Here is a 57,671-nt window from a genome sequence, read left to right as displayed (position 1 = left end):
TATTGAAGCTGTACTAAAAGGCAATAAACAAGCGTACGCGGACATTGTCCGGCGCTATCAGAATAAGCTTTACGGATTGTTCCGCAAGATGGGGTCTTCCGAAGCGGATGCTCAGGATCTGACTCAGGAGACACTAATTAAAGCCTATCGTAAACTGGGAGCACATAACCCGACGCAGAGTTTTGCCGGTTGGATGTATACCATTGCCGTCAATTTACAGAAGGACCGTGGACGCCGAAAAGATCCGAAGTCTCCGGCACAGGAAGATACATATGAACGTGAAACACCTGAATCGAAGTTGCTGCAAAAGGAACTGCGTTTCGAATTGGATCGCTTGTTAGAGACGCTACCCGAGCATTATCGACTTGTGTTGATTCTGCGCTACACCAACCAACTGAGTCACAAGGAGATCGCTGGTATTACTGGCATGTCGGTTCGGCAGGTTAACAACGCCGTCCACCGTGCTAAAATCAGCCTGCGCAAAACCGTAGAAGCCAAGGAGGGGCAACGTTATGAGATTCTGGGATCGTACAACAATGAAAAAAGCCAATCTTGAAACAGAGGACGGTAAATCGGCGATAGAAGACAGAAACTGGGAAAATTTGTTGTTTCACGAAAGGCTACCCGACGAGTTTACCGACCAGGTGATGCTGGCGCTGGAAGGAATCGAGATCGAACCAGCTGACAGAGCCGACGCGAGCGATCATGATGTATCCAGATACTCTCCGAGCGAGCGAGCAGCGGAAACGGAGGCACAGATCTTGATGGGATCGACCGAACACAGGAATCGGCGACAGAACGCAGCCGCGTACGATGACACGTCCATCGTCGCTCAGGTGAAACATTACCGCGCTGCCAGACGCTCTTCACAGCTTAAAGTATGGAGTTTGGTGGTCGCCGTCGCTGTATTTGTGGTTAGCACACTGCTGTATACGCAGCCGACCCTCGCAGATATGGTGAGATCGCTGTTCGCGAAAGACAGTTATGTGGATAGTGGTATGAAGAAGGTCCGTGAAGCAGGGCTGGTACAGATTTCGGGCGCCAGTGCTAAAGATCAGGGTTACACCCTGAAAGTCAACGAACTTATCGCCGATTCGACTAGAATGATTATCGGGATCGACGTTTTCGATGCTAAAGGAAACGCTGTAGCCGGGGATTTTGGTCTTCAAGATGTCGATTTCAGCCTCTTTGATAACCAGAGAGGTGATGTTGGCGCTGTTCCTTTTGGAGTAAGCACAGGGGGCAACGAGACAACTAGCAGGATTGAGTTCGACTTTATGCGGCCGGTACTGACCGACAAGCTGCAGCTTAGTGCGAATATCCGTGAACTGAGGCTGTATGCGGACAAACTCAATGTGGAAGCTCCTATTAAAACGGTAAAAGGAGATTGGAGACTGAATGTGGAGGCAGATCTGACCAAAGCCAAAGCGCAAACGTTGCTGACTCCGATTGATAAAACGTATGAGACGCCAAGCGGCTTACGAATTCACATGCAGGGAGCTACCCGGACGCCGAGCGGCGGATCATTGGAATATACTACAGAGTTGACTCCAGAAGCCGCAGGCCGAGCGCTGAACGGACAAAGCGGATTCCACGAGCTTAAGTATCATCTGGAAGATGCACACGGGAAATGGCTTGGGGATAACAGAGACCCTGAATTCGGACGTCGATCTGGATTGGACCGTTGGAGTGGCAAGACGCACTGGTTCTACCAGTTTAATGACTTTGCCTATGATAAGCAGCAAATTCGATTCGTATTGGACGGCTATATAATTCGAGAGAGAAGTGAGGCGTCGGTCGTGCTCGACCCAGCTCAAACTTCAGCTGTGCATCCCGTTAAATTCGAAGACTCGGGTGATGCTTATCTGTTCAAGGGGCTCAAACTTCGTCCCAACAGTTCTAATTCGGGCAAAATGTATGCGACCATTCCGGTTGGCGGTATGTTCAGTAGTCCTAACTTCACGCAAGATATCTGGGTTGCAGTTGACGAGAATGGTAAGGAGTATTCGATGTTTTTTGGCGGAAGCTACACCACAGATCGTTCAGGTGTAATCGAGCTGCAGGAGGATGCCGGATATTTCGTCGATGGTCTAAATCAAATGCCGAAACAGCTCACGCTAAAACGTAAGGTCGTCAACCATTTGTACAAGGATGCCGATTGGTCGTTTGTCATACCGCAAACGGGAACGAACGGCGTCATCCTGAAATAAGCAAGCGGGTATGTATCGAGGTTGATGGATGAGAAGCGTTTTTGGTATGCTCCCTTGGAGCAAAGTAGCTATGACAAGAACAGGAATAAGGTAAAGCGCTTGATCAAGGTAAATCAAGTAACCACATTAAATCAGCCCACTCTGCTTTCGGAAGATACTTTCATAGGCTGCCACTTAACTAAAGAAAAGCAAAGTAATGCAATTGACCTGTCTACGCTTGCTGCGATAAGAAGAGACAATCCAGAGAGGAAGCTCGGAGCAGGACAATTTTCGCTGCAGGAGCAGATAGATATTTTAAACGAATTTCACATCAATTATTTCGAATACACGCCAGTAGATTTTTATAAAAAGGCTGCTTTTGAAGCGGAATTAAAGTTGCTGGAGAAGATTACAGTTCCTAAAATCGCAAACGGCTTTTTTGTCGAGGCGGATGACCGTTCATTACTAGATGATTGAAGAATTTGCTGCCAAGTTTCTGTGTGTGGTGTCAGATGAATTCAAGAGCCTGAAGCATACCCTGTAACCAAGGAATTTATAAAAGAGGGCCGAATGGGCCCTCTTTTTCATACGGTCTAAGCGACTTATCCAATTACCGGGTTACCTTTCAGCGCGGGTTTAATTTCACCTGTGAGCCCTTGCCGCCCGTCTGGATTCCAGTTTCTTTCACTCCGGCTTCCTTCAGATCGGCCATTAGCCGCTCCAGCACCGCCTTGGCGACGGGGGCTTCTTTTGCACCAGACGCCTTAACGACCAACTGCACCGGTTTGCCGGAACGCAGATGTTTGTCTGCCTGACGTAGCTTCGTGTCGTAATCATGCTCCTCAATATGAGCAGTGAAGCGAAGCTCCTTGACCTTTTCTTTGCCGCTGTTTCCAGCGGCTCGGCCGACATTTGTTTTGCTTGCTGCGGCTTCTTTTTGCGCAAGTGCTTTTCCTCTGCCCTTTGCAACCAAGCTGCAGGGCGGTGGACTGCTCATCAGTGAGGTGCAAACCAGGTCCACCCCTTTGGATCGGGCCATAGCCAAGGCTTCTGACTTGGAGACAATACCGAGCTTCTCCCCTGCGAGTCCAGTGAGCACCACCTCGTCAGCTTTAATTTGCTCGTTGATTAATACTGCCACGTAAATGTAGCCTCCCTTAAACAATGATAAAGCTATCATATACGGAACCCGTTTGTGATTCAATTTAGATTTCTGACTAGTGAGCAGTTGGACTTTTCATATTAATTCGTCAGGAGGTACATCATGAAGGAATAAAACTTTGATTTATCCGTATTGACAAAAATCACTAACCCCTATACTCTTTTACTGATAATGATTATCATTTTCTGATGCAATATACATACAGGGGTGATTGAGAGAAATGAAAAAGATGTTGAATGGCCTATTATTATTTGTAGTTTTTACTATTGTATTGGCGGGCTGCGGTTCGGCTGGGGATAGCTCGAAGACGGAAGGTACTGCAGGGTCTGAGCAGACATCCACAACGGCTGGTCCGGTTACGGTTAAGGATGACCACGGGGAAGTCAAGCTGGACAAGCCAGCGGAACGGGTCGTTGTACTCGAATGGACGTTTACCGAGGACCTGATTGCACTTGGCGTACAGCCTGTCGGCAATGCGGACAATGAAAACTACAAGCTGTGGGTAACACCGGAGGCGAAGCTGGCTGATACCGTCACTGATATCGGCACACGGGGCGAACCGAATCTGGAAGCGATTGCGGCGCTCAAGCCGGATCTTATTATCACTAACGCCGATAACAATGCAGCGATCTATGCACAGCTTAAGGGGATTGCACCAACGATAGAATTCGATCCTTACAAGGGGAACGGTTATGATTACGACCGTATGGTCGAAATTTTCAAGCAAGTCGCTGTGGCTACCGGAAAAACGGAACAGGCTGATAAGGTCCTAAGCGAACTTGACCAGCACTATGTAGATGCAAAGGCTACATTGGAGAAAGCCGGAAAAGCGGACTTTCACTATGCACTGACACAGGCCTTTACAGCTCAAAATGCTGCCAGTCTGCGAATGTTCAAGGATAACTCGGTTGTAGTGGGAACGCTCGCGAAAATTGGCATGGTGAACGACTGGAAGTCGGACAAGACTGAGAAATACGGGTTTAGCACCGTTGGCATTGAAGCTCTTCCAGCTGTACAGGACAGCAATTTTATCTATATTACGCAAAAGACGGACGATGTATTTGGAGCCGCGATGAAGAACAACTCGGTATGGAACGGACTGAACTTTGTCAAAGAAAAACGGACCTACCCACTGGACGGTACAACATGGACGTTCGGCGGCCCAATCTCATCCAAAGTACTGGTTGATCAGGTAGTCGGAGTTCTGACGAAATGACCGGAACAGGCACAACGGGTTTATCGAAGACTTGGCGTGTAGGAAGCATCTTTGGGGGCGGATTGGTCGTCCTCATCGTTCTTTTTTTTGTAAGCTTGTGTTATGGAGAGGCTTCGATCCCGCTACATACAGTAATCGAGGCGTTGACCCAGCGTCAGAATACGCTGGATCATAACATGGTTTGGGATCTCCGGATGCCACGTACGGTTATCGGAATCCTGGCTGGTGGTGCGCTGGCCATCGCTGGTGCTCTGCTTCAGGCCATCACCAAAAATCCGCTGGCGGCTTCTGATACACTAGGGATTAACGCTGGTGCCTACTTTGTGGTCGTGCTTGGCGCGGTGATGTTTCCTGGATTGCTGCACCAAGCGCCGTTTCTGTTTGCCGCCGTCGGCGGCCTGCTGGCAGCGGTGCTTGCTTATTTCATGGGCGGGGGACGTGCCGGAAGTCCGATTCGGTTGGCGCTTGCTGGCTTGATTGTATCAATGGTCCTCGGTTCTTTTACCGGAGCATTGCATATCTTTTATTCATTTGAAACGCAGGGACTGTTTCTCTGGGGTTCTGGCTCGCTGGTGCAAAACGATTGGAGCGGGACGACTTACGCCTGGCCTTGGGTCGTAGGACTTTCGGTCATTGCCGTTATGCTGTCCAGGCAGTTTGATGTACTGGATCTGGATGAGTCCACATCCACGTCCCTCGGGCAAAAGGTGGGCTTGACCCGGGCTGTGGGAATTGTATTGGCAGTCCTGCTGTCGACCATTACAGTCAGCGTCATTGGGCCCATCGGTTTTGTGGGTTTGGTAGCTCCGCATTTGGTGCGCTTAAGTGGTCTGAAAATGCATCGCTGGGTGCTGCCCGGTTCCTTCCTGTGGGGGGCACTACTGTTGACGGGCGCTGACGTGCTGGCGAAAATGGTCCACCAATCAAGCATGGATCTGCCGACCGGAGCGGTCATGGCCTTGATCGGAGCCCCTTGGTTAATTTGGCTGATCCTGTGGAAGATGAAGCTGCCTTCTGGTATTAGCGGACAGTCTTCAATGAACATAGGCGTGCGCTCTCGGAAATTACCGTATGGCAGGCTGGTCACGTTGTTTGGGTGCGGTGCCGTGCTGTTGACCGTATTCAGCCTGATGTTTGGAGGGATGCGAATTCCTGTCGGCGATCTGTTGTCCGGCCTGTTCGGCGGTGAGAGCGCGAATTCGGCCTTGCTGCAGTTTAGAATTCCGCGCACGCTGGTGGCAGCCGGGGCTGGTATCGCGCTTGCGGTCAGCGGTGTCTTGATCCAACTAGCCGTTCGTAATCCCTTGGCGGATGCCTCGATCATCGGAGTTTCTTCAGGGGCTGGTTTCGGCGCGCTAGCAGTAATTATCGTTTGGCCGGGGCTACCTATTTATGTGCTGCCCATTGCGGCGATTGCCGGAGCGACGGTGTCGGCAGCGGTGATCTTCTTTTTATCGTGGAACAAGCACCTAAATCCGTCTGTGGTCATCCTACTTGGTATTGCCGTATCTGCGATCGGATCAGCCGGCATTCAGGTACTGATCATCCAGGGTTCGCTGTGGGGCAGCACAGGCTATATCTGGCTGACCGGTAGTACCTACGCCCGAAACTGGGGGCAGGTGGCGACCATTCTGGCCTTTCTACTCGTATTGTTGCCAGTAGCTTGGTGGCTAGCTCGCCGCTTCGATCTTTTGGTATTTGACGATAGCAGCGCCATGGGACTGGGACTTCCGGTGCGTCGCACCCGGCTGCTGGCGATGGCAGTGGGTGTGCTGCTGGCGGGAGGAGCGGTAGCCTGCGTGGGTACGATTGGCTTCATCGGGCTGATTGCTCCGCATATCGTGCGTACGTTGATCGGGCACCATGTACGCCGTTCCATTGTTCTGTCGAGCATCTTGGGAGCGGTAATGCTGGTGCTGGCTGATACAATTGGACGGACAGTACTTGCGCCGACCGAAATTCCTTCCGGATTGTTGATCGCACTGATCGGTGCGCCGTATTTCCTGTACTTGATGTATCGCTCCAATAAGAGTAAATCAGTGTAGTTGAAGATGTACACGAACAGGCTGTTTCCAAGCGGATTTTCCGTAGGGAAGCAGCCTTTATTATTTATTTTTCTATGTAAGCATTTGGGTTTTATATTTACAAATCTAATAAAATAGATATAATGTGTTATATGGAACCGTCATTGATTTATAAAGCTTTGTCAAACGAGACTCGTCGTCTAATTATGCTGTGGTTAAAAAAACCGGAAGAGTTTTTTGATGAACAGGCTTATCTAAAGCAAGGGCTTAATTTTCAAATTGGTGTATGTGTGGGAGATATTCAGGCTAAAGCGGGACTTGCGCAGTCTGTGATTTCAAGTTATTTATTAACGATGCAAAAATCCGGTTTGTTAGAGTCTGAGCGTATTGGGAAGTGGACGTACTATCGTCGGAATGAAAAAACAATCCGGGAATTTGCCGAGTACGTTCAAAAGGAACAATAAACAGAAAGGAGGTTTTTTTTCACATAACATATCTACAAATCTATATATATAATTAAATTGGAGGCTTATACTTAAAATGAAAAAGGTTAACCCGCTACTTATTATCATTCTGGCTTTAGGTGTATTCGGCATTATTACAACGGAAATGGGGATTATAGGTGTTCTCCCCCAAGTAACTCAGAAATTTAATGTATCAACTTCCTAGGCAGGTTGGCTCGTCAGTATATTTTCTTTAGTTGTTGCCATTTCAGGTCCGTTTTTGACCTTACTCGTTTCCGGCATGAATCGTAAAATCATTTTATTAACCGCTGTATTGAGTTTTGTCATTTCCAATATATTCTATGCCTATACCACTCATTTTGAGGTCATGCTCATTTTTCGTGTTCTCCCTGCTATTTTTCATCCTGTCTTTTTTTCAGTTGCCCTCGTGACCGCATCTCATCTTGTTCCCCCTGAAAAGAGCAGTAAAGCCGTCACCAAGGTTTTCGCTGGAATTACCGTGGGATTTGCTTTTGGCGTGCCTTTGACTTCTTATCTTGCTGAAAAAATATCGTTAGAGGCTGCTTTCTTGTTTGGAGCTGTCGTAAGCATGATTGCATTTGTAGGGATACTCGTTTGGCTTCCTTCCCTGCCTGTTCAGGAAAAGATGTCTTATGGCAAACAGCTTGGTATATTACGTAAACCTCAATTGTGGTTTAACATTGTGACTGTTATTTTTATCTTTGCAGCTATGTTTTCCGTGTATAGCTACTTTGCTGAATATCTTGGACAAGTAACTCTTATGAATGGGTCATGGATCAGTATCATGTTGATGGTTTTTGGAATCATCATGATTTTTGGAAACTTTTTATTTGGAGGATTATTACATAAAAATCTGACAAGGACCGTCATCATGTTCCCCTTGTTATATATGGTCATTTACGTATTCACTTATGCTCTGGGTGCTTCTTTCCTACCGATGATTGTGGTTGTGCTCATTTGGGGGGCCGTGCATTCCGGGGGGCTTATTATTAGTCAAACATGGTTAACCACTGAAGCGAAAGAAGCTCCAGAGTTCGGTAACAGCCTGTTTGTCTCATTTTCTAATCTGGGTATTACGATAGGGGCTGCTCTGGGCGGGTGGTTTATCTCTCACTTGGGAATACACCAGCTCATCTGGAGCGGAATGATGTTTGCACTGCTAGCTTTCTTATCCATGATCATAAAAATAAAAATGTTCAATTCGAATGCGGCGGAAGTCAACGTGCGTTAAAATATGGAGAGACATTAGAAGAGTACTCTACATGATGACCATAAAATGATGCATGGGGTGGTGATGTTGATTGCATATCGTATGGACTTCGATCTTAATGACATTCGTAATCGTCAGCGGGATCTTGGCGTTGCTCATCTGGGGAGTGATATCCTTAATTAAGCGTTTTCGCTAATCGCAATGGAGTAGACATCTCTATGAGTTGAAATTATATTATCTATTGGAAGGAATCTGATGAATATTCGAATGTATCACGATCTGGAGGATCAACTGGAAGAAGCGATTTGGGAGCTTGGAGAGGATGCAGCTCATACACTCCCATTAGATAGCAACATGGCCGAGGAAAAAGCACAGATGGCTTGGGATCTAATCCCCGAACCTAAGCATAAATGGGGCATTACAGGTGTAACCTTGCATCAATACGTTCAAATTCTCAATTATAACGGTCATACTCAGCGATCAGTAGAGCTTTTAAATGAGGAAATTTTAGATTTGGAAGGTGCAGGGTACCGGATTATACATGCTGAGCCTTACATTCAGCTGGCGGAAACACTTCTTCTTCAGAGCAAGCCTGTATTAGCTCATGAATATCTCAAGAAGGCATACTCGATTGGGAGTGCAAGGGCATTTCGGGATCAGCCCAAGCTTTATCTCGAAATGGCGAAAAGTAAAGCTCTGGATGAACAGGATATATTACTTCGATTTAAGGCGTTGGATGTGAATGCCACACTTCTGAGCGAATTAAAGGATAGTCCATAACCAATGTAATGATCTCATACAGTCCTAGACGAAATGCTGATTTGGATACGGACAGGCAATGGGCTTATCTTTTATTTATGAGGGAGGACGATTGCATTGAAATTAAAAGAAGTGCTCTTAGGCACACACAGTTTTGAAGCGATGAAAGCTTTTTACGGCTCTCTCTTGGATTTGCAGGTTGCGGAGGAAGGCCCTTCGCGGTTGTCGTTTCAAGTAGGGGAATCGGTTCTTGCTTTTCAGGAATCCTCCCACATGGAAAATGAGTTTTATCATGTTGCGTTTACGATTCCAACAAATAAATTCATAGAAGCAAAACAGTGGGTCATCGATCGGGGGATTTCATTGATTTCAAGATCCCAAGAAGATGAGTTTTTTTTCGAAAACTGGAATGCAACAGCACTTTACTTCTATGATCCGGATCACAACCTCGTCGAGTTCATCGCTCACCATACACTCGACAACACAGTCGCTGAAGCTTTCGGGCCCAACTCTTTACTTCGTATAAGCGAGATTGGTCTCCCGGTCGATGACGTCCCAGAAGTATCTAGAACAATCACAGAAATGTTCCAACTTGATTCATGGGGTGGGGCTGGACAGAAGTTCGCACCGCTAGGGGATGTAGAAGGATCATTTATAGTCATAGACAAGCAACGGCCTTGGTTTCCTGATGATCGGCTTCCGATCGTTTCCAGCATCAGTGTTTTGTTTGAAGGTCCATGCTCTGCCAGTCTTTCACTTCATAATGGCTTGTATGAATTGAGATCAACCTGAGTTAGAGCTTCATAGTCTATATATAAGCTGAATTTAAAAGTTTCATATAGTGCCACTGCGCAGACGGATATTGCTTCCCACCGCCATCACCCCCGGGTTTCTTGAACAAAGCCTACGATAAGCGTAGAAATCCGGGGACATGATGTTCTGCTCGTACTGAGTGATCTTAGATTTGGCAAAAGGTAAAAATGCGAAATAATACATTAAGGAGAGAATATATGAATATTAGACTGCTTAATTCAAATGAAAATTACCCGATGGAGCTCTTGTTACTAGCTGATCCTTCTCGTCAACTTGTTGAGGAATATTTAAAAAGAGGGGAGTGTTTTGTAGCAGAGATTGACCATCAGATTGTAGGAGTCTACGTTCTTTTACCTACAAGGCCTGAAACAATTGAGTTAGTAAATATAGCAGTATCGGAAGTAATGCATGGTAAAGGAATAGGCAGACAATTAGTGACACATGCAATTGAAACAGCCAGGACTCAAGGTTATAAAACGATGGAAATGGGTACAGGAAACTCTAGCATAGGGCAGTTAGCTCTCTACCAAAAATGTGGTTTCAGAATTGTTGGTGTAGATCTAGATTTCTTTGTCAGACATAACTATCTAGAAGAAATTTATGAGAATGGCATACAGTGTAGAGATATGATTCGTATGTCTCAGGATTTATAGAGCTTAATTTTCTTTACAAACCCTTCAAAGGTATCTTAAGTAAGGTTCTGAAAGGTATATGATATTGTGCCAAAAGATGGTACAATGAATTGCGGAAAGGCTATACAATCATTGGATTGCAATAGTCCTTTTTTAATGAGTTGATATCCTAATAAGTTCCTGATAAGGGGTGGTTACTTTGTACAACACAACAACCACGATACTCACAGAGATAGCAAAACATATGAGAGATCATGATTTAATCCTAAGTGATTTAGCTAGAGCAGCCGAAATGAATCCGGGCACCATGAGCAGTATTATTAATGGGAACCGCACTCTTTCAGTGGATCAGCTAGACCGAATTACAAAAGCGATGGGGCATCCCGTCGGCTATTACTACGAACGGTATGTGTCTGAGTATTTAACAGAGGCTAATCCGAATTGGCGTCGAATGAGTCCTTTTATACATAATTGTGCGAAATTAAACAAACTGGACTGCATTCATGAGGTGGTCAATCTATTGATGGATAAGTTGGGCTATTCAGAATCCTTATTTGAGCTTGCTGAAGAATTATTTCATGAAAAGATGTACCAAGCGGCAGCCATACTTTATGAAAATGTAGCTGTAAGTGAAAAAAAACAATACTCAGAACGCCTCGCTATGTGTCAGTACCGCTTGTTTCATACGAGGCAAGGAGACAATCAAGAGAAAAATTATGAGGCGGCAGTTCAATTTGAAATATATGTTGAACGACTAGATGAGATAGATCAGTTAGAAGCGTTAAAAGATTTGGCGAATACATATCGTTCGTTACGTAAATGGGACAAAGTAGAATTGTTCGCTAAAGCTTTGGGAGACAAAGCTAAAATTCAATACAAATTGGAACAACAGCGGCACCATGTGAAAAAAGAAAATTCAAAGAAACCAAGTTTTCCTCTGTTTGCTTATTGGGCTTTTTCTCATTTACTTCGTGCAGAAGTTTGTGAGGCTCATAAAGATTATGAGAAGGCACTTCAGCATACGTACAAATATGGTGACTTAAGTTGGGTGAAAGAAACTGATGAAGTCACTTCAGAATGGAAAATGAGATATAAAGAATGGTCTAAAGCCAATACTTATGTAAATAAACTTCATGCTGGTGAAATTGGTGTTTTGGCTGATTATGTAACATTTTTTTCTTCAAGGAAAGAAGAGTTACTTTCCGGATTAGATAACATACTTGAAGCTGCTAATCGATATCATTTAAATGTTGATAATATACTAAATCAATTTCAAACAGAAATTTTAGTTTTGCTGGATAAACCTGAGTGTATAGGTACGTACAACCAACAATTAGTTATAGAACGTTATGTTCATTTCACACATGAATTAGCGGTTTACTACTTTAACAAAAATAATTTTGTGGATGGATTTACTTTTTTGTTAAATTGTTTGGGAAAATCTACATTAATCAATAATAAGTCGTATATAATTAAGTGTGTAAAGCTATATGAGTTCTATCAGGAATGTGCAGCATCTGAGACGAAGACAGCATATAGAAATTTAATTAATGAGGTGGATAATGATGAAACGTAAAGTAATTCTATCTTTTTTAGTTACCAGTTTTATACTAGTAGTAGTAGCAGTTCCCCTTCTTCAGCACCAAGACAAAGGGTCTACTTATGAGCCTACAGGGCAACATGGAGGAATGTGAGAAATAAAATGTCGCAAGTTCATGATTACAGTAGAGCATAGAAAATCAACTATTATCAAGTAGTTAGGTGGGATTATCCGTCTAGCTCTTTTTATATGACTTATTTTAATATTATTTTACTATACATGAATAAACCCTAAATATTTTATGGCTCCACGGATGTCCACAGTACTGCAATTGCTGCATAAAAATATCTGGATAAATAAAGCTTTCATAGCTGTTTTCAATTTACTGATATGTACTGGTTCATTTTATTAAAATCTCATAACTGACTGAAATGAACAGACTCTAAATTCATATGTGTACACTCGTACACTGTTGCAGCCTAGATAATATGTCTAGGTTTTTGTTTTTAATATCCATATATTATTATTTAGATAAAATGAGTGGGGGGATTTACACCCAAAACATCTCTTTAATTTCTACAATTTCCTCCAGCACATCTATCTACACCGTATAGTTATTTAATGGGCGCTGATTTCTGCTTCTAAATACCCCGGAGGTGGTTAAAATCAAATTACCATTCAATTTCCACAAATATGGGCATAGCACTTCCACTCCCTGACTCAGCCTATTTTTCGACTTGAACCATACCCAAATTGTAGACGGTAGTTGGTCAGCTTTACATATCAATTTTAAGACCAATCTACCGATAAATTATAATGGAATTTGAACACATCTACTCAATCTGATAAATTTGTATTGCTTGAGTTGTCCTCTGATATTCCACTTTATCATGAAATCATTCAAAAAGGTATCTTGAGTAAATATCTGAAATATATATGATTTTATTCTAAAAAACGGTATAATCGTGAGTGATCAAATAAATTAATTTTATAACTCGTTTCTCAATTACATAGTTTTTTATCTATGCATCATATGAAAAGTTTATGATGAAGGGTGGTTTATCTATGGAGATCACACCTACGATTAGAGCAGAAGTTCAAACCTATCTGATACGGAAAAGCTTAACCATGACCGAGTTTGGACACATCATTGATTTGAATGTAGGTACGGTTAGCAGTATTGTTACTGGAAATCGTATTTTATCCGTTAACCAATTGGATCGCATTACTGCCGGGATGGAATTACCACCAGACTATTTTTATGAACGTTACATTGAAGAGTGTATCATAGAAGAAACGCTCAACTGGCGAAGAATTAGCCCTTTTTTGTACCGATGTGTGGAGCTTGATCGACTCGATTGCTTGCAACGAGTTGTATTTTTGTTGCTGGATAATCCAATCTATCCTCCGTTACTCTTTGAAGTAGCCGAGAATATTTACAGAGATGGTCACAATGAAGCAGCGGCGTTTCTTTATGAAAATGTGGCCGAGAGTGAAAGGCAGCAACATTCAGAACGATTGGCGGTTTGCCATTATCGATTGTTTACGATTCGTGTTGGAGACGATCAAGAGAAAAACTATGATGCAGCGGTTCAGTTCGAGCCTTACGTTGAAAGATTAGATGAAATAGATCAGCTTGATGCACTAAGAGCGTTGGTGAATACATATCGTTCTCTACGAAAATGGGTTAAATTGGATTATTTCGCTAAATCGCTGGGAAATAAAGCGAAAATACAATACAAAATTGATCAACAGCATTCTGAAAATAGTGAACATACAAAGAAGCCGCTATACCCTTCATTTGTCTACTGGGCATTTTCGCATTTAATACGTGCTGAAGTTTGTGATGCTAATAAAGATTATGAGACAGCACTCCAACATATCCAGAGATATGCCGATTTAAGCTGGGTAGAAGAGAAAGATGAAACGACCCTAGAATGGAAAAATCAATTTAAAGAATGGGCAAGCGCTAATATTTATGTGAATAGGCTTATGTCAGGCGACTTAAGTGTAATCCCTGATTATGTTGCTTATTTTTCTTCAAAGAAAGATGAAATACTCCCCGCAATAGATAATATAATTGAGGTGGCTAATCGATATAATATAAATGTAGATCACATCCTTGAATTGTTTGAAGCAGAAATTCAGTCTTTTTTGAATGAACAAAATCAGGTAGGCGCATATACTCAACAAATTAGTTCAGAACGTTTTACTCATTTATCAAGGGGATTGGCAATCTATCTTTTGCGTAAGGGCAGATTTTCAGATGGATTCACATTTTTGTTCAGTTGTTTGGAAAAGTCTGCTGAAGCTAACAATAGAATACAAGCAATCAGATGTATGAGGTTGTTTACACATTTTAAAGAACATGCATCTGCTCACACGAAGGAAGTCTACGGAAATCTAATTAAAGTGGTTAATGAAGATGAAGAGTAGGTTGATTCCACCCTCCTAGTATCCAGTTTTATGTCAGTAGCATTAGTAATTATGATCCAACTGGACAATATAGAGGAATGTTGGAATAAAATAGTCTCAAGTTTAAGATCACAATAGACCTAGAAAATTAACTATGATCAAGAGGTTAGATGGAATTATCCGTCTAGCCTTTTTAAATGGCCTGTTTTGCTATGCATTAATAAGCTTCCACAAGTGACTTAGCTTAGACTTTTATCTGTCAAATGCTTATTCGATCATTGAAAGAATATACAATGTAGAAAGTAGTATTTTAATAACAAGACATATTGCCTATTCCCTTCATTTCCCTTATGATAATTGCACTACTACCAAAGAAGGAGATACATATGAAGAAAGCTATTCTACTATTATTAATGTTTGTTATTTTAATTCCATCACAAGTATTGGCAGCAACATCTACAAAAGCAATGTCAACAAGTGAAATCGAAAAAATATACTTTGAGAATTACAAAGATCGTGTGAAGGAAATTAAAATTGCACAAAAAAAACTTAATGCTGTTCTGGGGGCAGAAGTTCGTGAGCTAGCTCAGAGATTAAACCAAGCATCTGCGCGCTATAAAAACGAAGTGAAAAATAAATCTAGTAAAGTGGTAATAGCTCAAGCCAAGGCTGATTGTGATAAATTAAAGAAGCAGCTCGGCGTGGCTAAGGTGGAACTAAATAAAACAGTTAAAAATTATAAAAAAGAAAGCGAACAAGCATTAAAGGATATTGCAAATCAGAAAGCAGAGCTTATAAAATTCATTAAGAATCACACAGCAGGAAAAGATAAACTTACAGAGTCTCAATTTAGCAAGCAAGTTAATGGAGGTATTATGTCGATTGACGGCTCATTTACTGGCATTTTAAAAATGTTGACGGAAGCTGAATAATGGTGAGTAAAGGCAGCAGGTATCACCTGTTGTCTTTTTAATTTAGGCTTAGAATGGAAGTCCTTGTTGGAGACTTTGGATTGCTGTGAAATGGGGACAAAGAGGATATATGGATATGGATGAAATAAATTTGTTCATTTTTATATAATGAAGTACGATTAGCGAGGAGAAAAATGTATGAATCGTAAGTTTTTTATCATGGCTTTGATAAGAGGTATTTTCGGGTATTTCCCTTGTGGGCTGGGAGTTGCAGTATTATTGGAGGCTTATAGCAGATATAGTCTAAGAGGTTTTTTAATTGGAGCTACATTTTTCCTTATCGGGGGATTAGTGCTTTACTTCACAAGACGCTATGAATCATCAGATTGGTTACTTTAGATAAAGCAAATATTACATTAGAAGGAGTATATGATGTTATCACCAAAACAAGAAGAGAGCCTTAGTAAATTTATGAGTAAAATTCTTAGGCATACACCAGAACAGTTTGGAATTAAGTTGGACCATGAAGGTTATTGCCACGTGCAAGACTTAATTTCAGCAATTAAATCAGAGAATAGATGGTCGGATATAGGAGAAGCAGGGATTGATCAAGTCGTAACTAATTGTCCAAAGAAGCGATACCACATGGTAAATGGATACATACGAGCGAACTACGGGCACAGTGCAGGAAGATTAGATTACAAAGAATCCATTCCGCCAACTGCTCTTTATCACGGAACAAATAGCAAAGTAGTTGATAAAATTATTACCGAGGGAATTAAACCAATGGGGAGAAAATATGTTCATCTATCTGAGACACTTGAATTTGCAACATTGGCAGGTAAGAGACGTGGTGAATTAGTCATTCTTGAAGTCGATACAGTAAAAGCGCTGGATAATAATGTGAAGTTCTATATCGCTAACAATGGTGTTTGGCTTGCCGATTTTGTGCCTCCACAATATTTTAAAAAAATTTAACACTGATATTTTCGTTTATATTAAAAAGAGGCTTTATACAATACTTATGACATAGTAAATCCGTTTATATCAGTCCATTTGTCACATAATATAAAAGGAAATTTCAGGATAACAGGTGGATATCCCTAAACATCTCCTTCTGATAAGATTATTTCCATCTAAATTAAAATGGACGTGATCAATTGGGGAGAATATTGGTTCCACCTGATAAGCTAATGGAAGTGGCTGACCAGTTCTTGCATGGTAAACACGAAATGGAACGTATGTTGAATTTACTGAATGGAAGAATTGATTTTGTCCAACAAGGTTGGTCTGGTGCTACCCGAGAGAGGTTTTCCCAAGATTTTCAGGTCTCTAGACAATCCATGGGCGTGACACTTGAACGACTTTCTACGGTTGCACAAGAACTCATTTTTATTTCAAAAAACTTCACACAGGTAGATGGAGAAAAAGTTGTACTGGATGTGCCAGGGAATGGTGTGCCTGTTAAAACGGCATCAAGCGGTGAAGGTTGGTTACATAAAATCTTTGAACAAATCGGTAAAGCTGAGATCACCAAGGCTGAAGCCCAGATGGAAGCTAGCAAGCTTCAAGGAGAAATTCTGTGGGATACTGCTCAGGGAGCAAAAGGAGCTATTCAGGAAGATTTAACCTTGGGAATGCTGCCCGACAAAGATCGTGACTATGATCATCCAATTGCAGCTAAAGTAGGTGAAATTCTTGGTCACGTAGCTACAACATTGCAGGGAGCTGGTGAGGTAATCGTTGGAACAGGTGGAGAAGGATTATCAGTTGCTGTTTCATCCACGGGAGTTGGTAGTATTATCGGAATACCTGGATTGATTGGCTCAGCAGCTTTAGCGGCACATGGAGGTACAACCGCAGTTAAAGGCGCAAGTGGAATAGGGAAGAGCTCAGCGGAATTGTGGCAGATGGCGAAAGGAGAAGGTGGAGGTTCATCTAATTCTATTCCATCTTCGGGAGCTAAGGCAGAAAAGGCTCCACATGTAATCGAGGGAACTCACAATAATAATATAGGGAGTATAATTAAGGAAGGAAATAAGACGAAATATACAAACCCTGCTGGCAATGAATTGACATGGGTTGATCAACATCCCAAAAATATTAACCGGGATATTGAGAACTTTATGAATAGCTCAGATGTAGGAAAGGCAACTGAAGCAAAAGTAGCTGGCTTTTTAAAAGAAGAACGGGAAGTCACTGGTTTTGGACAAAAAATTTTAAAGAAAGATGGTCAATTTGCAGGTGATTTAGATGTAGTTACAAAAAATGAATTAATTGAGGTTAAGGCTTCAATCAAAGCAGTTAAAGAAGGACAACTGGAGAAAATGACAATTACGACTGATAAGCTTTATTTTAATCCAGAACAGAAGAAAGTTATACTTTATATCGATAAGCCTTTGGGCAATCTATCTCAAAGTAATAAAGAAAAATTGGATAATATCAAGAAGCTAGGAGTAACTGTTGTAAATTCCTTAGAGGAATTAAGAAAGGTGGTTAAGTGATGGGAAGTTCGGCTTTTATTTTAATAGAACGAGAAAAATATACACCTGAGAAATTACTGGGAGATGCAATCGTAGCTGCCTTTCATGCAGATGCTGGATTATATTTTGACAATGATAAAAAATATAAGAACGAACAGTTTTTTTCAACAACTCTAAATATATCTTATAACCCACTGGGTGCTGAAAATAACCAGCAGTTTATATTCTATATTGACGGAATTGATAATTACGAAATTAATTATGAGCATGATGAAGATATTAGTGGATTAGATTCAAGCTTGTCCTTGTATCAAGTAGGATGTATTGAAGATGTTTATGGTGTTGAAGAGCTGATTTTTCGATTTATATATGAATATCTCAAGCTAAATCCTACTGACTATTTTTGGATTCCTGATTACGATTGGGTCTACAGTTGGGAAGATATGCAGAAGTTCAGATCTCTGCCCTATGATCCAAACTGGTGCTATAAAAATCCTAAATCAATATAACTCACAGCAATTGATAAATATCTATAAGCTTGCTCCTTTAACAGTAAAATGGGAGCAAGCTTTTTTCATAGTAATTTATCTGATAAAGAAGATAATTTGCATGCACCTAAGAATTAAGAGGCGGGTTTAAACAGGAGAGTCTTCAATCAGGCTAATAACTTAGCGATATGGGTAAAGTATACGGAAGGTGCGTGAATGTTATGAAGTATGATACATTCTTAAAATTATGGGAAGAACAAAATAGTCTAATGAGACTATTGTTCTGTGAAAATAAAGTGTTAGACTGAAAAACAAAGCATTAGACCGTGAAAAATAAAGTTGTAGAATGGCAGCCGGCATTAGCCAACGGGCAGGATAACGCAACCATTAGATGGACTTATGGTTCTCATATGATACAATTTATCCCAGAAGTATCTTCGCGGGTTCATGAAAAGCAGCGATGATGAACTAATAGGAGACCAACACAAAAAAGTGGTAGTTTTATGGATATGCAATAGTTTACTATAGGGTCTTATTCCTCGGTTCGTCTAACCGATTGTAACGGAGACTTCATGAAGTGCCTGGAGAGATGGAAATAAAAGTGTTGCCTGACAATGGACATAGCGGGACTGGAAGAGCGGAAGTGACAAAGCCCATAAGCGTAGGTCACAGCTCATAATACGAACGGAGAACTATTGCTTAACCAAGAAATTACTGGAAAGTGCGGAGGATAATTTGGATCGCAATTCGCTGGAATCGAGTGGAGATTCACTTCGCAGACAACTGGTGGCACTACGCGCCGAATGGAACTTGGTACTAAAAGGAGGGGCAGGACATATGCAAGAAGAACAGGAAATATTCGCGGGCGACGGATATAACAGGTCGTACGCAATGGCTACGGGTATGCCGATTTTGAATCTTAGGGGTAGCATACCGCGTGAAAGTAACGGCCAACTACCGTTTCCGTGGGTGACAACGGGCATCAGGATTGATAAAGAACAGATGTTGGAAACCGTTATGAAGCAAAAGACACTCGAGTATTTGTTTAATATGCAATTCAGTAAGGAGGAAATGACCGACCGCAATTTGGTTGTAGGCTGTTATGAATACAGGAATCCAAATGACAAGGAACAAATAATGCTATATGCGCTGGTTTCGTTGAAGGAATTTCTCGCGAGATACGGCGATGAACGGGCATTGGAGATTCTGATGCGAGTTGGCTGCACATACGAGAAGATTATGGAGGAATGTGATGAAGCCATTGAAGAACACTATGCAGTGTTGCGCCGGTCACTTCATTTAAAGAATTTGAGGGACAAATATGATGTCGTTTACGAGTGGAGTGAAGAGGAAGGGGTAAAGACGTACATAATCAGATACACCAAATCGAGTTATACGAAGATTAAAGCTAAATCATTCGAAGAGTTGACCAAACTCTATGATGAGCAACGGAAGAAGGATGCGAAGAAGACGTTCGCGACTCTGGAACCGTTAGAAGCATTTATGCAAGCCTAAGAAAACCGCCCCTTTACGGGGCGATTATTCAACATTTCATCGAACGAAGATTCGAGGAATATCCAGCGATAGAGAGGATTCTCGACAGTCGCATCGGAAATTGCTGACCCGTACGCCAGATATGGTCGAATGGGGACTGATGGAAGACGTTGATCCAGCCGATTATTTCGGCAAAACCATAGAGGTAGAACGATTTAAGGCGATTGGAAGCCTAGCGATTCAGGGAGAATTTATCGCCTCGGTGTGTTTCTTACTGACGGCAATCCGATCGGCAGCACCGAAACGGTTGTAGATATCAACGGGGATGGCATGTTCTCGCTCCCCAGTGGCGAGCCGCTGCAGAGTATAAGTGGCAAGTCCTTCGAGGCGTGGCAGCGCGATTGGCTGGATCGGTACGGCGGATGACAAGAACCTCATCTTGTATCAAATAAACTTTATCAAAACAGCCAGTCTTATCGCATGAAATAATTTTGCACCACTTGTTACGCTAACTGAGAACGTTAGTTCAATAAACCAGCGGCAGTCTAGGACTTTATTTTCAGGTCCTTGACTGCCGCTAGTTTTATATTTGGGTCAGTCTAAAACTTATTATTCCAAGTCTGACGATTTAGCAATTCAGAATCAGCTTAGGACCAACAAACCCAGTCTAAATCTTTAATTTCATCGGACAACTATTAGAGAGGAGGGATTTAAGAATCAGAAATTTTTTATCATGGATTTGATAAGAGGTATTTTCGGGTATTTTCATTGTGGGCTGGGACTTGCAAAAATATTGGAGGCTTATAACAGATACAGTCTAAGAGGTTTTTTAATTGGAGCTACATCTTTCCTTATCGGAGGTTTGGGGCTTTACTTCACAAGGCGCTATGAATCATCGGATAGGTTATTATAGATAGACAAATATTTTATTAAAGGAGTATACAATGTTAACACCAAAACAAGAAGAGAGCCTCAGTAAGTTTATGAGTAAGATTCTTAGGCATGCACCAGAACAGTTTAGTCTTAAGCTAGACCATGAAGGTTATTGTGACATTCAAGATTTGATTCAAGGGATAAGATCAGAGAATAGATGGGCCGATGTCTGTGAGTCGGATATCAAGCAAGTAGTAAACCATTGTGGTACATAAGAGCTAATTATGGTCACAGTACAGGCAGAGTAGATTATAAGGAAGCTACTTCACCAACTATCACGGTACAAACACAAAGGTAATCCGAAATATTTTCAATGAAGGAATTAGCCAATGGGCAGGAAGTATGTACATCTGTCTGAATCCCTTTGAGTTTGCAATTTTAGCAGGCAAAAGACGTGGGAAACTAGTGATCCTCGAAGTAGACACAGAAAAGGCATTAGCTAATCAAGTGAAGTTTTATAAAGCCAACCATGGTGTTTGGCTTGCTGATATTGTACAGCCACAATACTTAAAGAAGTTTGACAAAGCGTAGACCTAGAACATTAACGATGATAAAGAGACTAGATGTGATGATCCATCTAGTCTTTTTGATATGGCCTGTTTTGCTGTAAATACATAATCCTCCTAAAATTTTGAACGTATCCACGAGCGTCCACACTTACCCGCAAATGCCGCATAAAATATCCCGGGTGAACAAAGAGGAGGTGCATGTAATAACCATGATACACATGGAACCCGTACAAGTGGGTGAGCATACATTTATCGGAGTCGAAGTCAAACTGCCTAAAACAACGCTACTGACTATCTCCAACTCCCGTGGTTACATCATGTGTGGTGCGTCTAAGATGTACCGAATTTGGAGTAATAAAATTTTTCGCTGTTTAAGTCTTGAAGTCAAGCAGGACAAGCTTTCATAGCAATTTTCAATTTACTGTTCTGTACTGAATCATTCTATTAAAATCTTATAAATGACTGAATTTTGTGACCGTATTTGTGACCTTTGAAGGGGACAAGCATGTGACTGTGCATTTTACTCCTGTGAGGTCTGCTCAAATGGTTGTTTGAGTTGAGCCATAAAAAATCTATTAAAAGAAGATATTTGTATATGGACAAAATGATCGTACGATATAGCATTCTTTGGAACAATGGATTTGGAACGTTTATTCTAGATAGAAAACAGAAACTATAGAATATGAAATAAAGCTTAAAAGATTACGAATATCAGCAGAGAGAATAGTAAATGAGATAAGCTCAAACGAGAGCGTTAAGCCAACGCAGATTAGACTTACTGGGGATTCCATATTCATAATCCGAATAACAGCCTTAAAACAAGCGTGAGAGTATATAAAGGACAATATATGTTTAATTCATTCCAAGTTCATGTGAAGTATCAATTTTATCTCATAATACTTTTTTAATTTAAAAGACTGTTCACATAAGATTCACCATCAATTAACTAACATTGCAAATATTTGTTTACTTTTGTAAAAATATTCTTTATGATAGACGTGTATCCCAAATATGAGAGGATGATAGAGATGAAAAAGAAACTATTAGTTGGTCTGTTGACTGTCGTTGCTTGTTTCACACTTGGATCAACATCTTTTGCGGCTAGTGCTACTACACAAACCTCCAATACTAACTCAACTAAAAGTTCATCAATAACACCGTTTGAAACAAAATATGTTAGACATACTGAGATTTTACCAAAATCATCTTTCCCTGATCTTGGTAGTTTACCTATGTATTACGGTTACAATCAGGATGGATGGACGGGTACCATACCTTTGGATACAGTCAATGGACAAACTGGTTACACTTGGACAGTCACTTATGCAGGATGGGTATCTCGGTAAGTTTAGTTAATTAATTATATGAATAGTAGGCTCTAAATTTTCTTTATTTACATGAGCCTACTATTCATATAGTATACATACTTTATCATCAAATCTTTATTTTATTGAATACTCTTTCTTCTTCAAAAACAGGTAAATCATTTCCATCTTATCTTCAATAATCCATAAAAAACATCAATTTTACCATCCAGTTGCCCGTATTGACGGTGACTGTTTTTTTTTGGTTGTCGTGAATTGCAACATCCGAACGCCTAGAATGGGCTAAAGAACTTGAACAATTGGAAAGGTTAAAGACAAAGGAGTATCAGGGGACTCGTATAGCTAGTAAAATCAACATTACGCAAAATTTCGCGTAACGAAGAAAGTAATAAACCTAATCAATAAAGAAGAAGACCTCTAATTTATGGGGTCTTCTTACGTGTTTAATTATTCAAATTAGGATTATTCAACACGCTTACGGATTTCAAATAAATCATTTGGAGTTACATCGAAATAAACACAGAGTTTTGTTATTAACGAAGCAGGTATACGTTTATTTTCCATATCTTTATTATGAATTAAATCCGTGATGGTTGTTCTTCTATGATCAATATCTTCAGAAAGCTTTAACGCAGAAACATCATGCTTTTCAAGTATTTCACCAAGCTTGCAGTATAAAATCCACTCATTATTATCCACCGAAAAAACCTCCACATATCTGTTAAAGAATGATTGCACACTAAACGTTCAATGTGATAGAATGAATTATACAATTGATCGTTAAACGTTCAATTAGTTGTTATCACTTAAACAAAGGAAGATACAGTACTTTCTTTAGCTTTGCTATTGCCATTTTACCAATATCTCAAGGAGGAAGATACCCAGTGACCAAAAAAGCTAACAAGCAAACCATTATTGATATTGTACGAATGAAGCAAGTATGGGAATTAGAAGAAGGAGACGCTGAAAAAGAGCTACACTATTACCACATAACCGATGCTCTAAATCGCAAATGGCAAACTATTGGCCTTAACGTTTCAGATACTATCAGCGTATTCGAACATGGTAACGATGATACATGGACTCGCATAATTGAACCAGCCCCATATAATTCTGATCTGTCCACCAATGATCTAATCAACATGCTGAATATTGCTCCTGAAACAACAGATATCCGCAATGACATGCAAATCATATTGAACACAGTTGAGCGTCGTAATGAGTATGTAAATCGTATCGTAAATGTTAATGGAGAAAGCACGTTTCTTCTACTCCATCAAATGAAGGATGAATATTTACAGCATGATCAACTTGCAGATGAACAGTTCATTCAATTGTACGCTGTGAATCCCGTGGAAGCATTGTCCGTGTATTTCCTACAATCCATTGATATTATCGCATATTGGGAATGGGAAGCGGCAGGAGGTACTGCTGAGAAGGCTATCCAATATAAACGACAGGAACCATTATTACCGTTTATTCAGGCTATTGAACGTGCTGAAGATGAATCAAGGGGGATTGTTTCGGGTTTTTAATATGTCGCGTGATACAACAACTCTCCTAAAGGAGAAGATACATATGTCCACCATGAAAGGAGCGACATGAATGTACAAAACTGGGAAGCTAATGGACGGTAAACTATATCTCAAAACAATAACTGGTAACTGGATCAGTCTCAAGATGTTGGCTCAGGCTGACAAAAAGGCCGTGTAGAATGTATTTGGATTGGTTGGATTCGAATATAGACGGTTGGTCAAAGAGGCGATAGGCAGGATGTAGGGCTGGAGAAACGATTAGGAAGCAACTAACAGCTATTAAACGTATGAGGAGAAAGCTAAAACAGGAGGGAATGTGCAGATAGGCAAGAGAATGTCTAATGTAATCTCCTCTAAATATTAGCTCAAGCGCCTAGCAATAGGCGCTTTTTTTGTTACTATAGACCCATTACCCAAGACATGGTAAACTATTGGTATTATTTGAGAAGGTGGGACATTTTACATGAAATTGTGTGTTAATTGCGATAATCCGCTAGAGGATGAAAGTTTATATTGCAACAAATGTGGAGATAAACAAGAATCAAGTGGCACTTCTGAAGATACTAGTGAGAATGTGATAAATGAGTTACCTCAAGATGAGTTACCTCAAGATGATTTACCAAAAAGAAAATTATTAACACCAAGAACGATAATATATGGAGTTGCTTTGATACTATTCTTGGCAATCTCAGCGATAACAGTTTATTTTAATACTCCTGAACAAAAAGCTAAAGCAACAATAGATAATTACCTAAATGCTTTGCAACACGGAGAATATGTAGGTGGATTTAAAAGCGGCAGCTTCGAGGACTATGCTAATGTATTGGATTATAAATATGTTAATACAAGACATGGGATGAGTTATGATGGTAAAGATATCCTAACTTTTGATTTAGACTCGTACAACGAAAGCGAAGAAAGGTTTTCTTCTGATTTGGAAGAATACCTACAGAAAATGAAAGACCTATATTTGAATGATAAAAACTACACATTAATTGAAAGTAACAGTGAAAAATTAGTTATCAGAGACAATAAAGTTGGACACTCCTTTTCTTTTCTATATGATTTGCAAGTAACGAATGAACTTGGTAGCCCCATATATAAGAAAGTTATATTTGATGTGGATAATTTCTCTGGAGAATATAAGATTTCTTATTATTTTGACAAGTAATGACATGCAGTTAATTCTTAATTCTATCATACCGTAAAGATATGTTATAATGTCCCTAACAACGGAATGGCTTAGATGGGCGGTCGGCTAGTCTCCTGCAAAGGAGGTGATGCCTGTGGAGGTTAAAGATGCTCTGACATTAATGATGATGTTCGGTACGCTAATTATTGCGTTGATCGGATTAATCGTCACGATTGTTATTGCATTGAACCAAAACAAACGAAAATAGACCGCCCCTCCTACAAAGGTTAACGGTCATATTTTCGAATCGTCTTTGTACACAGCCACCGCCCTTATAAGCGGCTGTTGTAAAAGAGTAGGGATGCTACAACATCTCTGCTCTTTTTTAGTATATACTACTTGGCTATATTTTATCACAATTTTATCAGCATTGACAATGCGGAAAAGAGGATTTATAGATAACAGCTATAATTTTTCTGATTTAAAGAAACAACCTAAAATTAGCTGAAAGGGTGTTACAGGTGGTGAAGCTATTAAGACAAATAAGATGTGCAGTAAGAAAAAAAACATGTGATTGTTTTGACAAAGAGATTAAACAAGTCAGCGCGAAAATATGTGACAAGAATTATTCGATAAGCAAAGTAAAAGAAGAAACTACTCAAATGAATAATGTTTTGCTCAATATTACAACATTGACTGATTTGATGAGAGTCAGGACTAATATTGATATTACAGACAACTATAAATTGTTTGTTAGTAATGAACCTTGCTCGTTAGATCCCTCAAATTGTAAAGAGTATTATAGATCTATTAAAAAAGAGAATGTTAAATTACGAAATATATATTCAAATACGTGCAAAGATTTAAAGGGTTTAGCGGATATACAATCCGATATTAAACGGCTATATCGCTTTAAAACAGAAGAAAATTTCAATAACTATTTTTTTCAATTAGGTCGTGATAAAAAAGATAAGCTAATTTGTATAACATTTGATATGAATTCCTTTGATATTAATTATACGCCTACTCTTTTTCTGTCATACGGTCGGGTAAAAGAGACACATTCAAGAATGTATCTTAAATATTTAAATAGCGGTAAACTTGAAATTGTTGATTTCTTTTCAGTAAAAAAGAGGATTGGACATGGTTCATTGATGCTACAATCATTAATAAGTTTAGTTCCCTTGCTGAATAGAAAAATAGATTCTCTGAATAATGAGTTATTTATAGAATTGAATCGTAACAAGAACCTTCCACGGGAACAATTTGAAAGGAGCTACAGTTATGGTCATTCAATTACAGAAATTTACGGAACAATATATCCAGAAGGGGAAATTACTAGGGAAGTATTGACCCATTTTTACAATTTAAATGGATTTATTGAAAATGGAAGGTTGGTCAGAAAAATTTGATTCAACTAAAACTATGATTTTTAAGGAGAAGTGAATTATAAATGTCTTCAACAAGAGATTTGGTTAAAAAGACTTTTAATTCTTTGCAAATTAAACACGGATTTATAACTGTACTCAAAGAAGTGAAATTGGATAAAGGTTACATGATGAAGTTTGATTCAGAAAATAATGCTATTTTGTTTGACCCTCAGAGAATCGATGAGAACTTTGAACAAGGACTTCGTTATGGGGTATATCGAGGATATAACATTGAAAAATTAATACTGTTTGCAGTGCTTCACGAACTTGGTCATTATTATGACTATCAAAATAACCCAAGAGCATTTTACATAGGCAGCAAGGCAGAGTATATCTTAATGGAACTTAACGGAATGGAATATGCAAAAAAACTTGTTCCATCTGAAATGACACAAGACTTCCACGAATTTAATCAAATTATTCTAGAAAGTTACAAAAGAGATTTACCAGAATAGAAAAATAGTTAATATTACCATGGGCGAACGAGGTCAGAGAACAGTTAACGGACGCATACAGTTAGCATAAGGCATTGATATAGGTAGAGTGTAATTGTGGTGCCTCCTTTATAGAGGATTCAGCGTACAGGAGGAGTGAATTGGGATGAAAGAATTTGATGATATTGTGTTTTTGCACAATATGAATAGTGTTTTATAATTTCCGGGAAAAGGAAGTGAGATTCTCCTTGTCACCAAAAACCACTAAGCAGAAAAATGATGATACAAAGACCAAACTGGGGGACATTTATCATTATTATGTTGTTCTTGCTTATTGTCTTGAACTTGAAGAGAACGAAACAATTTTGGTAGAAAAGTATGGTGATATCTCCATCCTTTCAGATGAGGATTCTAAAAATATTGAGGTCAAGCGTCATCAAGACGAACATATATTGAGTGACCGTCATCTTGATTTTTGGAAGACGTTACGGAATTGGGTGACTTACCATCAAAATATGCGGGATTTTAAAAAGTTGATATTATATACCACCTCAACCTTTGGAGAGAAGAGCAATCTGAAACCATGGAATTCGGTTACGGTTTATGAAAGATTAAGAATTTTAATGGAAATTGGGCAAGAAGTGAAAAAGGCAGAAGAAGGATTTCGCCCAATTTATGAGTCTATTTTCAAGCAAGATGTTGAGAGTATACTAACTATCCTTGAAAAAGTTGAGCTTTACACGAAGCAGACTGATATCGTAGATATAGAGAAAGAAATAATGAAGAGCAGCTTTTTTAAAAGTGTTAAGAAAAGTGATAGGAAACCTTTTATCAATAGCTTGATGGGACACATACTGACTCTTCCTGTTGAAAAACCTTATCAATGGGAAATTTCTTGTGAGGATTTTGAATCTTTGGCATGTGAGATCCGGAACAGATTTACGAGTTCTTCAGGTGGTTTAAGATTACCACCTAACATACCAGATAGCCCACAAGATGATGAGTCGTTTAAGGACAGAAAGTTTGTTCGGGAAATCAAGGATATTAAATATGACAAAAAGATTCCTAGTGCAATATCAAATTACTGGCGCGCGCAACAAGCTATTTTCTATTCGTCCTTGAATAACCCAACGTTCAATGTAGACTTGGGTGAGTTTCAAAAAGATATAAAAGAATCATTAGATGAGTTCAAATCTTCCTTTCAAGACGAGTGTGATGAGACAGATTCAGATGATGTAATCCATAAGTCTAAAAGACTTTATGACAAAGCTATGGAAATGATTGCTAATGATTTTTATTCAGTTAAGCCTAATCGACCATTTTTTCAGAGAGGGATTATTCATAAAGTGGTTGAGGAGAGGGGATTTTCATGGAACTTGATGAAACGTTAACTGATGAGGAATATGAGTATGTTGACCATATTCAGAACATTACATTAAATCCGTTTTTCATGAGCAGAATTATTCATGCTTTTGTATCGGGCTATGAAAAATCAGGGGTTCCTTTCAACCTATTATACATTGTCTTACCAATTATTTATTATCGTCCATCTCGAAAATTATTAATAACAGCACAGAGTAGGAGTTCTTTGCGAAGTTTGTTTGTTGATGATGTCGATAAGGCTGCTGCATTAGGGGGGCTTCAAGAAAGATTGTTTTATTTTTATAAACTGACGAACCAGTCCTTTATTATTGCCGCAAATGAAGGGAAAATACGTCTGGTTTCGGATGGAATGATTGAGCTTTCTCAAACCATTGATTACAAAGACATTTTAAATAAAAACGTTAGAGATTTTATTAGGTCAGCCCACTATTTGGGATTATTGTGTTCGAAAATGGAAGTTACGAATGTATATCGTTTGCTGGGGGTAACGCTTCTATGAATGTTTATATAAAATCCATTCTTGTCTTCAATGTGGAAGGTGAGAAGAGACATGTTGATTTAACTGAGGGGTTAAATGTAATAACGGGTGAATCTAAAAGCGGTAAGAGTGCATTGCTAGAAATAATTGATTACTGTCTTGGAAGCTCGAAATCTACTATTCCCAAAGGTGAAGTAACGAAATTTGGTCATTTATTTGCTCTTATATTAAAATTCCAAAAGTATCATCTAGTTGTTGCTCGTAAACGATTCGATAATGATGGAAAAAAACAGATGTATCTATATCGTACTTCCCAAAATATTATACCGAAAGAATTATCAATGGATCTCTTTACCGAAGAGAATATTTTAAGTTTGGAACAAGCAAAAATCGAATTAGGTAGAGAGTTTGGCATTGCAGTCACTAATTCGACTGAAAACATAGATGCTGCAAAAAATGAACCAAGACCCTCAGTGAGAAATATGACTTCATATATGTTTCAGCATCAAAATTTAGTAGCAAGTAAATTTGCCTTGTTTTATCGATTTGAGGATTCTCAAAAACGGGAGCAGACGATTAAACAGTTCCCAGTCTTTGCTGGTTGGGTAGACCAACAATATTATAATTATCGATTAGAACTAGATGAACTTTTAAAACAACAAAAACGTAATGAAAAATTACAACAATCGTATTACAAATCAACTGAAACAATCAAAAGGAATTTGCTTAATACGTTTAAACGCTATTATATGCTCGTTGGTAAGTCGTTAGATGATAATCTATCTTTAAATAAATTACTGAATCTAAGAAGGAGCCTGCCCGACTTCACAAGAGAAAGTTATTTATCGGAGGAGATGGAACACAGATATGGTGAATTAAAGAAACAGCGTGAAGAACTGAAGCAACAAAGATATGATATAGAAATGGGTATAAGTAATCTAGAGCTTAGTCATGGCTACGGGCAAAACTACTCTTCTAACTTAAAATCGCTCAAAGCAATTTTAAATCATTCACTTCATCATAATGATTCTTATAATTGCCCTTTATGTGGGCAAGGGGTTAAAGTTCTGTCCCAGAAAATTATTTCCCTAAATGATTCCAAGCAGTGGCTTGTAAAGGAACTTGCAAGTGTTAAGGGACAAGGAAATGAATTCTATCTACAGATTCACAATCTAAACATGGAAAAAGATAAATTAAACGATGAGATCAGAAGAATTGGATATGAAATTAGCAAGATCGAAGCAATTACGGACAGGTGGAAAAAATCAAAAAAGCTGGATAATGAAGTTGTGTATGCAAGGGCTGAGATTGACATCGAATGCAAAAGAATTGAAGAACAACTTGTCAATCTTCGTAAAAATGACAATGAATCTGATATTCGGATTAATGAACTTAACAGATTAATTGATGGGTATAATTTGTACTCTTATTACTCGCAAGCAGCAACTTTCATTAAAACGAATATTACTAGGGTAATTGAAAAATTGGATTTTGAAGAGGAGTTTCGACCAGCCGATATGAATTTTTTGTTAGATACATTTGATTTATATCATTATGATAAGGAAAGTAAGTCAAGAGTATATCTTAGTGAAATGGGGAGCGGAGCCAACTGGTTGGCATGTCATGTAAGTCTATTTCTAAGCTTGCTTCATTTCTTTGCAATACAAGAGAAATCAGCTATGCCGTCAATCCTATTTTTTGACCAACCAAGTCAGGTATATTTCCCTGAAAAAATATTTATTAACGCAAAAGAAAAATCGAATGATGTACTGAAAGTAGAGCAAATTTATAAGACAATCATAGAAGAAATTGACCTTATTGAAGAAACAATTCATTTTAAACCACAAGTCATCATAACAGACCATGTTGGCGAACTAGACATTGAAGACTACAACTTTGAAGACTATCTTCGTAAAAATTGGAGAGGTAACAACAAATTTATTTAGCAACATTTATCATGTGAAAGAAACGCATGTAATTTGAACTAATGAAATGATGCTTATTTTATAAATTTCGTTTCTCTATTTTATCTTAAATATTTTATAAAACGGAAGCATTGTTAAATTTACATGGCTATTTCCATGTTTATTAACGGTGTTTCTTTCTTTTAAGAGGGAGATAGAATAGAAATGAGTATTTGATTGTCACTACAATCGAGCAGATTCAATACTATGGATTAAATGTATTGCCCAGGTTTAGAGACAAAATTCAATCGAAAAAAGATATGAGTGTTGTATTTATCTATAGTCGTTACGACACGATTGCGATTGAATTTAGCGTTTATTCTTGAAACCCTTTAAAATAAGTTTCTTCTTTATTTTGGACAATTTCATGATTTTATTTATATTTACTAATAATCAGTGATTTGACTGCATTTTTTGTGGTATTCCATTAAACTCACGATTGAAGTTGTAATTAACCTAAATATGATATTATTGGTATTGATTTCCCTTATGTGTATTGTGTTTTTTTACTCCTATACGATTAAATTTGCGGTATTATCCTGATTTTGATTGTAACGTGAAAAATATGACTTAAACATTAGGTTTTTCGATTATATATCAATATTTACGATTAAAGTTTTTTCAATAACGATGCGAAGGTTATAAGTGATATATGCAGCGGTGAATCAGTGATTTTGAATTGAATCTATTAATGCAACATAACAACAATTATGTTGCAAAGAGAAAGGGATAACAGTATAATCAGACTATATAATGCAACATAATATATATAAAATCTGCTCAAATTGAATACAACATAATTGTACGGGAGTGGTGAAGATGATCCAAGCTTTTGAAGAATACTTACGGCAGGATGAAAAAAGTCTGAATACAATTAAAAGTTACATACTTAATGTAAATGGATTTATGAAATGGTTTGATGAAAGCAAAGGAATGGGGTTCAATAAGCTGCATAGAGAGAATGTGAAGGATTACATAAGTTACCTCAAAACAGTGAAGAAGCTTGCTCCTGTTTCCATCAATGCTAAGATCAGCGCACTTATCAAGTTTAATGACTACCTGACCGAATCAGGATTGCAGACAGAGGTTGCGATTAATAAAAAGGATATGTTAAAGATTCAACGTCAATATGCTTCACTGGCTACTGTTGGATTTGCTGACGTTGAGAAGTTCAGACAATTGGTGCTGGAACATGAGTCAAAACGCAACTATGCTATCGTATCATTACTGGCCTACTGTGGACTAAGGATTAGTGAAGCTCTAAATATCGGCATGAATGACTTCAATCTGACTTCAAGAGAGTTAATCGTATCCGAAGGCAAAGGAAAGAAGACTAGAACTGTGTTTATGGGAGACAAGGCGAAGACAGCTATACAGAGCTGGGTTAAAGATCGCTCAGACAAGGGTATTACAAGTGATTATCTGTTTCCAAGTAACAGAGGAGGCAAGTTAGACAGAACCGTAATCAATAAGGTCTTCAATAAATACTCAGCTATTGTAGGAAAGGAAATAACTCCTCACGATCTGAGACATTTCTTCTGCTCTTATGCATTAGAAAATGATATGTCAGTCCATGAAGTAGCGAATCAAGCAGGACATAGCAACATCCATACCACACTCTTATATGCTAACCCTACAAAACAAAAGATGATTGAGAAGATGAACAGACTCTAAATTCTTCCATATGTATACACTACGTACACACTCACAGCCTAGATGGTTTATATCTAGGCTTTTTTGTGATTTAATAACCATATATTGGTCTTGATTTGGATAAGGGGGGGATAGTTTACACCCAAAACTCCTATTAAATTATCAAATAATGCAGTAGCACTTCCACCTACACACTGAAGTTATTTTATAAGCGAACGATTCAGGCTTCCGAACAATTTGGTAAATACGCAGATGCCTGCGCGTTTCAACTAGGCAAAATCGAAATGCTCTCTTTGATACCAATACGGAAAATTTCCTGCATGGGGGGATGGTTAAAATCATTTGACCATTCACTTTCTACAAATATAGGCTCAGCACATCTACTTCCCGACTCAGCCCAATTTATAGCTCGATACCGTCTCTAATATCATTAAGGTTGCTTGTATGCCATACATCCATTCTAAGCTCTAACTTAGATTAATTTATAAGGGAATACGTACATGACTATTCAATGGAGTAACTTTATATTGGATGAGTTGTATTATAATTTTTCCAATAAACTATACATCAATATGAGGACGATACTTTTAATCATAAAATCATCGTAAACTATCCCAAAAGGTATCTTGACTATATATATGAAAGGTATATGATTTTATTCCAAAAGATGGTACAATCAAGATCGTTAGAGCATTTTACTACTTGTTTCACAACTACATAATAATTTTAACTATGCATCGTATTATGAGTTCACGTTGAAAGGGTGGTTTATCGATGAAAATTACACCCACGATTAGAGCGGAATTGGAACAATATCTAAAACAAGAAGGCTTGAGCTTATCGCAATTTGGACAAATTACAGGAATGAATAGGGGAATAATAAGTAGCATTGTAACAGGTAATAAATCTATGTCTATTAATCAGCTTGATCGAATTACTGAAGCTATGGGCTTACCAGAAGGTCACTTTTATGATCTATTTATAGAAAACTACATCATTGACCATCCTCCTAATATGAGGCGAATTGAACCGTTTTTATATCGCTGTGCGGAGTTGGAAAAGTTGGATGCGATCCGTCGAGTGGTGGGAGCCATCATGGACAATCTACTCTATTCGCCCAAACTATTTGAAATTGCAGAAGGATTGTTGGCGCAGGGACGACTAGAAGCGGCATTGATACTCTATGAGGGGGTAGCTGAAGCGGAGAAATATCAACACTCTGAACGCCTAGCCATCTGTCAATATCGTATATTCAAAATTCAGATTAGTGACGATCAAAGCCAAAATGTCGGGGCGGCAGCCGTATTTGAAGCTTTTGTCGAACGCCTAGATGAAATAGACCAACTTGACGCATTAAAGGATTTGGCAAACGTATACAGGTCTTTGCGTAAATGGGATAAGGTTGACGAGATAGCGAGGAAAATGAGAGCTAAAGCCGAGATCCAATATACAATGAAACATCAACAGAACAGCCGAGAACAGACCGAATCTAGCGACAAGCTAAGTCGTCCCTTGTTTGTGTACATTGCTTATGCAGACTTGCTCTGTGCTAATGCATGTGAAGAGCAGGGTAATTATGAGCAGGCATTACACTATACATATGCCTACTCCAATTTAGATTGGGTTAGAGAGACCGATGAGGATACCCAGCACTGGATTGGTTTGTTTAAACATTGGTCACAAGCTAATATACTTGCCTATAGGCTTTTATCTGGTGATGTGAGTGTGCTTCATGAATATCTAAACTATATTGATGAATCATCAGATACGATTCAAGAAGATAGGGTTACTCAACTACTTAACATAATGATAGCGGCTAACCGTTATGAGCTTGATTTAAACGATATACTTAAACGATTTGAAACAGAGATTGCGTCTTTATCTCAGCGACCATCATCAGATGATATGTATACACAGCAAGTGATACCGGAATACTCTGCACTGTGTGGATATGAATTGGCTTATTACTATTTAAATCATGGGATGCATTATGATGGCTTTAATCATTTGTTTTGTGCAATGGTAAAAGCGCATATACTAAATAATGAGACATATTTTATAAATTGTATGGGGTTGTTTGTGCGTTTCAAAGCCCATGCGGTATCTGAAACCAAAACAGAGTTTTACAATCTCATTGAAAAGGTGTGGTTAAACAATGTTGAAAAAAGTGGTAATGCTGATCGTTGCGAGTAGTTTTTTGTTTACCTTAGCTGTGCCTATTTATCTGAACAGCCATAATGAGGGATTTCAAATCTTCGCAACACATGGAGGAGCTTAAACGCAAATCAGGTTAAAAGTACGTTCAAAGAATGCATTCCCAAAACAGTTATTGGAGAGAACCAGCAAGTTCAACCAATAAAAATAGGGGGTGCATTTTATATTTGAGTAATCAATATACAAATGGAAATAATCAGCATACTGACAGGGAGTCAAATAATTTTAATCCCTATGCTAAAAAACAAACCGATATTGCTCAGGAACTTGGCATCACGAAGCAGCAGTTACATAACTACAAAAAACTTCTCACTCTTATTCCTGAATTGCAGGATATGGTTGTCGTTACAACTATAAGGTCTTTAGACATAGGTAGAAAGGTTAATCCTTCACATAACAATTAGGAATTAAGATGGTTTTCCATAAATTTGAATAGTGTTACTATGTCATAACGAACTTAAACTAGAGGTATATTATGACAACCATTAAAGTGACACCAGAACAGCTTATGTCTGTATCCAAGCAATTTGAGCTTGCACAGCAAACGGTAACTCAAATGAATAGTAATTTAGTACAACAAATTTCATCTATGGGGCAATTGTGGGATGGAGTGACTAAAGAGCACTTTTACTATTCCTTCCGGAATTCTCAGAAGAATATGAATGACTTTGTTACCCTGACGGATTCTATTGCTAGGGAGTTACGTCATAATGCGGATAAATTTAGATTAGCTGATTTGATGGAAGCAGGTAACATTGACGCAAGTTGTTTACCACCTCCACCGAATTCATGTGCTGTTCCTGCTCCAGATACGCGGAATGCGTTTCAGAAATCAATAGATAGCTTAACAGGGTTGGGACAGGATTTTGTAGACGCTAATTCAGAACGATATGAGAAGAAATTTGATTCAGTCTGGAGTTTCCTAGATTACATGACGTATGGCATTCCGAAGGGAATGTATCAAGGGTACATGGAACGGGCAGCTAAACAAAATGATTCATGGAATGACATGCTAAATTTCGGTACATTTGGAATAACGGGTATGATTCAGGGAGCATTTAATCCAAACAATGCCTGGTCAAAGGAACACTGGGCTAATATGATCGGTACAGCAGGATTATTTGGAGGAGTTAGTTCGGTAATCAAACCTAAATTTGGGATTGGTAGTACAATAAAGTTAAACGGTGAAGTTAGACCATTTCCCAAAGGCCATGATCTAGATTTGAAATTGTGGGAAGAGATGCCTGTAAGCGGTCAGAGAAGGTTAACACCAGATGGATTAAAAATTATGAATGTTAGTGAAATAAAAGCTTTTAAAAAAGAAATGAATGCTATTGATGTAAAAGTTATAATTGATAAAAAGGGCGCTATACTTCCTGAAGAAGCTGTGGGCGGCTTTAATCCTAGTACAGGACAGATTGTTATACGACCTGATGCTTCCTATCTAAGTGCAATTCACGAATCTTACCATGCAAAACACTTTGGAGAACTTGGAAAAGAAAAATATATGAATTTATCCACTATAGCAAAAGAAGAGTATGTTTATAATGAAATCATCAAAAATAAAGACAAATTTAATTCCTCAGAAATATACGAAGCACAGAGATACATTTATAAAGTGAGAAACGGACAGTGGCCTCTGTCTAATTGGAAAGGATATGAAGAATAATGGACGAAGAAGTGGATACTAAATTAACAGCTACTCAAGCTAGAAAAATTGCTCAGGATTATCAAGAAAAATATAAGTTATATGGTGTAATACATGATGACACTGAGCAGTCCGTCAAATTTTACCCGGAATTCTACAGGGTTGAGGGTGCTGCATGGTTAGTTTTAGCTGATATCACACCAAAGAGTTATGAAGGTGATGATGAGATTACTTTTGTTGTCTCGGATAGAGATGGGGTTGTGGATCATGTACTTGATCATAATGGACTACCACAGCGTTATCATGTACCTAGCAATAGAGATTATACAGATGAAGAGTTTGAAGCTATTTTTAATGATGAAGAAGAGTAAGTTGCTTTACAATACCAGCGTCATATAGTCATTTTTAAGCTTGCTCCTTTAATAATAAAAATGGGAGTGAGCTTTTTTATAGTTATCCAATATGAATGAAGGAAACTGTGATTTTTATATACCTTGCTTCAAAATAAGGTGCGTCAAATTCAATTCACCATGTTCCAATATCAATCATGATCAAACTGGAATAGTGACAGAGGAAAAGAATGACAAAAAAAGAAGATGCACAATGAAGCGAAGGTAAAGTGGTTTGCTTTAAATGCTATTCGAAGAATTACAAGGACAATACATATAACCGTGATCTTGTTCCAAAAGTAGAAGTGATTGAATGAAGTACTAAGTAATATCTAGATTTAAGATGAGTAAATAATTTGAGATCGGCAATTTGATATTGTTTATTTGTCTTAGAAAGTCTTATTGTTGGACAGAGAAAAGGGAGGAGCGTAATGGAAACACGGCTTCTGGAAATCGGTGGAGTCTGTCTTGTGCTAGTAATTTTGTTTTGATCTTTGATAACTGAACTAATGATATACACAATAGGGGGGACTTTCTTTGTTTCGGGAGAAAGCTTTATCTTTGTATACGCTCAACTGCGTAAGTATCACGTAGTTTGCTCAATTATGACAATACTTAGGGTGAGTTTAGGTGAACGGAATTAATATTGAGAATTGTGGAGCTTGATGTTATTTCGTCTATCTATCAGGATTTAAAGTTGTTTGTTGTATGCTTTTTTAGGAATAGATAAAATCAGCGGGAGTATTTCTATAGATGAAAGCGTCATTAATTTGTGAAAACTGTCTATTTACCTTTGATTAAAGGTATTTATGCAATGAACAGAAAGGAGAAATTTTGACATAAACAACAAGGAAAAGGATTACTTTTCAGATGTACTAACTGAACATATCCACAAATGGCAACGTGGAGATATTATTACAATAGAAGCTGGCTGGATTGTTTGGAGGAGTCAGCTCAGTTAGTTAGAATGGAGATGTTCTTTTGGAGATTATGAAGTTAGACGATATTATTAAAACACCTAATAAAGGAATTATTTTAATTGTAACAAAAATTGGATTTGATAAGCAGGATCATACGAATTTGAAAAGTTTGATAGGTTCAAAAATACAAGTAGATAAGTTAGATGGGACGAAATGTGAACTGGACGTATTGGATATTAGCATTTCTTTTTCCATCGCTAACCTTCCGCTTATTGGTATTAGTGTAAATGATTCAGAAAACATTGAAGATATAAAAAAGGGAACACAAGTAGTGCAATTGTTGTGATGGATAAGAGAATCAAGCAGATGGACAAAATGTCCATCTAAAAGATATTGCCGATTCAATTGGAGAAAACGAATGGGTTGGAGGATATAAATGGTATGCTGCAATAGCAGCAAGGAACAGCCACATCTGAGCAAGTAAGGATGTTGGACCAGAGACACTGAAGGAATAATATTGTGAACACAGATAAAGTAAATGTGTTCACGTTCTAGTCTAAACCCATAAGCCTCCTAATATTTTGAACGTATCCACGAGCGTCCACACTTACCCGGAAATGCTGCATAAAATATCCCGGGTGAACAAAGAGGAGGTGCATGTGAGAACAATGATACACATGAAACCCGTACAAGTGGGTGAGCATACATTTATCGGAGTCGAGGTCAAACTGCCTAAAACAACGCTGTTAACTATCTCCAACTCCCGTGGTTACATCATGTGTGGTGCATTGGATGTTGGATTGCTCAATGAGCGGCTGGCCGATCGGAAAATTCTTGCCGCACGAGCTGTAGGGGTAAAAACACTGAAGGAATTGTTGGAAGCACCGATGGAGTCGGTGACGACAGAAGCCGAGCAGCTTGGAATTAAGCCAGGCATGCCAGGATACGAAGCACTTTTGAAACTGGTGTAATGAAGCCTATGTGCAAATGTTGCATAAAAGTAGAGGAACAAGAAACGAGAAAAACCGGGCTCTTTGGCTCCGGTTTTTTTTCTATGAAAAGTTACACTCTATCGAGTAGAACTATTCAGACTTTATACGAACTGTATGACCTGCAAGAACAATTAATTGGCAAATAATGCGGTTAGGTTATCGTTAAAGGGAGCTTGGACGATCCCTTTTTCGGTAATGATGGCGGTAATGTACTTATGAGGTGTAACATCGAAAGCCGGGTTGTAGACTTTGATGCCCTGTGGGGCGGTCCTTTTACCAAAGCTTTCGGTAACTTCCTCCGCAGAACGCTCCTCAATCGGGATATCTGCCCCTGTTGCGGTCTGCAAATCAATGGTAGACAGCGGAGAAGCTACATAAAAAGGAATACCGTGCGCCTTCGCCAGCACAGCCAGGCTATAGGTGCCGATTTTGTTAGCCACATCCCCATTAGCAGCGACTCTGTCCGTGCCGACAATGACAGCCTGCACCCATCCTTTGGACATCACCATGCCTGCCATATTGTCACAGAGGAGGGTAACATCAATGCCTGCCTGCTGAAGTTCGAAAGCGGTCAGGCGTGCACCCTGAAGCACGGGGCGAGTTTCATCGGCAAATACTTTTAGGTGGATGCCGTTCTCCTGTGCAAGATACATAGGCGCGAGTGCCGTTCCGTATTTTGCTGTTGCCAGTCCGCCTGCATTGCAGTGGGTGAGCACGCCCATCCCGTCCTCGAACAAAGGTAAAGCATGGATGCCGATCTGGCGGCATACTTCCTCATCCTCTGCCTGAATGGCTATGGCTTCACGCTCCAGCCCGGCGTTCCAGTCTTCGACCTGACCTCCACTAGCATCAGCGATGAGTTCCTCGGCCCGCTTCTTCATGCGGTCCAGGGCCCAGAACAGGTTCACGGCAGTTGGGCGTGAGGTAGCCAAATGTCCGCACACGGCGTGTACATGCTCCAGCCATCCAGCAGCGTCGGTGCCGCTGTAAGCGGAAGCGCCCAGCACAACGCCGTAGGCCGCAGCCATCCCGATGGCGGGCGCACCGCGTACCTTCATGGCATGGATGCCATCCCACACTTCCTCGGTCGTGAATAAATCCAGCATGACAATCGTTTCGGGCAGCAGACGCTGATCCAGCATGGACAAGCAGTTGCCTTTCCACACCAGCGAAGATAGAGCCTGACCGAACACTACTGCTTCCCCGGAGGTTACGGGGGCCGATTCTTTCTTTTCACTCATATTCATTAAGCTCCTTTATTTTGGGCAGCTGTTGCTGTCCGAACAATGTCTCCCAGTTCCCGAATCGAATAAAGATCGCGATTGCGGAGAACCAAGGCTTTCCCGATAGATAACGCCAGACGTTCCGCGGCTTCCTTGATGTCAGGATCGGCAATTGTGTCGATATCTGCCACATGCGACAGGCTGATGATACGGCGGATCACTTTGCACCCTGCAAAACCAATCGTATCTTGCAGCACTTTCTGGAGGTACAAATCTTGATATCCGGTTGTACGTGCCATATGGTCGGTGACATGCTCGTCCCAAAGTTTGCGGAATCTGATCTCAAACTGCTCCCATACCTGAATTGCAGTCTCCAAAAGCCAGTCACGTCGTTCCTGTAGAACCGTCTCGCCAGAAGTCCATCCGGGCTGTGCTGCGTAGTTCAACAGCAAATTGGCGATCACCGCTCCGATATCAAAGCCCATGGGTCCGTAGTAGGCAAATTCAGGATCAATGACTTTAGTCGATTCAGTCGTTACAAAAATGCTGCCTGTATGAAGGTCACCGTGCAGCAGCGCTTCTGTCCGCGTCAAAAATTTTTCGCGCAGTAAAGCCACTTCCAGGTGAAGCACCTGATCTGTACGGAGTGCCTCTGCTTCGTCTTCGATGTACACACCATAGTTGTTATTATCCGAGAACCGATACGGTTCATCCAAAATCAGATCCTCAGTTATTTTGCAGAGATCTGGGTTGATAAAGCGTTTAACCAGGTCTTTTTTATCCTGCTGATTCATGCCCAAATCTGAGGTGAAGAAAAGTGTACGCGCCAGAAACTCCCCAATATGATTAGCGAAATATGGATATGTGTTTCCTTCTATTAGTCCCTTGCGCATGATGGTGTGTGAGCTAAGATCCTCCATCACGGTCAACGCAAGCTCATCGTCATACGCCAGTACCGCAGGAACCAATTCGGGGCAAATGTGGTGTTCCTGCTGAAGTGCCTCGCGTTCAATACGGGCACGATCCAGCGACAGCGGCCAGGATTCACCCACAATTTTTACATAAGGAAGTGCCTGCTTGGCAATGATACTCTTGTTAGATTCAGAATCCGTAATATGAAAAACCAGATTCAAGTTACCATCACCGATTTCTCGGCATTCCAGACGGGCTTCCTGACTAAAAAATCCGGGGATGTTCTTCACGAATTCGATTGCTTCTTCGGTCGTTAAAGGATGATATTGGGACAACGAAGTCACCTCCATAAATTGTGCACACGTAAATTTCAAAAAAATATCACAAGATTAAACCAAGTATTTTGATAGGATAGAGAAAGTATAACGAAAATCATTGAAGTTTTGTACATTTTTTTTATGATGGATTGAAAGAGAGGAGGAGAACAGGTCTTTTTGTTTCGTCTTCATATAGAAAGGGTAAATATGAAACAGACGTCCGGCAGGTGATATTAGGATGCCCGCTGGCGTCTTACCGTCAGTAGTGACGGTGATGGATACGTAAATGTTCCTGAAAGTCAATTTGATGAAAAAGGAAGGGATTTATGATGGCTAAAACAACAAGTAACTCGAAAAATACGCAAACAAAGTCGGTGGAGGAACTTTTAAACCGTCAAGTCGCTAACCTCAATGTGTTATATGTAAAAATTCATAACTATCACTGGTATGTGAAAGGCTCCAGCTTTTACACACTCCATGTTAAATTTGAAGAGTTATATAATGAAGTGACATTGAAAATGGACGAGATCGCCGAGCGCCTGCTCGCGTTGAAAGGTTCTCCTTCCGCAACGTTGAAGGAATATCTGGAGCTGTCCTCGATTCACGAGGCAAACGGCAATGAAGATGCTCCGAAAATGGTGCAAACCCTGATCGAGGATTTTGCGACTATATGCGAGGAGTTTCAGGAAGGTATTGAACTGGCAGAAAGCAATTCCGACCAGCCTACTGCAGATTTGCTGATCGGCTATAAAGCGGATCTGGAGAAACATATGTGGATGCTTCGCTCTTATCTGGGCTAACTCAGCAGGATTTCGCTCAATCGCCCAATGCTGAGTTCTGGGGATTTGATTCCACATCCATAGAGATCGATTTGCGTTCTGAAATAAACCCTTTACATGTAAAACGCTACTGACGTCATGCTGTCAGTAGCGTTTTTATGGCTAAAAAGAGATCATTCACCTCATGTTTTTAGTACAAATTTATAATAATATGGCCATTCGTAGGATGTATTTTGCCATTTGTGTGCTTGGTAGGATGAACATTTTATGAAGAAAGGCGAATAACGTGTGTCTGTTGGTTGCACCCTTGAAGATATTTATTATAAAATAACTTGAGAATCATTGAGAATCAGTTTAGAATGATTATAAATAAATTTTTAAATATTATGTTTGCTTGAAATCAGGGGGCTCCCCTGTTAAATATACTTTCTGATTTCGACACCACACTACAATTTTTGGAGGGTATTGCGAATATGGCTACAAACTTTAAGATTGAAGGTCTCAAAGCGACCATTGAAGGCAAGGAAATTTTGAAAGGTATTAACCTCGAAATGAAGGGCGGAGAAATCCATGCCATCATGGGTCCTAACGGAACGGGTAAAAGTACATTGGCGTCTGCTTTGATGGGTCATCCTAAATATGAAGTCACAGATGGCAAAGTAACTTTGGATGGAGAAGACGTGCTGGACATGGAAGTGGATGAGCGTGCACGTGCGGGATTGTTCCTGGCCATGCAGTATCCGAGTGAAATTGCAGGGGTAACGAACTCCGACTTTTTGCGTAGTGCGATCAACGCACGCCGTGAAGAAGGACAAGAGATTTCCCTGATCAAGTTTATCCGTCAAATGGAAAGCAAAATGAAGGAGCTTGAAATGAATCCTGAGTTTGCTCACCGTTACCTGAACGAAGGCTTTTCTGGTGGTGAGAAAAAACGGAATGAAATTTTGCAAATGATGATGATTGATCCGAAAATTGTCATTCTTGACGAAATCGACTCCGGTCTGGACATCGATGCTTTGAGAATCGTGGCTAACGGTGTGAACGCCATGCGTTCCGAAGACCGTGGCTTCCTCGTGATTACTCACTACCAACGTCTGTTAAACTACGTTAAACCAGATTATGTACATGTGATGATGCAAGGACGTATCGTTAAATCCGGTGGCCCTGAGCTTGCTGAGCGTCTGGAAGCAGACGGTTACGACTGGATTAAGGAAGAGCTGGGTATCGTTGATGAAACTGTAGGACAAGAGGCGTAAGCCGGAAGCGAGGAGGAAAACTGATGACTACACAAACAATCCTTCCGGTAGATTCCGAGCAACTGCGTGTTCTGTCCGAACGTAACGGCGAGCCGTCTTGGCTGGCAGAAGACAGACAAAAAGCACTTGAGCTTGCAGGCAAACTGGAGCTTCCGGTATTTGAAAAAACAAAAATCGAACGTTGGAATTTAAACGATTACGGTCAACATAAACAGAGCGAGGCCATTGCATCGCTAGAGCAGGTTCCTGCAGCCATTGCTGATCTGGTCAAAGAGCAGCAGGAGGGCGGTCTAATTATTCAGCGCAACTCCGGCGCGGTATACGTGAAGCTGAGCGAGGAACTGGCGGCGCAAGGCGTCATTTTCACGGATTTGCAAACGGCGGTTAAGGAACATGCAGATTTGGTTAAAGCTCATTTGAACACAGTCATTAAGGCTGAAGAAAATTCATTGTCTGCATTGCATGCAGCACTTTGGAACGGTGGAGTATTTGCTTATGTGCCTAAAAACGTAGAGCTGAACGTTCCGCTTCAGGCTGTTTTCCTGACGGATGATGCGACTGCAACGTTTGCGCCGCATGTGCTGCTTATTGCCGAAAGCCATAGTTCCGTGACGTACGTAGACAATTATGTATCTGCGGATTTGGCGGCACCTGTTCTTCATAATGGTGCGGTAGAAGTTGTTGCGAATGCAGGAGCTAAAGTACGTTATGCGACAGTGCATCAGTTTGGAGAGCAAGTAACGGATATTTCGATTCGTCGTGCCACGTTGGGAAATGACGCAGCTATCGAATGGATTGTGGGCGAAATGAACAACGGCAATACAGCGAGCAATACCATGTCTGTGCTCAAAGGCAATGGCTCCAACTCGGATGCCAAGATCATTGCTGTAGGTTCCGGCTCACAAAAGCTGAACTATACGACACAAGCACAGCATTTTGGTAAAAATTCCGCTAGTCAGATGATCACGCGCGCAGTTATGCGTGAAGAAGCGTCTTCCATCATTAACGGAATTACGAAAATTGAAAAAGGTGCTACCAAAGCAGACGGTCAGCAAACGGAACGTGTTCTGATGCTCAGTCCGAAAGCGCGTGGTGACGCTAACCCAATCCTGCTGATTGATGAAGATGATGTAACGGCAGGTCATGCAGCCTCGGTTGGTCAGGTTAACCGTGAACAAGTGTATTACTTGATGTCCCGCGGGATTAGCCGTGCAGAAGCTGAACGTCTGATTATTTATGGCTTCTTGGCACCTGTCGTATCTGAAATTCCGCTCGAAGGACTTCAACATCAGCTGCAGAGCCTTGTTGAAAGGAAGTTAGGCCAATGAATACTGCATTGATCCGTGAACAATTCCCGATTTTACATCAGGAGATTAACGGTCATCCGCTGGTTTATTTGGATAATGCGGCCACTTCGCAAAAACCGCTGGCGGTCATCGAGGCGATCAAGCACTACTACGAATATGATAATTCGAATGTTCACCGTGGTGTGCATACCTTGGGTAGCCGCGCTACGGATGCTTATGAAGGTGCGCGGGAGAAGGTAGCCCGTTTTCTGAATGCAAAGCGCAGTCAGGAAATTATTTTCACAAGAGGAACAACAACGGCGCTGAATCTGGTGGCTTCTTCCTACGGTAGAGCTAACTGTAAGGAGGGTGATGAAATTGTCATCACACCGATGGAGCATCACAGTAATCTGATTCCTTGGCAACAGGTAGCCAAAGCCACAGGCGCGACTTTGAAATATATTCCACTTCAAGAGGACGGTAGCGTTGATCTTGCTGATGTGGAGAATACCATTACAGAAAACACGAAAATTGTAGCAATTGCGCATGTCTCCAATGTGCTTGGTGTTGTGAATCCTGTCAAAGAGATTGCTGCTATTGCGCATCGCAAAGGTGCAGTCATCGTTGTAGACGGTGCACAAAGCACACCACATATGAAAGTAGACGTGCAAGACATTGATGCTGACTTTTATGCATTTTCTGGTCACAAAATGTGTGCTCCTACAGGGATCGGGGCACTGTACGGCAAGAAGGCGCTGCTGGAAAACATGGAGCCGATTGAGTTCGGCGGGGAAATGATCGACGATGTGGGATTGTATGAATCCACATGGAAGGAGCTGCCTTGGAAATTCGAAGGTGGAACCCCGATTATCGCCGGAGCTGTTGGCTTGGGAGCTGCCATTGATTTTCTGGAAAGCATTGGGCTGGACGCCATTGCACAGCATGAAAGCCGTCTGGCCAACTATGCCCTCAAACGTCTCCGTGAAGTGGAAGGTTTGACGATTTACGGACCTGCTGAACGTCATGTCGGGCTCGTAACATTCAACTTGGATGATGTGCATCCGCATGATGTAGCTACCGTACTGGATAGCAAAGGGGTGGCTGTACGTGCAGGCCATCATTGCTGCCAGCCATTGATGCGCTGGTTGAAAGCTAGTGCAACTGCACGTGCCAGCTTTTACCTCTATAACACGGAAGAGGAAGTCGACGCTCTGGTCAGCGCCTTAATCCAAACGAAGGAGTATTTTGGCGATGCAACTTGATGACTTGTACCGACGCGTGATTATGGATCATTATAAAAATCCGCGCAATCGCGGACGTTTTGAGGACGATGCAGTTACGGTGGATTTGAACAATCCTACGTGTGGTGACCGGATTTCCCTTCAACTCAAAACGAAAGACGGCGTGGTCGAAGATGCCCGTTTTACAGGCGAGGGCTGCTCGATTAGTATGTCTTCGGCTTCGATGATGACAGAAGCGGTCAAAGGAAAAACGATTGATGAGGCACTGGATATGGCGAGTCGCTTCTCTTCTCTGATGAAGGGAGAAGCCGCCGAATTCGACGACTATGAAGAATTGGAAGCTTTGTCAGGCGTTAATAAGTTCCCGGCTCGCATCAAATGTGCGACATTGGCTTGGAACGCGCTGCGCAAAGGGATTGATGAAGATAAATAATTTAAATAGAACAGAGGAGGTTTGAGAAACATGGCCAAGAAAGCACCGGAAATGGAAGAGTATAAATATGGCTTTCGTGACGAGCACAAGTCCATTTTCCAAACAGGTAAGGGTCTCACTCCGGAAATCGTAAAGGAAATCTCTAAAATTAAGGATGAGCCAGAATGGATGCTGGAGTTCCGTCTGAAAGCACTGAAACAGTTTGAAAAAATGGAAATGCCAAACTGGGGCGGAGATATGGCTGAACTGGATTTCAACGATATCCAGTACTATGTAAGACCTTCCGAGAAACAAGGGAAGACGTGGGAAGAAGTTCCAACGGAAATTAAAGAAACCTTTGATAAACTGGGGATTCCTGAGGCGGAGCAAAAGTTTCTGGCTGGTGTATCCGCACAGTATGAATCTGAGGTTGTCTACCACAGCATGCAAAAGGAACTGGAAGATCAGGGCGTTATTTTCATGGATACCGATACGGCGTTGCGTGAGCATCCTGAGATTCTGAAAGAGTATTTTGCAACAGTTGTACCTCCTGCGGACAATAAGTTTGCAGCACTGAACAGTGCGGTATGGTCAGGCGGCAGCTTCATCTACGTTCCTAAAGGTGTAAAATGTGAAGTTCCATTGCAAGCTTACTTCCGTATTAACTCTGAAAACATGGGTCAATTTGAGCGTACGCTCATTATTGCCGACGAAGACAGCTTTGTGCATTATGTAGAAGGCTGTACGGCTCCGATCTACAGCACGAACTCGCTGCATAGCGCTGTGGTGGAAATCATTTGTAAGAAGAACGCACGCGTTCGTTATACGACGATCCAGAACTGGGCACCCAACATCTATAACCTGGTAACCAAACGTGCGGTTGCAGAAGAAAATGCAACGATGGAATGGGTCGATGGTAACATCGGTTCCAAGTTGACGATGAAGTATCCAGCCGTTGTATTGAAAGGCCGTGGAGCGAAAGGGATGGTCTTGTCCATCGCTGTTGCAGGCAAAGGCCAGCATCAGGATGCAGGTGCGAAAATGATCCACTTGGCGCCAGACACCACGTCCACAATTGTATCCAAGTCGATCAGTAAGCACGGCGGTAAAGTAACGTATCGCGGATTAGCTTCATTCGGTCGTCAGGCTCAAGGTGCAAAATCGAATATCAAGTGTGATACGTTGATTTTGGATAATCAGTCGACCTCCGATACCATTCCTTACAATGAAATCATGAACGACGACATCACGCTTGAGCACGAAGCAACAGTTTCCAAGGTATCGGAAGATCAGCTGTTCTATCTGATGAGCCGTGGTTTGACCGAAGCAGAGGCGACGCAAATGATCGTTATGGGCTTTATCGAGCCGTTCACAAAAGAACTGCCGATGGAATATGCGGTAGAAATGAACCGTTTGATTAAGTTCGAAATGGAAGGCAGTATCGGTTAATGGAAAAGCTAAGCGTATCGGCTATTCTTGGTTTTATTTATTGGTCATGATACCGAAATGATACCGATTAGTCGTCGAATACGCTCATTGCTTCTCGTTTCCTTTCGACGTAAAGATGACCATAGGTGTTGGTTGTTTGCTTGATATCGTCGTGTCGCATCAGTTCCTTTACGAGATAGATGTCCACGCCTTTGTTAATCAAGTATGATGCGTAGCTGTGACGCAAGTCATGAATTCGCAATTCAGGGAAGACACTTTTAAAATGTTTGCGAAAGTGGGAATAGTGGTATGGGGCCACTACACCGAATACAAACATATCATTATTGAATCCGTAGATTTTCTCTGCGGATTCTTTTTTTATGCGCTCCAGCATCTCGCCTATAAAGGCAGGAAACGGAACGTAACCTACACTGCCCTTAGTTTTAGTCGTAGTAGTCTTACGTGTGGTTATATCAAGTGTTTTGTTTACGTGAAGCAGATTCTTCTCAAAATCCATATCTGACCACTTTAGTGCAAGTCCTTCTCCTACTCGTAAACCTGTGTAAAATAGTAATCTAGCTAACTCCTGATAATGTAGATGCTCTAACCCGTTGGTCAAAATCCTCACGTCTTATGAAATTAATATTTGGTCGCACTCGCTGAATTGAACCGGCTGCAAGAGTAGGATCAACTTTTAACCCGAAAAATTTTATAGCATGGTTGATCAGCACTTTAAAATTACTGTACACAGTTCGAGCACTATTGAGGGATTCCATTGTTGTCTCCAAATAGGTTTTAAACTCCAGGACTTGCTCTAAAGTGGTATTTCTGACCTTGATGTGTCCGAATTTCGTCTTAATATGGTGATTGTACTCGTTTGTGCGTCGTCGGATTGTTTTATCTTTAAGCTTTGTGTGTTTAATGTTATGCTCAAAAATTTCATCGAACGTCGCATTATCACTGTATTGTTTTACCGCATTAGCTAAAAATTCGGCCTCAGCAAGTACTGCATCTTGCCGTTTCTCGAAGCCTCGTTTTAGCTTTTGTTGTGATCGGCCATAGACGTCTTTGTATCGGACCCTGAAATAGTAAGTCTTTCTTTTTTTGTCTTTGTAAACAGGCATTTCAATACATCAATCCAAACATATGTTCTATTAATAGATATATTTAAACAGCCTTACGGCTGGAAAGCGCAAAGTTCAATCGAATAGTTCTATTACGCCTAAGGGGTCAAAGCAGATTATGTATTTCTCGTTGTAAGTAGCAAAGAGTCCGTATTTATCCCGGTAACGATCTATAGCAGATTGCAAAAATTCTTCTGTCACATTCAAATATTCAGCTATTTCATATCTGCCCTTAACACGGGCATGGTCGGCTTGTACGATACGACCTAGAGGTATCATGCACTGGTAAGCCCACTGCCTAGCACGGAGCTCCTGCTTGCGGTTACGTATGTCTTTCTGATCAAGAATGTTGCCTGTGCTGGTATGGTAATGCCCGAGTTCTTCAGCGAGTATGCAAGCTTTTGCCTGAACGGGAAGAAAGGGGATGGATTTAGCATATACCGGCCCCTAATCCACTGGACAGCGGATGATGTGTTTGCCATGCACCGTAAACATGGAATTGATCCCAACCCATTGTACAAGCTTGGTACGGGCCAAGTGGGTTGCATGCCATGTATAAACTGCAACAAAGCGGAATTATTTGAGATTGCTCGTCGCTTCCCAAAAGAAATAGCGCGAGTAGCTGAGTGGGAACGAATCGTTAAGATGGCCTCAAAGCGTCAGGCTGCTACATTTTTTCCAACGGCCCGAAATATGCCAGCGGGCATTGACGGCTGGGTAGAGTGGTCCAAAACGGTACGAGGCGGACAGCAATATGATCTATTAAAGGCATTCGAGTTCGATAACGTACCTGCCTGTTCTAGCGCTTATGGACTGTGCGAGTGATGGAGCGTAAATTTCATCAATTTAATTGTCCAAGTTGCAAAAAAGAGGATATAGAGCATCGACGGGTTGACCTCAAACGGCAATATCCGTGGTCCATCGTAGCCTTTATGAGATGCGACTGCGGTAACCGCTGGAAGACATATATCCGGGATCGGAGCAGGGAAACAACGTTTGACATTATAGATGACGATTGATTAAGGGGGATGCCCCCTACTACTCAAATATCAAAGGAGCGATTTAAATGGAATTAGCAGTACAGTCGTGGGCGTTTAACCCCAATTTGCGTTGGATGCTGGTGCGTATTTCCGGGAACGACGAGGGCGGCGATGAAATAGATGAAACAGGAATTGTAGCTGACATTAAAGGAGATTATTTAGAGTTCGAGTTTATACGCGGAGATCAAATAGTACGCACTCATTTTTATTTGGAATATTTCCGCAACGGAGGATTGATCCTGGCTGTATATGATCGACCGCCTGTAAAGATTGAAATTCCTGATTCCTATTTCGAAGGAGAATGAACGAATAAATGGCGAGCGGCTGTATCTTAGGAGATTGCTATATTTGCGGGTGGCAAGTCTATGAAGATGAAATCGCTTGGACTGGCGATCAAATGCGGCATTCCACGTGTAAGGGCAGTCGCACACTGAGCCAAGAGAATGAGGCTCTACGGCAGGAATTGGCTAAATATAAACGGTGGATGGATTCGAATTAATCGGTGCGTTCCCCTATAAGGAGAGTGATTGTATGTCGTTCGTGATATTAGTAAGAGATTTATGGAGCATGAGCACAGATTTTTATGCGGGGAAGACATATATTCATCAAGGTCAATACTTCCCTGGCTTAGCTGAAAACTAGAAGACGGCTAAGAAGTATTCCAGTCGGAAGAGAACCGAGCGTGCAGCTTCTGGGCTAAAAGATAAAACAGGTCAGACATGCAGGCGGCTCGAAGCCTTTTGAATCGGTACACCAGGATGAGCAAAACCGTTGATAGCCTGTCTGCCAAAAATGCAATAGGTGAGAAAGAGCGGCTGGTTATGGAGGAATATAAACAGAAGACAGAGGCTGTAAAAATGCTGTGAGCCTTATTATGGATGACAATGTTCGCCGAGTAATTGAATTTAGGTTTATTCGTGGAAACACTTGTTGGGGAACAGTCAAACGCTTCGAAAGCATAACAGACAGATCGGTTGATAGGCGTATTGTTAGAGGAATTGAATCAGTGGCTGAAAATCTCAAACTAGTTGGAATCATATAAACACAAAGCGAGGGGCGTCCCCCTCGCTTCATGCACCACGGCTATGTAGTAGTTATAATTTCCGATAAACGTAAATTAACAGTATCCAGCATAGCATTGTCCACGTGTTTCCAAGCAAAGGTCCGTAAAGACCTAACAAGAAAATCGCGAATTCCAGGTAAAGGTTGGTAGTATTATTCCAGTTTCTCATCATTAAAACCTCCAATTTATAATTCAAGGGCCATAGCCCAGGTCTGGGGAAAAGCTGTCAGCCATCCCCAGAAGTAGGAGGAGCATGAGAGAATGCGGAATAACACTTAGCCTTATTTACCTTCGTGGTTAGTGAGGTGACAAATCAAGGAAGCATAACAAGGAGAAACTGGCGGTTTACCCTACCAAAAGTAAACCCTTTTCACGATACAAAAAAATAGACTTTACAGTTGTTCCAATTGCGCAATATTGCATTGCGTTTGAACTGGGACATTCCTTTTAATAAAAAAATAGTTGATCTTCATGGTATCGCCTCCTTTGCTTATTTTCACTTGATTGGCCTCACAAACTTATTATATAATCCATGATTAGCTTAATCAAGTAATTGGAATTCGAAGAAAAATCATCCTCAGTAAGATGTTAGTTAAATTGGTGTCTGTAGTACGTCTGTGGCGCGTCCACATGGTGTTTGTGGTTTGGGGTACATCATTGAAAGGGGAAAGGAGCTAAGTAACTTGTATTGATGTTCTAAGAGTATTGAAATCTAATTATCTTCAAATTTTTTCTATTTTGAGAGGGATGTATGAATATGAAGAATATTCAGTCTGTAATCTTAAGTACTCAGACCAATGAAGATTTAGCAGATACACGAAAGATTATTCAGGTAAATTTTTTCGACGATATTGAATCAGATGATATTCGGAAAACAAAATGGCTATTAAACAAGTACACCGATTTAGTAGATGTAATAAAAAACTATGAATATTCACTTCAACAGTTGGAAAACGGTATGACTGCGTATGATTTGCTTTCGGCGGAAGGAATGGTTGCCAAGCGAGTTTCGGGACAAGAATTGACAGCAGATGTGACAGCAAATGCCGTGCTACTCAAAGACCAGCGCCATGTGAATTATAAATTCTATCAATTCCTTACGAATAACATTAAATTTACAATAAATAATATACGCGATAACCATGAAGGGTTGATTGCAAAGTTGCTGTTTCTGGATGGTATGAAGTACCTCAAAGCACAACAATATTTAGAAAAGGGTTATCGTAAGGATATACCAGGCATCTCAGCGACTACGTTTGCAGACAAAAGACGTAAGGCCATAGAAAGCATAGCAAAAAGTCTTAAAGTTAACCGAACATTGGATTTTGTCACCATCGACTATGGACGGGGACGAAACAAGGCATAGACGTCAGAATTTTGCATAGGAGTGTAGTCCACCATCCAATACTAATTGTATGGAAAAGAATCTAGATAAACAATATACTAGCTATAACAGTTTATTGTTGAGGTGAATATTAATGGATGAAGTCAATGAATCAAAACAAATTGTATTACAAATGGGCGGTGCCTTGAAAAAGTACAGAAAAGAAAAAAATATGAGCTTAGACGACTTAGCGGAATTAACGGGCGTAAGCAAACTTACTCTGGGGAATATCGAACGTGGCGAAACAAATCCAACTTTGGCGATTATATGGAAAATTTCAAAAGGCATATCTTTACCGCTATTTGCTTTGTTCAAATCAGAAGACCCTGTTAATTTGTATCGAGCAGGCGAGGGACTGCGGTTTTCTAATGATCAAAAAAATTGGATCATTGAACCAGTTTTTAAAAACGCAAGCAACGATATTGAAATGTGTCGGGCTTACTTACAGCCGAATAGCTCGTATCACCCCGAAGGTCATCATGTGAATACAACTGAAATTGCGACAGTAATGACTGGCTCCATTGAAATTCAAGTCAATGGAGAGATTTACACATTGAATCAATATGATACGATCAGTTTTCGTGCAGATAGTCCTCACTCTTATACCAACCATACGGAAAGCGAAACAGTGCTCCATATATCCTTAAAATATGGTTTCTAAAAGTCGATAATTTCTACTTATTAAATACAACTCCGAATTCATGGCGTGAATTCAGAGTTGTATTTTTGTTGTTTAGATGAGATTTGGTATATTATAAAATATTTCTTGTTAATTATAATATATTATAATATACTTTTTTTTGTTCGCGCGAATACAAATAATACGTATGAATTCAGGAAGGAGAAAAAAAAGAATGCCGAAAAAACAAAATAAAAAATTCGTGCCATCTTCTATAGGGCTGATCATTCTCGGCATTATTGTTATTGCAGCTAATTTACGTACTCCCTTAACCTCAGTTGGTCCTTTAGTGAGCCTTATAAGGGATGACGTTCATATTTCAAATACATTAGCAGGCCTGATCACAACGGTACCCTTGCTTGCCTTTGCTTTATTATCGCCTCTAGTACCAAAATTAGGACGAAGGTATGGGGTTGAGCGTATCATTTTGATTGCCCTAATCTTTCTGACTGTTGGTATTGTAATACGATCTTTATCTGGCGCAGTTAATCTGTTTATTGGGACAGCAGTTCTTGGATTCGCAATTGCCGTTTGTAATGTATTATTGCCCAGTATAATTAAACGGGATTTCCCAAATAAAATTGGCTCCATGACAGGAGTTTACTCCATTTCAATGAATTTATGTGGAGCAATCGCATCGGGAATCAGTGTACCGCTAGCCATGAACGCAGGGCTAAAATGGCAGGGAGCAATGGGGATATGGGGGATACTAAGCTTTATATCGATCCTCTGTTGGTTACCCCAATTAAGAAATCAAACGAAACAAACAGCCACGACGAGTCAACAGATGGCCAGCAACGATGTGAATGTTTGGCGATCCCCGCTTGCCTGGCAAGTAACCATGTTTATGGGTATACAGTCCATGGTTTTCTATGTGTTGATCGCATGGTTGCCTGAAATTTTAAAGCAGCAAGGAATTGACTCCAACCAATCTGGATGGTACCTCTCGATCATGCAGTTAGCTATGCTTCCATTTACCTTTATTGTCCCCGTTATTGCTGGGCGTATGTCTAGCCAACGTTTGTTAGTGGTCATCACAACCATTTTGCTTTTGACGGGGACGCTCGGACTTCTTTACGGAAGCTCCAATGTCATTCTGTTGTGGATCATAATACTCGGAATTGGTGGAGGCTTCGCCTTTAGTTTGGCCATGATGTTTTTCGGGTTACGTACTGAAAATGCGCATCAAGCAGCGGAACTGTCTGGCATGGCGCAATCGATCGGATATCTTCTTGCCGCAATCGGTCCTGCCCTTATAGGATATCTGCATGATGCGACAAATAGTTGGAACCTGCCACTTTTCATTCTGCTTGGCGCATCGGTCTTACTCTTTTTAGTCGGTATAGGAGCAGCAAGAAACCGATTTGTAGGTAGCCGAAATAGTTACGAACTGCCACGGAAAGGACGATAAATATGTTTGACAAAATTATGGTGGCCATTGATAGATCTGAGATAACGAACAAACTCCTCGATGCAACCGTTGAAATAGCTCGAAACAAACAAACTCAAGTTACCTTGGTTAATGTCAGCCAGGAATATGTATCGAATGGCATGACTTATTTACCAGGGCATTTCTTGGAAGAAATATTGAACGAAATGGAGAAAGCGAGTTTGGAACAGTTGCAACAAGCCAAATCCAAATTAGTATCTGCGGGGATTAACCCGGAAACACTTCATCTTAAGGGAGATCCTGCACATGAAATATTAAATTATGCAAGAGATTCCGAGCAGCAACTCATTATTATTGGAAGCCGTGGGCTAAGTGGCATAAAAGAAATGATGCTTGGAAGTGTCAGCCACAAGGTTTCACAGCTATCAAGTTGCCCAGTCCTCATTGTGCATTAACTCCTTCGGGAACCATAGAGATGATGCATTGTTATACTAACGGAGAACTTTAGTTCAATAAAACAGCGACAGTCTAGGACTTTATTTTCTCGTCCTTGGTTGTCGCTGTTCTAATTTCTAAGGTCAGTCTAAAACTTATTTTATGGAGTCTAGCGGTATGACAATTCGAAGGGTCGTATGGAATAAAGACACTCAGTCTAATACTTTGGCTTCTGCAGACAGTAGGAACTATGTAAATCCGTAGTAGGTGCGGAATAGAAAGGATTTACACTTTATTCAGGAACAAATTAAATCTATTCTAGGAGGCAATAAACATGGCACATAGTTACGCTTACTTGGATAAGGAAAAAATTCTCCATCTCCATCCATTGGAAGATGAAGCAGTTAAGCATGGCAAGTATGTGGGTACAAATCTGGATTACGACGAAAGCGGTTTTCCGGTTATCGGCGGCGAAGGTGTAATCTATTACGCAGACAAAGACACAGCTTATGTAAACGGAAATGAAGATAATGGCAAACAAATTGCTGTACAAAGTGGCCTTAAAGCACTAGCTGGTCAACTTCTGTAATCATTAAGATTTAAATGTGGTGGCGGAATATACGCAAGGCCGTGATACATGCCTCGCCCACATCGAAACTAACTACAACTAATTCGAGACAGCCGTAAAGAGGGTCATAATACCCCATCAATAAGGGCGGCAGATTGTTCCGCACGTAATGCGGACTATAGCGATTGACGGTAATCGCTGTGAAATAATTCCCGTTGGGAACCATACCGCAAGTATAAGGGAGCGGCAGTGGCAAGCGCATGACGGAGGGTTAGGGCGCAACGAATATGAGTAAGAGAGCGACGGGAAACCGCCGCTTTTTTGCGTTCAAAGGAGACGAATTTAAATGTTGAATTTTGGGCAAGCAATTGAGGCTTTGAAGAACGGTAAGAAGGTAGCCCGTGCAGGCTGGAACGGAAAGGGAATGTGGCTCGGACTGGTTAAAGCTGATAACTACATTGTCTTTGAAGCTCCATTTGGAGACGGTCAAGCGACCGATGAAAATATCCCAGAAGGACTCTTGCCATGGATTGGCATGAAAACCGCAGATGGCAAATTCGTTCCTTGGCTGGCATCGCAAACTGACATATTGGCTGAAGATTGGGAGGTTGTCGAATGAATCAGCAGATCGAGAACAATTTCAAGTATCACAAGGCCGACGAAGCCAAGGGGACACAGCATGACAAAGTACGCAGTGCATGTAAAGAACTAGCTTATACGCTTGACAGTCTGCTGCCAAACAGCCGGGAGAAGTCTCTCGCTATGAGACCAAGCTTGAAGAAGTAATGATGTGGGCTAATGCGGGAATAGCGCGTAACTAGCATCTTTTCCCGGTTAACCCCGGGATATACGACACATATAGGGTTATAGCGGTTCGATTCCGCTATGTGTCTTAAAATAGAAGCCGAATAAATTTACTATATATACTATATTTTTATATTAAATATAACTTAAAATTTTGTTGCAACAGGATATATACTAAACATATACCAAATATAGGAGGTAATTCAAATGAAAAAGCTAACAATTGGATTGTTGACGACAGCACTTATGGTAATGGGATCTTCTAGCGCCCTTGCATCACCGAGTCCGGCAGAATTGAAGACTACACCTGCATCAGCAAAATCGGTAATCACTCCACAAGCATATGATGAGCTAAGCTTTTCAGTTGAATCTGTTAAGGTATCGGGAGGGTCTGCTACTGTAACAATAAAACCTTATGGCGGAACTGGTTATTTTAATGGTACTATTACATTCCCTGATGGGACTACTAAAACAGCTTCTTCAAGCGGGCAAGGTAATCCAATGAAGTTTGATTTATATTTTACTAAATCCGGAACCCATAACGGGGTTATTGTACTAAAGAGTGGAAGCCTAACTTACCGAGATACAGTAACAGTAGTTACAACAAGAGATCTATAATAGGTTTAAAATACTTAAAAGCATCCATATGGGTGCTTTTTTATTTTGAAACAATAGGCGGTTCAATTCCGTTGTGTCTTAATAGATGTTTACGATTGTAAGAAACGTGCTGTAAAATGTCGGATAAACACACCTTAGAGGATGGTGGTCAAGACCCCATTTTATAGACACTGAAAAAAGACCCTAGACTATAAGCTGCTTCCGGTACTCTTTCGGAGGCAGCTTATTTAACTTTCGTTGTGGTCGATATTGGTTGTAAAATCGAATATATTCTGCTATTCTCCTTTGTGCCTCGTCCATATTTCGGATATCATATGGGTAGAGCCCTTCCGTTTTGAGATGCGAAAAGAAGCTCTCCATCGAGGCGTTATCATAACAATTGCCTCGGCGAGACATGCTGATTCGGGCGCCAACCTTTGGCAGCATGTCATGGTACGCATGAGACGTGTACTGGAATCCCTGGTCGCTGTGAACGATGAGGCCAGTCACGTCTTTTTGCTGTTTCCAGGCTTGTCGAAACGTCTGTAAAACCAGTTCATTATCATTTTTATGGCTCATCTGGTACGCGATCATTTCGTTATTGAACAAGTCTTTAATCGCAGACAGATATACCCAGCAATCCCCTACACGATATTGCGTGATATCTGTGACCCATTTTTGATTAGGTTTGTCCGCCTTGAAATCCTGTTTTAGCAGGTTTTTCGCCACACGACCTTCCGTAGAAGAAGCATAGTTGCAACGATGCTTCCGGCGAATTTGTGAGCGGATTCCCAAGACTTGCATGAGCCGGAGTACCTTTTTATGGTTCATCCAGACTCCATGATCATGCTGCCAAAATAGTTGAATTTGGCGGTAGCCGTAGACTCCGTTATACTGCTCATACACTTTCTTCACAAGTGCTTTCGCGTCCCGATCTCGATCTGTTCCTCTCCGTTTTAAGAAGGCGTAATAT

62 protein-coding genes and 2 pseudogenes (1 of these 64 running past the window's edge) are annotated in these 57,671 nt (G+C 40.6%); 56 read left to right on the top strand and 8 right to left on the bottom strand.

What is annotated here, in order from left to right; all coding sequences use genetic code 11:
- The 3 genes in view from AC6EJC_RS21520 to AC6EJC_RS21510 are tightly spaced (at most 21 nt apart) and all read left to right on the top strand, a layout consistent with a single transcriptional unit that may run on beyond the window.
- Nucleotides 1-556, top strand: the 3' portion of a protein-coding gene (locus AC6EJC_RS21520; protein ID WP_444955713.1) for an RNA polymerase sigma factor. It extends 26 nt beyond the left edge of the window; only the last 556 of its 582 coding nucleotides appear in the window; the start codon falls outside the window, past its left edge; the stop codon is at nucleotides 554-556.
- On the top strand, nucleotides 513-2,210 hold the full coding sequence (locus AC6EJC_RS21515) for a DUF4179 domain-containing protein (protein ID WP_444955712.1): 1,698 nt from the start codon (nucleotides 513-515) through the stop codon (nucleotides 2,208-2,210). Before AC6EJC_RS21520 ends, AC6EJC_RS21515 begins: the two co-directional genes overlap by 44 nt.
- A gap of 21 nt (nucleotides 2,211-2,231) precedes the next feature.
- On the top strand, nucleotides 2,232-2,666 hold the full coding sequence (locus tag AC6EJC_RS21510) for a hypothetical protein (protein ID WP_444955711.1): 435 nt from the start codon (nucleotides 2,232-2,234) through the stop codon (nucleotides 2,664-2,666).
- A gap of 148 nt (nucleotides 2,667-2,814) precedes the next feature.
- Here the strand turns inward: AC6EJC_RS21510 and infC are convergent, their stop codons facing one another.
- Complete coding sequence (infC, locus tag AC6EJC_RS21505; RefSeq protein WP_444955710.1) at nucleotides 2,815-3,330, bottom strand: translation initiation factor IF-3; 516 nt, start codon at nucleotides 3,328-3,330, stop codon at nucleotides 2,815-2,817.
- A gap of 241 nt (nucleotides 3,331-3,571) precedes the next feature.
- On the opposite strand from infC, the gene AC6EJC_RS21500 reads away from it, so the two are divergent.
- From AC6EJC_RS21500 to AC6EJC_RS21405, 20 genes and pseudogenes are all read left to right on the top strand, one after another.
- Entirely contained in the window at nucleotides 3,572-4,567 is a 996-nt protein-coding gene (locus AC6EJC_RS21500; protein ID WP_444955709.1) for an ABC transporter substrate-binding protein, read from the top strand.
- Entirely contained in the window at nucleotides 4,564-6,612 is a 2,049-nt protein-coding gene (locus tag AC6EJC_RS21495) for an iron ABC transporter permease (RefSeq protein WP_444955708.1), read from the top strand. The genes AC6EJC_RS21500 and AC6EJC_RS21495 overlap by 4 nt, the downstream gene beginning before the upstream one ends.
- A gap of 131 nt (nucleotides 6,613-6,743) precedes the next feature.
- A complete protein-coding gene (locus AC6EJC_RS21490; RefSeq protein WP_444955707.1) occupies nucleotides 6,744-7,055 on the top strand; it encodes an ArsR/SmtB family transcription factor in 312 nt (103 codons plus the stop codon).
- A 76-nt stretch (nucleotides 7,056-7,131) separates the two neighbouring features.
- A pseudogene (locus AC6EJC_RS21485) lies at nucleotides 7,132-8,307 on the top strand (MFS transporter).
- A gap of 234 nt (nucleotides 8,308-8,541) precedes the next feature.
- A complete protein-coding gene (locus tag AC6EJC_RS21480; protein WP_444955706.1) occupies nucleotides 8,542-9,066 on the top strand; it encodes a hypothetical protein in 525 nt (174 codons plus the stop codon).
- Nucleotides 9,067-9,162: 96 nt separating this feature from the next.
- The gene (locus AC6EJC_RS21475; protein WP_444955705.1) at nucleotides 9,163-9,837 is read left to right on the top strand and encodes a VOC family protein; all 675 of its coding nucleotides are present in this window, start codon (nucleotides 9,163-9,165) and stop codon (nucleotides 9,835-9,837) included.
- 218 nt (nucleotides 9,838-10,055) lie between these two features.
- Nucleotides 10,056-10,511, top strand: a complete 456-nt coding sequence (locus tag AC6EJC_RS21470; protein ID WP_444955704.1) for a GNAT family N-acetyltransferase — start codon at nucleotides 10,056-10,058, stop codon at nucleotides 10,509-10,511.
- Between the two features lie 223 nt (nucleotides 10,512-10,734).
- Complete coding sequence (locus AC6EJC_RS21465) at nucleotides 10,735-12,066, top strand: helix-turn-helix domain-containing protein (protein ID WP_444955750.1); 1,332 nt, start codon at nucleotides 10,735-10,737, stop codon at nucleotides 12,064-12,066.
- A 1,029-nt stretch (nucleotides 12,067-13,095) separates the two neighbouring features.
- Nucleotides 13,096-14,466 (top strand): transcriptional regulator, encoded by a 1,371-nt coding sequence (locus AC6EJC_RS21460; RefSeq protein ID WP_444955703.1) that lies wholly within the window; start codon nucleotides 13,096-13,098, stop codon nucleotides 14,464-14,466.
- A 365-nt stretch (nucleotides 14,467-14,831) separates the two neighbouring features.
- Nucleotides 14,832-15,377, top strand: a complete 546-nt coding sequence (locus tag AC6EJC_RS21455) for a hypothetical protein (protein WP_341161868.1) — start codon at nucleotides 14,832-14,834, stop codon at nucleotides 15,375-15,377.
- A 177-nt stretch (nucleotides 15,378-15,554) separates the two neighbouring features.
- The gene (locus AC6EJC_RS21450) at nucleotides 15,555-15,755 is read left to right on the top strand and encodes a hypothetical protein (protein ID WP_028542918.1); all 201 of its coding nucleotides are present in this window, start codon (nucleotides 15,555-15,557) and stop codon (nucleotides 15,753-15,755) included.
- A gap of 33 nt (nucleotides 15,756-15,788) precedes the next feature.
- Nucleotides 15,789-16,334 (top strand): RNA 2'-phosphotransferase, encoded by a 546-nt coding sequence (locus AC6EJC_RS21445; RefSeq protein ID WP_254326058.1) that lies wholly within the window; start codon nucleotides 15,789-15,791, stop codon nucleotides 16,332-16,334.
- A gap of 182 nt (nucleotides 16,335-16,516) precedes the next feature.
- Nucleotides 16,517-17,860, top strand: coding sequence for a WXG100 family type VII secretion target (locus AC6EJC_RS21440; RefSeq protein WP_444955702.1), 1,344 nt, complete (start codon nucleotides 16,517-16,519; stop codon nucleotides 17,858-17,860).
- Nucleotides 17,860-18,348 carry a hypothetical protein gene (locus AC6EJC_RS21435; RefSeq protein WP_250267935.1) on the top strand — a complete coding sequence of 163 codons (489 nt, stop codon included), beginning with the start codon at nucleotides 17,860-17,862 and terminating at the stop codon, nucleotides 18,346-18,348. The genes AC6EJC_RS21440 and AC6EJC_RS21435 overlap by 1 nt, the downstream gene beginning before the upstream one ends.
- A gap of 714 nt (nucleotides 18,349-19,062) precedes the next feature.
- Nucleotides 19,063-19,842, top strand: coding sequence for a hypothetical protein (locus tag AC6EJC_RS21430; protein ID WP_444955701.1), 780 nt, complete (start codon nucleotides 19,063-19,065; stop codon nucleotides 19,840-19,842).
- Between the two features lie 100 nt (nucleotides 19,843-19,942).
- On the top strand, nucleotides 19,943-20,134 hold the full coding sequence (locus AC6EJC_RS21425) for a hypothetical protein (RefSeq protein WP_155729773.1): 192 nt from the start codon (nucleotides 19,943-19,945) through the stop codon (nucleotides 20,132-20,134).
- Nucleotides 20,135-20,765: 631 nt separating this feature from the next.
- On the top strand, nucleotides 20,766-20,969 hold the full coding sequence (locus tag AC6EJC_RS21420) for an RNA 2'-phosphotransferase (protein WP_444955700.1): 204 nt from the start codon (nucleotides 20,766-20,768) through the stop codon (nucleotides 20,967-20,969).
- Nucleotides 20,970-21,051: 82 nt separating this feature from the next.
- The gene (locus AC6EJC_RS21415; RefSeq protein WP_444955749.1) at nucleotides 21,052-21,285 is read left to right on the top strand and encodes an RNA 2'-phosphotransferase; all 234 of its coding nucleotides are present in this window, start codon (nucleotides 21,052-21,054) and stop codon (nucleotides 21,283-21,285) included.
- 187 nt (nucleotides 21,286-21,472) lie between these two features.
- Nucleotides 21,473-21,592: pseudogene (locus tag AC6EJC_RS21410) on the top strand (YunC family protein); the annotation flags it as partial.
- Nucleotides 21,593-22,291: 699 nt separating this feature from the next.
- Nucleotides 22,292-22,609, top strand: coding sequence for a hypothetical protein (locus tag AC6EJC_RS21405; RefSeq protein WP_444955699.1), 318 nt, complete (start codon nucleotides 22,292-22,294; stop codon nucleotides 22,607-22,609).
- A 441-nt stretch (nucleotides 22,610-23,050) separates the two neighbouring features.
- On the opposite strand, the gene AC6EJC_RS21400 is transcribed toward AC6EJC_RS21405, so the two are convergent.
- Nucleotides 23,051-23,287, bottom strand: a complete 237-nt coding sequence (locus AC6EJC_RS21400) for a helix-turn-helix domain-containing protein (protein ID WP_152381107.1) — start codon at nucleotides 23,285-23,287, stop codon at nucleotides 23,051-23,053.
- A 185-nt stretch (nucleotides 23,288-23,472) separates the two neighbouring features.
- Between AC6EJC_RS21400 and AC6EJC_RS21395 the strand changes: the two genes are divergently transcribed.
- The 15 genes from AC6EJC_RS21395 to AC6EJC_RS21325 all read left to right on the top strand — a co-directional run bounded on the left by AC6EJC_RS21395 (nucleotide 23,473) and on the right by AC6EJC_RS21325 (nucleotide 38,739).
- A complete protein-coding gene (locus AC6EJC_RS21395) occupies nucleotides 23,473-24,123 on the top strand; it encodes a hypothetical protein (protein ID WP_444955698.1) in 651 nt (216 codons plus the stop codon).
- A gap of 463 nt (nucleotides 24,124-24,586) precedes the next feature.
- Nucleotides 24,587-25,294 (top strand): hypothetical protein, encoded by a 708-nt coding sequence (locus AC6EJC_RS21390; RefSeq protein ID WP_444955697.1) that lies wholly within the window; start codon nucleotides 24,587-24,589, stop codon nucleotides 25,292-25,294.
- 115 nt (nucleotides 25,295-25,409) lie between these two features.
- Nucleotides 25,410-25,523 (top strand): putative holin-like toxin, encoded by a 114-nt coding sequence (locus AC6EJC_RS21385; RefSeq protein WP_290403455.1) that lies wholly within the window; start codon nucleotides 25,410-25,412, stop codon nucleotides 25,521-25,523.
- Nucleotides 25,524-25,779: 256 nt separating this feature from the next.
- The gene (locus AC6EJC_RS21380) at nucleotides 25,780-26,667 is read left to right on the top strand and encodes a hypothetical protein (RefSeq protein ID WP_290403456.1); all 888 of its coding nucleotides are present in this window, start codon (nucleotides 25,780-25,782) and stop codon (nucleotides 26,665-26,667) included.
- A gap of 41 nt (nucleotides 26,668-26,708) precedes the next feature.
- Nucleotides 26,709-27,140, top strand: a complete 432-nt coding sequence (locus AC6EJC_RS21375; RefSeq protein ID WP_444955696.1) for a hypothetical protein — start codon at nucleotides 26,709-26,711, stop codon at nucleotides 27,138-27,140.
- 227 nt (nucleotides 27,141-27,367) lie between these two features.
- Nucleotides 27,368-28,510, top strand: a complete 1,143-nt coding sequence (locus tag AC6EJC_RS21370) for a hypothetical protein (RefSeq protein WP_330706037.1) — start codon at nucleotides 27,368-27,370, stop codon at nucleotides 28,508-28,510.
- Nucleotides 28,489-29,001, top strand: coding sequence for a three component ABC system middle component (locus AC6EJC_RS21365; protein WP_444955695.1), 513 nt, complete (start codon nucleotides 28,489-28,491; stop codon nucleotides 28,999-29,001). Before AC6EJC_RS21370 ends, AC6EJC_RS21365 begins: the two co-directional genes overlap by 22 nt.
- Nucleotides 28,998-30,926: a DUF3732 domain-containing protein gene (locus AC6EJC_RS21360; RefSeq protein WP_444955694.1), complete on the top strand. Its 1,929-nt coding sequence runs from the start codon at nucleotides 28,998-29,000 to the stop codon at nucleotides 30,924-30,926. Before AC6EJC_RS21365 ends, AC6EJC_RS21360 begins: the two co-directional genes overlap by 4 nt.
- Before the next feature lie 837 nt (nucleotides 30,927-31,763).
- A complete protein-coding gene (locus AC6EJC_RS21355) occupies nucleotides 31,764-32,618 on the top strand; it encodes a tyrosine-type recombinase/integrase (protein WP_444955693.1) in 855 nt (284 codons plus the stop codon).
- 753 nt (nucleotides 32,619-33,371) lie between these two features.
- Nucleotides 33,372-34,790 (top strand): helix-turn-helix domain-containing protein, encoded by a 1,419-nt coding sequence (locus AC6EJC_RS21350; RefSeq protein WP_444955692.1) that lies wholly within the window; start codon nucleotides 33,372-33,374, stop codon nucleotides 34,788-34,790.
- A gap of 188 nt (nucleotides 34,791-34,978) precedes the next feature.
- Nucleotides 34,979-35,215: a hypothetical protein gene (locus AC6EJC_RS21345; protein WP_103048169.1), complete on the top strand. Its 237-nt coding sequence runs from the start codon at nucleotides 34,979-34,981 to the stop codon at nucleotides 35,213-35,215.
- Between the two features lie 71 nt (nucleotides 35,216-35,286).
- Nucleotides 35,287-36,480 (top strand): WXG100 family type VII secretion target, encoded by a 1,194-nt coding sequence (locus AC6EJC_RS21340; RefSeq protein WP_444955691.1) that lies wholly within the window; start codon nucleotides 35,287-35,289, stop codon nucleotides 36,478-36,480.
- A complete protein-coding gene (locus AC6EJC_RS21335; protein ID WP_444955690.1) occupies nucleotides 36,480-36,830 on the top strand; it encodes a hypothetical protein in 351 nt (116 codons plus the stop codon). The genes AC6EJC_RS21340 and AC6EJC_RS21335 overlap by 1 nt, the downstream gene beginning before the upstream one ends.
- A 1,008-nt stretch (nucleotides 36,831-37,838) precedes the next feature.
- Entirely contained in the window at nucleotides 37,839-38,114 is a 276-nt protein-coding gene (locus tag AC6EJC_RS21330) for a hypothetical protein (protein ID WP_444955748.1), read from the top strand.
- A gap of 322 nt (nucleotides 38,115-38,436) precedes the next feature.
- A complete protein-coding gene (locus AC6EJC_RS21325; protein ID WP_444955747.1) occupies nucleotides 38,437-38,739 on the top strand; it encodes a YunC family protein in 303 nt (100 codons plus the stop codon).
- Between the two features lie 152 nt (nucleotides 38,740-38,891).
- On the opposite strand, the gene mtnA is transcribed toward AC6EJC_RS21325, so the two are convergent.
- Complete coding sequence (gene mtnA, locus AC6EJC_RS21320; protein WP_444955689.1) at nucleotides 38,892-40,001, bottom strand: S-methyl-5-thioribose-1-phosphate isomerase; 1,110 nt, start codon at nucleotides 39,999-40,001, stop codon at nucleotides 38,892-38,894.
- 5 nt (nucleotides 40,002-40,006) lie between these two features.
- Nucleotides 40,007-41,230 carry an S-methyl-5-thioribose kinase gene (gene mtnK / locus AC6EJC_RS21315; protein WP_444955688.1) on the bottom strand — a complete coding sequence of 408 codons (1,224 nt, stop codon included), beginning with the start codon at nucleotides 41,228-41,230 and terminating at the stop codon, nucleotides 40,007-40,009.
- A 311-nt stretch (nucleotides 41,231-41,541) separates the two neighbouring features.
- Between mtnK and AC6EJC_RS21310 the strand changes: the two genes are divergently transcribed.
- From AC6EJC_RS21310 to sufB, 6 genes are all read left to right on the top strand, one after another.
- Nucleotides 41,542-42,012 (top strand): Dps family protein, encoded by a 471-nt coding sequence (locus AC6EJC_RS21310; protein ID WP_165176721.1) that lies wholly within the window; start codon nucleotides 41,542-41,544, stop codon nucleotides 42,010-42,012.
- Between the two features lie 452 nt (nucleotides 42,013-42,464).
- Nucleotides 42,465-43,247, top strand: coding sequence for a Fe-S cluster assembly ATPase SufC (sufC, locus tag AC6EJC_RS21305; protein ID WP_029516585.1), 783 nt, complete (start codon nucleotides 42,465-42,467; stop codon nucleotides 43,245-43,247).
- A 23-nt stretch (nucleotides 43,248-43,270) separates the two neighbouring features.
- Nucleotides 43,271-44,575, top strand: a complete 1,305-nt coding sequence (gene sufD / locus AC6EJC_RS21300; protein ID WP_235307948.1) for a Fe-S cluster assembly protein SufD — start codon at nucleotides 43,271-43,273, stop codon at nucleotides 44,573-44,575.
- Complete coding sequence (locus tag AC6EJC_RS21295; protein ID WP_444955687.1) at nucleotides 44,572-45,795, top strand: cysteine desulfurase; 1,224 nt, start codon at nucleotides 44,572-44,574, stop codon at nucleotides 45,793-45,795. The genes sufD and AC6EJC_RS21295 overlap by 4 nt, the downstream gene beginning before the upstream one ends.
- Entirely contained in the window at nucleotides 45,785-46,207 is a 423-nt protein-coding gene (gene sufU, locus AC6EJC_RS21290) for a Fe-S cluster assembly sulfur transfer protein SufU (RefSeq protein ID WP_444955686.1), read from the top strand. The genes AC6EJC_RS21295 and sufU overlap by 11 nt, the downstream gene beginning before the upstream one ends.
- A 30-nt stretch (nucleotides 46,208-46,237) precedes the next feature.
- Nucleotides 46,238-47,635 carry a Fe-S cluster assembly protein SufB gene (gene sufB, locus AC6EJC_RS21285; RefSeq protein WP_444955685.1) on the top strand — a complete coding sequence of 466 codons (1,398 nt, stop codon included), beginning with the start codon at nucleotides 46,238-46,240 and terminating at the stop codon, nucleotides 47,633-47,635.
- 67 nt (nucleotides 47,636-47,702) lie between these two features.
- Here the strand turns inward: sufB and AC6EJC_RS21280 are convergent, their stop codons facing one another.
- From AC6EJC_RS21280 to AC6EJC_RS21270, 3 genes are all read right to left on the bottom strand, one after another.
- A complete protein-coding gene (locus AC6EJC_RS21280; RefSeq protein WP_258012415.1) occupies nucleotides 47,703-48,242 on the bottom strand; it encodes a site-specific integrase in 540 nt (179 codons plus the stop codon).
- Nucleotides 48,190-48,738 carry an Arm DNA-binding domain-containing protein gene (locus tag AC6EJC_RS21275; RefSeq protein ID WP_444955684.1) on the bottom strand — a complete coding sequence of 183 codons (549 nt, stop codon included), beginning with the start codon at nucleotides 48,736-48,738 and terminating at the stop codon, nucleotides 48,190-48,192. Before AC6EJC_RS21275 ends, AC6EJC_RS21280 begins: the two co-directional genes overlap by 53 nt.
- A gap of 75 nt (nucleotides 48,739-48,813) precedes the next feature.
- On the bottom strand, nucleotides 48,814-49,131 hold the full coding sequence (locus AC6EJC_RS21270; protein ID WP_374703722.1) for an ImmA/IrrE family metallo-endopeptidase: 318 nt from the start codon (nucleotides 49,129-49,131) through the stop codon (nucleotides 48,814-48,816).
- A gap of 87 nt (nucleotides 49,132-49,218) precedes the next feature.
- Here AC6EJC_RS21270 and AC6EJC_RS21265 point away from each other — a divergent pair, with 87 nt between their 5' ends.
- The 12 genes from AC6EJC_RS21265 (at nucleotide 49,219) to AC6EJC_RS21210 (ending at nucleotide 56,719) form a co-directional block, all read left to right on the top strand.
- The gene (locus tag AC6EJC_RS21265) at nucleotides 49,219-49,563 is read left to right on the top strand and encodes a hypothetical protein (RefSeq protein WP_444955683.1); all 345 of its coding nucleotides are present in this window, start codon (nucleotides 49,219-49,221) and stop codon (nucleotides 49,561-49,563) included.
- Between the two features lie 241 nt (nucleotides 49,564-49,804).
- Nucleotides 49,805-50,083: a hypothetical protein gene (locus tag AC6EJC_RS21260; protein WP_444955682.1), complete on the top strand. Its 279-nt coding sequence runs from the start codon at nucleotides 49,805-49,807 to the stop codon at nucleotides 50,081-50,083.
- Between the two features lie 8 nt (nucleotides 50,084-50,091).
- On the top strand, nucleotides 50,092-50,277 hold the full coding sequence (locus AC6EJC_RS21255) for a hypothetical protein (protein ID WP_103048150.1): 186 nt from the start codon (nucleotides 50,092-50,094) through the stop codon (nucleotides 50,275-50,277).
- Between the two features lie 241 nt (nucleotides 50,278-50,518).
- On the top strand, nucleotides 50,519-50,644 hold the full coding sequence (locus AC6EJC_RS21250) for a hypothetical protein (RefSeq protein ID WP_444955681.1): 126 nt from the start codon (nucleotides 50,519-50,521) through the stop codon (nucleotides 50,642-50,644).
- A gap of 954 nt (nucleotides 50,645-51,598) precedes the next feature.
- A complete protein-coding gene (locus AC6EJC_RS21245) occupies nucleotides 51,599-52,207 on the top strand; it encodes a hypothetical protein (RefSeq protein WP_444955680.1) in 609 nt (202 codons plus the stop codon).
- Between the two features lie 112 nt (nucleotides 52,208-52,319).
- Nucleotides 52,320-52,886 carry a helix-turn-helix domain-containing protein gene (locus tag AC6EJC_RS21240; protein ID WP_103048142.1) on the top strand — a complete coding sequence of 189 codons (567 nt, stop codon included), beginning with the start codon at nucleotides 52,320-52,322 and terminating at the stop codon, nucleotides 52,884-52,886.
- Between the two features lie 193 nt (nucleotides 52,887-53,079).
- Entirely contained in the window at nucleotides 53,080-54,315 is a 1,236-nt protein-coding gene (locus AC6EJC_RS21235) for a CynX/NimT family MFS transporter (RefSeq protein ID WP_444955679.1), read from the top strand.
- A gap of 2 nt (nucleotides 54,316-54,317) precedes the next feature.
- Nucleotides 54,318-54,749: a universal stress protein gene (locus AC6EJC_RS21230; RefSeq protein WP_103048140.1), complete on the top strand. Its 432-nt coding sequence runs from the start codon at nucleotides 54,318-54,320 to the stop codon at nucleotides 54,747-54,749.
- Between the two features lie 314 nt (nucleotides 54,750-55,063).
- Nucleotides 55,064-55,318 carry a hypothetical protein gene (locus tag AC6EJC_RS21225; RefSeq protein ID WP_444955678.1) on the top strand — a complete coding sequence of 85 codons (255 nt, stop codon included), beginning with the start codon at nucleotides 55,064-55,066 and terminating at the stop codon, nucleotides 55,316-55,318.
- A 328-nt stretch (nucleotides 55,319-55,646) separates the two neighbouring features.
- Entirely contained in the window at nucleotides 55,647-55,916 is a 270-nt protein-coding gene (locus AC6EJC_RS21220; protein ID WP_219727869.1) for a DUF2829 domain-containing protein, read from the top strand.
- Nucleotides 55,913-56,083 carry an Acb2/Tad1 domain-containing protein gene (locus AC6EJC_RS21215; protein ID WP_444955677.1) on the top strand — a complete coding sequence of 57 codons (171 nt, stop codon included), beginning with the start codon at nucleotides 55,913-55,915 and terminating at the stop codon, nucleotides 56,081-56,083. Before AC6EJC_RS21220 ends, AC6EJC_RS21215 begins: the two co-directional genes overlap by 4 nt.
- Nucleotides 56,084-56,308: 225 nt before the next feature.
- On the top strand, nucleotides 56,309-56,719 hold the full coding sequence (locus AC6EJC_RS21210; RefSeq protein WP_444955676.1) for a hypothetical protein: 411 nt from the start codon (nucleotides 56,309-56,311) through the stop codon (nucleotides 56,717-56,719).
- 183 nt (nucleotides 56,720-56,902) lie between these two features.
- Here AC6EJC_RS21210 and AC6EJC_RS21205 read toward each other — a convergent pair.
- Nucleotides 56,903-57,671 (bottom strand): IS3 family transposase (locus AC6EJC_RS21205; protein ID WP_444955675.1); only part of this gene is annotated, 769 nt, incomplete at its 5' end.

The sequence above is a fragment of the Paenibacillus sp. TY11 genome (assembly GCF_059772165.1).
Note: the sequence above shows the minus strand (reverse complement) of the source record. Positions and strands in the feature narration are given on the sequence as shown.

Excerpts from the sequence above, each read along its gene's own strand:
- AC6EJC_RS21515 (WP_444955712.1), top strand. The coding sequence starts at position 513 with ATGAGATTCTGGGATCGTACAACAATGAAAAAAGCCAATCTTGAAACA.
- AC6EJC_RS21500 (WP_444955709.1), top strand. The coding sequence starts at position 3,572 with ATGAAAAAGATGTTGAATGGCCTATTATTATTTGTAGTTTTTACTATT.
- AC6EJC_RS21495 (WP_444955708.1), top strand. The coding sequence starts at position 4,564 with ATGACCGGAACAGGCACAACGGGTTTATCGAAGACTTGGCGTGTAGGA.
- AC6EJC_RS21490 (WP_444955707.1), top strand. The coding sequence starts at position 6,744 with ATGGAACCGTCATTGATTTATAAAGCTTTGTCAAACGAGACTCGTCGT.
- AC6EJC_RS21480 (WP_444955706.1), top strand. The coding sequence starts at position 8,542 with ATGAATATTCGAATGTATCACGATCTGGAGGATCAACTGGAAGAAGCG.
- AC6EJC_RS21470 (WP_444955704.1), top strand. The coding sequence starts at position 10,056 with ATGAATATTAGACTGCTTAATTCAAATGAAAATTACCCGATGGAGCTC.
- AC6EJC_RS21465 (WP_444955750.1), top strand. The coding sequence starts at position 10,735 with ATGAGAGATCATGATTTAATCCTAAGTGATTTAGCTAGAGCAGCCGAA.
- AC6EJC_RS21460 (WP_444955703.1), top strand. The coding sequence starts at position 13,096 with ATGGAGATCACACCTACGATTAGAGCAGAAGTTCAAACCTATCTGATA.
- AC6EJC_RS21455 (WP_341161868.1), top strand. The coding sequence starts at position 14,832 with ATGAAGAAAGCTATTCTACTATTATTAATGTTTGTTATTTTAATTCCA.
- AC6EJC_RS21450 (WP_028542918.1), top strand. The coding sequence starts at position 15,555 with ATGAATCGTAAGTTTTTTATCATGGCTTTGATAAGAGGTATTTTCGGG.
- AC6EJC_RS21445 (WP_254326058.1), top strand. The coding sequence starts at position 15,789 with ATGTTATCACCAAAACAAGAAGAGAGCCTTAGTAAATTTATGAGTAAA.
- AC6EJC_RS21435 (WP_250267935.1), top strand. The coding sequence starts at position 17,860 with ATGGGAAGTTCGGCTTTTATTTTAATAGAACGAGAAAAATATACACCT.
- AC6EJC_RS21420 (WP_444955700.1), top strand. The coding sequence starts at position 20,766 with ATGTTAACACCAAAACAAGAAGAGAGCCTCAGTAAGTTTATGAGTAAG.
- AC6EJC_RS21405 (WP_444955699.1), top strand. The coding sequence starts at position 22,292 with ATGAAAAAGAAACTATTAGTTGGTCTGTTGACTGTCGTTGCTTGTTTC.
- AC6EJC_RS21390 (WP_444955697.1), top strand. The coding sequence starts at position 24,587 with ATGAAATTGTGTGTTAATTGCGATAATCCGCTAGAGGATGAAAGTTTA.
- AC6EJC_RS21375 (WP_444955696.1), top strand. The coding sequence starts at position 26,709 with ATGTCTTCAACAAGAGATTTGGTTAAAAAGACTTTTAATTCTTTGCAA.
- AC6EJC_RS21365 (WP_444955695.1), top strand. The coding sequence starts at position 28,489 with ATGGAACTTGATGAAACGTTAACTGATGAGGAATATGAGTATGTTGAC.
- AC6EJC_RS21360 (WP_444955694.1), top strand. The coding sequence starts at position 28,998 with ATGAATGTTTATATAAAATCCATTCTTGTCTTCAATGTGGAAGGTGAG.
- AC6EJC_RS21355 (WP_444955693.1), top strand. The coding sequence starts at position 31,764 with ATGATCCAAGCTTTTGAAGAATACTTACGGCAGGATGAAAAAAGTCTG.
- AC6EJC_RS21350 (WP_444955692.1), top strand. The coding sequence starts at position 33,372 with ATGAAAATTACACCCACGATTAGAGCGGAATTGGAACAATATCTAAAA.
- AC6EJC_RS21340 (WP_444955691.1), top strand. The coding sequence starts at position 35,287 with ATGACAACCATTAAAGTGACACCAGAACAGCTTATGTCTGTATCCAAG.
- AC6EJC_RS21335 (WP_444955690.1), top strand. The coding sequence starts at position 36,480 with ATGGACGAAGAAGTGGATACTAAATTAACAGCTACTCAAGCTAGAAAA.
- AC6EJC_RS21330 (WP_444955748.1), top strand. The coding sequence starts at position 37,839 with ATGAAGTTAGACGATATTATTAAAACACCTAATAAAGGAATTATTTTA.
- AC6EJC_RS21325 (WP_444955747.1), top strand. The coding sequence starts at position 38,437 with ATGATACACATGAAACCCGTACAAGTGGGTGAGCATACATTTATCGGA.
- mtnA (WP_444955689.1), bottom strand. The coding sequence starts at position 40,001 with ATGAGTGAAAAGAAAGAATCGGCCCCCGTAACCTCCGGGGAAGCAGTA.
- AC6EJC_RS21310 (WP_165176721.1), top strand. The coding sequence starts at position 41,542 with ATGGCTAAAACAACAAGTAACTCGAAAAATACGCAAACAAAGTCGGTG.
- sufC (WP_029516585.1), top strand. The coding sequence starts at position 42,465 with ATGGCTACAAACTTTAAGATTGAAGGTCTCAAAGCGACCATTGAAGGC.
- sufD (WP_235307948.1), top strand. The coding sequence starts at position 43,271 with ATGACTACACAAACAATCCTTCCGGTAGATTCCGAGCAACTGCGTGTT.
- AC6EJC_RS21295 (WP_444955687.1), top strand. The coding sequence starts at position 44,572 with ATGAATACTGCATTGATCCGTGAACAATTCCCGATTTTACATCAGGAG.
- sufU (WP_444955686.1), top strand. The coding sequence starts at position 45,785 with ATGCAACTTGATGACTTGTACCGACGCGTGATTATGGATCATTATAAA.
- sufB (WP_444955685.1), top strand. The coding sequence starts at position 46,238 with ATGGCCAAGAAAGCACCGGAAATGGAAGAGTATAAATATGGCTTTCGT.
- AC6EJC_RS21275 (WP_444955684.1), bottom strand. The coding sequence starts at position 48,738 with ATGCCTGTTTACAAAGACAAAAAAAGAAAGACTTACTATTTCAGGGTC.
- AC6EJC_RS21265 (WP_444955683.1), top strand. The coding sequence starts at position 49,219 with ATGCACCGTAAACATGGAATTGATCCCAACCCATTGTACAAGCTTGGT.
- AC6EJC_RS21260 (WP_444955682.1), top strand. The coding sequence starts at position 49,805 with ATGGAATTAGCAGTACAGTCGTGGGCGTTTAACCCCAATTTGCGTTGG.
- AC6EJC_RS21255 (WP_103048150.1), top strand. The coding sequence starts at position 50,092 with ATGGCGAGCGGCTGTATCTTAGGAGATTGCTATATTTGCGGGTGGCAA.
- AC6EJC_RS21245 (WP_444955680.1), top strand. The coding sequence starts at position 51,599 with ATGAAGAATATTCAGTCTGTAATCTTAAGTACTCAGACCAATGAAGAT.
- AC6EJC_RS21240 (WP_103048142.1), top strand. The coding sequence starts at position 52,320 with ATGGATGAAGTCAATGAATCAAAACAAATTGTATTACAAATGGGCGGT.
- AC6EJC_RS21235 (WP_444955679.1), top strand. The coding sequence starts at position 53,080 with ATGCCGAAAAAACAAAATAAAAAATTCGTGCCATCTTCTATAGGGCTG.
- AC6EJC_RS21230 (WP_103048140.1), top strand. The coding sequence starts at position 54,318 with ATGTTTGACAAAATTATGGTGGCCATTGATAGATCTGAGATAACGAAC.
- AC6EJC_RS21225 (WP_444955678.1), top strand. The coding sequence starts at position 55,064 with ATGGCACATAGTTACGCTTACTTGGATAAGGAAAAAATTCTCCATCTC.
- AC6EJC_RS21215 (WP_444955677.1), top strand. The coding sequence starts at position 55,913 with ATGAATCAGCAGATCGAGAACAATTTCAAGTATCACAAGGCCGACGAA.
- AC6EJC_RS21210 (WP_444955676.1), top strand. The coding sequence starts at position 56,309 with ATGAAAAAGCTAACAATTGGATTGTTGACGACAGCACTTATGGTAATG.